43 protein-coding genes are annotated in these 44483 nt (G+C 67.7%); 16 read left to right on the top strand and 27 right to left on the bottom strand.

What is annotated here, in order from left to right; translation table 11 throughout:
• The coding region (locus tag P7D22_RS12070; RefSeq protein ID WP_319934488.1) for a hypothetical protein at window positions 1-1207 on the top strand (1207 nt) is incomplete at its 5' end.
• 19 nt (window positions 1208-1226) lie between these two features.
• On the opposite strand, the gene P7D22_RS12065 is transcribed toward P7D22_RS12070, so the two are convergent.
• The 5 genes from P7D22_RS12065 to fabI all read right to left on the bottom strand — a co-directional run bounded on the left by P7D22_RS12065 (window position 1227) and on the right by fabI (window position 8456).
• Window positions 1227-1667 carry a PadR family transcriptional regulator gene (locus P7D22_RS12065; protein ID WP_319934487.1) on the bottom strand — a complete coding sequence of 147 codons (441 nt, stop codon included), beginning with the start codon at window positions 1665-1667 and terminating at the stop codon, window positions 1227-1229.
• Between the two features lie 427 nt (window positions 1668-2094).
• Window positions 2095-6174 carry a Pls/PosA family non-ribosomal peptide synthetase gene (locus P7D22_RS12060; RefSeq protein ID WP_319934486.1) on the bottom strand — a complete coding sequence of 1360 codons (4080 nt, stop codon included), beginning with the start codon at window positions 6172-6174 and terminating at the stop codon, window positions 2095-2097.
• A gap of 203 nt (window positions 6175-6377) precedes the next feature.
• Window positions 6378-6923, bottom strand: coding sequence for a hypothetical protein (locus P7D22_RS12055; RefSeq protein WP_319934485.1), 546 nt, complete (start codon window positions 6921-6923; stop codon window positions 6378-6380).
• 83 nt (window positions 6924-7006) lie between these two features.
• Window positions 7007-7579, bottom strand: a complete 573-nt coding sequence (locus tag P7D22_RS12050; RefSeq protein WP_319934489.1) for a histidine phosphatase family protein — start codon at window positions 7577-7579, stop codon at window positions 7007-7009.
• 28 nt (window positions 7580-7607) lie between these two features.
• Window positions 7608-8456 carry an enoyl-ACP reductase FabI gene (gene fabI, locus P7D22_RS12045; RefSeq protein ID WP_319934484.1) on the bottom strand — a complete coding sequence of 283 codons (849 nt, stop codon included), beginning with the start codon at window positions 8454-8456 and terminating at the stop codon, window positions 7608-7610.
• A gap of 269 nt (window positions 8457-8725) precedes the next feature.
• Between fabI and P7D22_RS12040 the strand changes: the two genes are divergently transcribed.
• Together P7D22_RS12040 and P7D22_RS12035 are read left to right on the top strand one after the other, a co-directional pair.
• The gene (locus tag P7D22_RS12040) at window positions 8726-9271 is read left to right on the top strand and encodes a sigma-70 family RNA polymerase sigma factor (protein ID WP_319934483.1); all 546 of its coding nucleotides are present in this window, start codon (window positions 8726-8728) and stop codon (window positions 9269-9271) included.
• A 12-nt stretch (window positions 9272-9283) separates the two neighbouring features.
• On the top strand, window positions 9284-10177 hold the full coding sequence (locus P7D22_RS12035) for an anti-sigma factor family protein (protein ID WP_319934482.1): 894 nt from the start codon (window positions 9284-9286) through the stop codon (window positions 10175-10177).
• A gap of 4 nt (window positions 10178-10181) precedes the next feature.
• Here P7D22_RS12035 and P7D22_RS12030 read toward each other — a convergent pair whose 3' ends face one another.
• On the bottom strand, window positions 10182-11135 hold the full coding sequence (locus P7D22_RS12030; RefSeq protein WP_319934481.1) for a DnaJ C-terminal domain-containing protein: 954 nt from the start codon (window positions 11133-11135) through the stop codon (window positions 10182-10184).
• Between the two features lie 44 nt (window positions 11136-11179).
• Window positions 11180-11719 (bottom strand): RT0821/Lpp0805 family surface protein, encoded by a 540-nt coding sequence (locus P7D22_RS12025; RefSeq protein WP_319934480.1) that lies wholly within the window; start codon window positions 11717-11719, stop codon window positions 11180-11182.
• A 64-nt stretch (window positions 11720-11783) separates the two neighbouring features.
• Here P7D22_RS12025 and pdxH point away from each other — a divergent pair, with 64 nt between their 5' ends.
• The 9 genes from pdxH (at window position 11784) to P7D22_RS11980 (ending at window position 17879) form a co-directional block, all read left to right on the top strand.
• Entirely contained in the window at window positions 11784-12395 is a 612-nt protein-coding gene (gene pdxH, locus P7D22_RS12020) for a pyridoxamine 5'-phosphate oxidase (protein ID WP_319934479.1), read from the top strand.
• A 53-nt stretch (window positions 12396-12448) separates the two neighbouring features.
• Window positions 12449-13189 carry an SDR family NAD(P)-dependent oxidoreductase gene (locus tag P7D22_RS12015; RefSeq protein WP_319934478.1) on the top strand — a complete coding sequence of 247 codons (741 nt, stop codon included), beginning with the start codon at window positions 12449-12451 and terminating at the stop codon, window positions 13187-13189.
• Window positions 13186-13653: an NUDIX hydrolase gene (locus tag P7D22_RS12010; protein WP_319934477.1), complete on the top strand. Its 468-nt coding sequence runs from the start codon at window positions 13186-13188 to the stop codon at window positions 13651-13653. The genes P7D22_RS12015 and P7D22_RS12010 overlap by 4 nt, the downstream gene beginning before the upstream one ends.
• On the top strand, window positions 13650-14078 hold the full coding sequence (locus P7D22_RS12005) for a TIGR02301 family protein (RefSeq protein WP_319934476.1): 429 nt from the start codon (window positions 13650-13652) through the stop codon (window positions 14076-14078). The genes P7D22_RS12010 and P7D22_RS12005 overlap by 4 nt, the downstream gene beginning before the upstream one ends.
• Before the next feature lie 108 nt (window positions 14079-14186).
• Entirely contained in the window at window positions 14187-14357 is a 171-nt protein-coding gene (locus P7D22_RS12000; protein ID WP_319934475.1) for a DUF1127 domain-containing protein, read from the top strand.
• Between the two features lie 134 nt (window positions 14358-14491).
• Entirely contained in the window at window positions 14492-14749 is a 258-nt protein-coding gene (locus P7D22_RS11995) for a hypothetical protein (RefSeq protein WP_319934474.1), read from the top strand.
• Between the two features lie 32 nt (window positions 14750-14781).
• Window positions 14782-15327 carry a hypothetical protein gene (locus P7D22_RS11990; protein WP_319934473.1) on the top strand — a complete coding sequence of 182 codons (546 nt, stop codon included), beginning with the start codon at window positions 14782-14784 and terminating at the stop codon, window positions 15325-15327.
• 36 nt (window positions 15328-15363) lie between these two features.
• Window positions 15364-16395, top strand: a complete 1032-nt coding sequence (gene trpS / locus P7D22_RS11985) for a tryptophan--tRNA ligase (RefSeq protein WP_319934472.1) — start codon at window positions 15364-15366, stop codon at window positions 16393-16395.
• Between the two features lie 11 nt (window positions 16396-16406).
• On the top strand, window positions 16407-17879 hold the full coding sequence (locus tag P7D22_RS11980; protein WP_319934471.1) for an aldo/keto reductase: 1473 nt from the start codon (window positions 16407-16409) through the stop codon (window positions 17877-17879).
• A 227-nt stretch (window positions 17880-18106) separates the two neighbouring features.
• Here P7D22_RS11980 and uvsE read toward each other — a convergent pair whose 3' ends face one another.
• Together uvsE and P7D22_RS11970 are read right to left on the bottom strand one after the other, a co-directional pair.
• Entirely contained in the window at window positions 18107-19114 is a 1008-nt protein-coding gene (uvsE, locus tag P7D22_RS11975; protein ID WP_319934470.1) for a UV DNA damage repair endonuclease UvsE, read from the bottom strand.
• A gap of 144 nt (window positions 19115-19258) precedes the next feature.
• Window positions 19259-20422 carry an energy transducer TonB gene (locus tag P7D22_RS11970; RefSeq protein ID WP_319934469.1) on the bottom strand — a complete coding sequence of 388 codons (1164 nt, stop codon included), beginning with the start codon at window positions 20420-20422 and terminating at the stop codon, window positions 19259-19261.
• Window positions 20423-20567: 145 nt separating this feature from the next.
• Between P7D22_RS11970 and P7D22_RS11965 the strand changes: the two genes are divergently transcribed.
• Window positions 20568-21335, top strand: a complete 768-nt coding sequence (locus P7D22_RS11965) for an ROK family protein (RefSeq protein WP_319934468.1) — start codon at window positions 20568-20570, stop codon at window positions 21333-21335.
• A 68-nt stretch (window positions 21336-21403) separates the two neighbouring features.
• Here the strand turns inward: P7D22_RS11965 and pgl are convergent, their stop codons facing one another.
• From pgl to tkt, 7 genes are all read right to left on the bottom strand, one after another.
• Window positions 21404-22132, bottom strand: coding sequence for a 6-phosphogluconolactonase (gene pgl, locus P7D22_RS11960; RefSeq protein ID WP_319934467.1), 729 nt, complete (start codon window positions 22130-22132; stop codon window positions 21404-21406).
• A gap of 11 nt (window positions 22133-22143) precedes the next feature.
• A complete protein-coding gene (rpe, locus tag P7D22_RS11955; RefSeq protein ID WP_319934466.1) occupies window positions 22144-22833 on the bottom strand; it encodes a ribulose-phosphate 3-epimerase in 690 nt (229 codons plus the stop codon).
• Window positions 22833-23663 carry an HAD family hydrolase gene (locus tag P7D22_RS11950; RefSeq protein ID WP_319934465.1) on the bottom strand — a complete coding sequence of 277 codons (831 nt, stop codon included), beginning with the start codon at window positions 23661-23663 and terminating at the stop codon, window positions 22833-22835. Before P7D22_RS11950 ends, rpe begins: the two co-directional genes overlap by 1 nt.
• Window positions 23660-24499 carry a Cof-type HAD-IIB family hydrolase gene (locus tag P7D22_RS11945; protein WP_319934464.1) on the bottom strand — a complete coding sequence of 280 codons (840 nt, stop codon included), beginning with the start codon at window positions 24497-24499 and terminating at the stop codon, window positions 23660-23662. Before P7D22_RS11945 ends, P7D22_RS11950 begins: the two co-directional genes overlap by 4 nt.
• Window positions 24500-24519: 20 nt before the next feature.
• Window positions 24520-25542 (bottom strand): phosphogluconate dehydrogenase (NAD(+)-dependent, decarboxylating), encoded by a 1023-nt coding sequence (gene gnd / locus P7D22_RS11940; RefSeq protein ID WP_319934463.1) that lies wholly within the window; start codon window positions 25540-25542, stop codon window positions 24520-24522.
• Window positions 25543-25657: 115 nt separating this feature from the next.
• Entirely contained in the window at window positions 25658-26791 is a 1134-nt protein-coding gene (gene tal / locus P7D22_RS11935; protein WP_319934462.1) for a transaldolase, read from the bottom strand.
• A gap of 11 nt (window positions 26792-26802) precedes the next feature.
• Window positions 26803-28944 (bottom strand): transketolase, encoded by a 2142-nt coding sequence (gene tkt, locus P7D22_RS11930; protein ID WP_319934461.1) that lies wholly within the window; start codon window positions 28942-28944, stop codon window positions 26803-26805.
• 276 nt (window positions 28945-29220) lie between these two features.
• Between tkt and P7D22_RS11925 the strand changes: the two genes are divergently transcribed.
• A complete protein-coding gene (locus tag P7D22_RS11925) occupies window positions 29221-30255 on the top strand; it encodes an aldo/keto reductase (RefSeq protein ID WP_319934460.1) in 1035 nt (344 codons plus the stop codon).
• 96 nt (window positions 30256-30351) lie between these two features.
• Window positions 30352-30873: a DUF2937 family protein gene (locus P7D22_RS11920; RefSeq protein ID WP_319934459.1), complete on the top strand. Its 522-nt coding sequence runs from the start codon at window positions 30352-30354 to the stop codon at window positions 30871-30873.
• 59 nt (window positions 30874-30932) lie between these two features.
• Here P7D22_RS11920 and P7D22_RS11915 read toward each other — a convergent pair whose 3' ends face one another.
• Together P7D22_RS11915 and P7D22_RS11910 are read right to left on the bottom strand one after the other, a co-directional pair.
• On the bottom strand, window positions 30933-32111 hold the full coding sequence (locus tag P7D22_RS11915; RefSeq protein WP_319934458.1) for an NADH:flavin oxidoreductase/NADH oxidase: 1179 nt from the start codon (window positions 32109-32111) through the stop codon (window positions 30933-30935).
• A 98-nt stretch (window positions 32112-32209) separates the two neighbouring features.
• Window positions 32210-32602 carry a hypothetical protein gene (locus tag P7D22_RS11910; protein ID WP_319934457.1) on the bottom strand — a complete coding sequence of 131 codons (393 nt, stop codon included), beginning with the start codon at window positions 32600-32602 and terminating at the stop codon, window positions 32210-32212.
• 125 nt (window positions 32603-32727) lie between these two features.
• On the opposite strand from P7D22_RS11910, the gene P7D22_RS11905 reads away from it, so the two are divergent.
• Window positions 32728-33747 (top strand): zinc-dependent alcohol dehydrogenase family protein, encoded by a 1020-nt coding sequence (locus tag P7D22_RS11905; RefSeq protein WP_319934456.1) that lies wholly within the window; start codon window positions 32728-32730, stop codon window positions 33745-33747.
• A gap of 104 nt (window positions 33748-33851) precedes the next feature.
• Here P7D22_RS11905 and P7D22_RS11900 read toward each other — a convergent pair whose 3' ends face one another.
• The 9 genes from P7D22_RS11900 to nth form a co-directional block, all read right to left on the bottom strand.
• The gene (locus tag P7D22_RS11900; protein WP_319934455.1) at window positions 33852-34097 is read right to left on the bottom strand and encodes a hypothetical protein; all 246 of its coding nucleotides are present in this window, start codon (window positions 34095-34097) and stop codon (window positions 33852-33854) included.
• A gap of 142 nt (window positions 34098-34239) precedes the next feature.
• Window positions 34240-35868 (bottom strand): alpha-D-glucose phosphate-specific phosphoglucomutase, encoded by a 1629-nt coding sequence (locus P7D22_RS11895; protein ID WP_319934454.1) that lies wholly within the window; start codon window positions 35866-35868, stop codon window positions 34240-34242.
• Between the two features lie 148 nt (window positions 35869-36016).
• Window positions 36017-37285: a glucose-1-phosphate adenylyltransferase gene (glgC, locus tag P7D22_RS11890; protein WP_319934453.1), complete on the bottom strand. Its 1269-nt coding sequence runs from the start codon at window positions 37283-37285 to the stop codon at window positions 36017-36019.
• A gap of 268 nt (window positions 37286-37553) precedes the next feature.
• The gene (locus tag P7D22_RS11885; RefSeq protein ID WP_319934452.1) at window positions 37554-40052 is read right to left on the bottom strand and encodes a glycogen/starch/alpha-glucan phosphorylase; all 2499 of its coding nucleotides are present in this window, start codon (window positions 40050-40052) and stop codon (window positions 37554-37556) included.
• A gap of 256 nt (window positions 40053-40308) precedes the next feature.
• A complete protein-coding gene (locus P7D22_RS11880; protein WP_319934451.1) occupies window positions 40309-41187 on the bottom strand; it encodes an NAD-dependent epimerase/dehydratase family protein in 879 nt (292 codons plus the stop codon).
• Entirely contained in the window at window positions 41184-42350 is a 1167-nt protein-coding gene (gene queG, locus P7D22_RS11875; RefSeq protein ID WP_442916076.1) for a tRNA epoxyqueuosine(34) reductase QueG, read from the bottom strand. The genes P7D22_RS11880 and queG overlap by 4 nt, the downstream gene beginning before the upstream one ends.
• 43 nt (window positions 42351-42393) lie before the next feature.
• On the bottom strand, window positions 42394-43086 hold the full coding sequence (locus tag P7D22_RS11870) for a glutathione S-transferase family protein (RefSeq protein ID WP_319934449.1): 693 nt from the start codon (window positions 43084-43086) through the stop codon (window positions 42394-42396).
• A 219-nt stretch (window positions 43087-43305) separates the two neighbouring features.
• Window positions 43306-43818: a YaiI/YqxD family protein gene (locus P7D22_RS11865; RefSeq protein ID WP_319934448.1), complete on the bottom strand. Its 513-nt coding sequence runs from the start codon at window positions 43816-43818 to the stop codon at window positions 43306-43308.
• On the bottom strand, window positions 43815-44483 hold a 669-nt coding region (nth, locus tag P7D22_RS11860), incomplete at its 5' end, for an endonuclease III (RefSeq protein WP_319934447.1). The genes P7D22_RS11865 and nth, both read right to left, overlap by 4 nt.

The raw sequence follows: 44483 nt of genomic DNA, 5'->3' as shown, positions 1-44483 counted from the left end.
GGACCGCCCCGTCTTCACGCCGCGCCCGATCCTGCCCGCGACGCTTGGCGCCCGGCCGGACGCGCCAGCCGCGCCGCCATCGTCGCCGCCCGTGGTCGAGGCTCCAACCCTTTCGGTGCCCTTGCCGGTCGCGCCGACGCTGAGCGCGCTCGTGCCGTCGGTCGATCCCGCGCCGGTCGTGGAACCGAGCCTCAGCGAGCCGATGCCCGCGGTGCCGGATGTCGCCGTCGCGCCGACCATCGATCCACCCGCGGACGAGGTCCCGACGGGCGACATCCGCAGCCGCGACGAGTCCGGTCGGCCCGCCATGCCGCGCCAGTCGACCCGCGCACCCCGCAACGGCCGCATCTGGATCGTGGCCCTGGCGGCGCTGGCGACCGTGGTTGTGATCGCCCTCACGGCCTGGAAGCTGCGCGACCGCCCGGAAGAACTGGTGCGCGCGCCCATCCCGCCGCCGCAGGTCGAAGCCACGCCGGGCAAGATCGTCGAGCGCGCCGACGGCACCGTCGTGGGCGGCGACGACGAAGCCACCGAAACCCAGCCGACGGCCCCTGCCGTGCCGGCGTCCCCCGCCCCCGTCGGCTCCGCCGCCCAGGCGGTGCTGCCGGTGTCGGCATCGAGCGCCGGCACGGCTGCCCAGCCGGCCAACGACCAGATGATCCCGGTGTCCTACAAGGCGGCCGTGCTGGTGGCGGCACCCGACACGCCCGAAAAGGTGACCACCTACGTCGGCTCGGTGGTATGGCGGGTCGAGAGCGCCAATGCGGGCCAGGACCAGAAGGTCACCACCGCGGTGCGGGCCGACATCGACGTGCCGGACGCCAAGATGCAGATGACCATGGAGATCCGCAAGAACACGGAAGCGCAGTTCCCGGCGTCCCACACCATCGACATCAAGTTCACGCCCGGCCCCGGCAGCCCGATGGGCAACGTCAAACAGATCGACGTGCCCCAGATGCGGCGCGAGGATGCGGCCACGGGAGAGCCGCTGGTGGGCGTGCCGGTGACGATCACCAACAACTACTTTCTGGTCGGCCTGACGCGCGGCGAAGCCGAGGCCCGCAACGTCGAGGCGATGCGCAGCCGCGGCTGGTTCGACATCCCGATGGTGCTCGAGGACGGCAAGCCGGCCAAGATCACCTTCGAGAAAGGGGCCTCAGGCGACCGCATCATCGCGGACGCCCTGGCGACCTGGAGCAAGCCCTGAGCCGCGACGGCGACCCGGCTCACAGGCGGTCGAGCGCCTCGCGGGCCGAGCGCAGGATCTGCCGGGCCTGATCGGCCTGATCGGGTGACAGCACCCCATGCCGGAGGCGACGGAACACCGTCATCCGTAAGGCCATGACCTCTTCGGCCAGGGCCGATTGTCGGATATCGCCCGACGCTTCGTCGAGCTGTGCCTGGACACGGGCGAGTTCCGCCGCGTTCTCGGCCAGGTAGCCGCGCCCCCCATCCGTGATGGTGAACAGCCGCTTGTTGCCTTCCGCCACCGAGGTGACGAGGTCGGCTTCCTCGAGCATCTGCAGCATCGGGTAGATCGAGCCCGGGCTGGGGCTGTAGGCGCCCGCGAAGCGCGCTTCCAGCGCCTTGATGATGTCGTAGCCATGCCGCGGCGCTTCGGCGATCAGGCCGAGCACCACCAGCCGAAGCGCACCGGGGTCGAACATGCGCGGCCCCCGACCGCCGAACGGGCCACCGCGGTGCCGGCCGAAGGGTCCGCCGCGACCGCGACGGCCCATGCCACGCGGGGCATCGGCCTCATCGCCCATGAAGGTCGGCCTGCCGCAGCGACCGAAGAAGGAATGTTTGAAGCGCATCGTCGAACCCTCTGCCGGGACCATCCCGTGGCGATATATCTTTGCATCGATATATCGTTTTGCAAGAGGAGACTGTGGCGCGATAAAACGCCGGTCCGGAAACGAAAAAGCCCGGACTAAATGGTCCGGGCTTTCTGCGTGGCGTCGTTTGTCCACCCGGCCGAAACCGGTGGCGTTGCCTTGGCGGTCGGATCCCCTGGAATAGGCGGATCCCGCATTTCCCTGCTGGTCGGCGGCGAGACCGGGCCAAGCGGTGTCCACTTGGCCCTGATGACTGCTAGGCCGCGGCCTGCTGCGGCTGGGCTTTCACCACCACCGCCTTCGGCTCGGCCGGGGCGCCGTTCCATTCGGTGTTGGCCGGGATCGACTCGCCCTTCATCACCAGGGTCAACGGCCCGAGCCGGGCGTGATCGCCCACATGAGTGTCATACAAGACCGTCGAGCCGCCACCGATCGTCACGCCGGTGCCGATATTGACACGGCCGACCTTCATCACCCGGTCCTCGTAAAGGTGGGTCTGCAGCGCCGCCACGGCGTTGATGGCGGCGTGATCGCCGATCGTCACGCAGTCGAATTCCGTGATGTCGGTCATGTCCATATAGACGCCCTTGCCGATGTGGCAGCCGAACAAGCGCAACACCCAGGGCAGGAACGGCGTGCCGCGCAGATGGTCGAGCAGCAGGCGACCGGCCAGCACGAAATACAACACGCCGACGGCTTCGGTGCGCAGCGCCCACCACGACCACATCGGCTGGGTGGTCGGCCCATAGCGGCCCATGGTGAGCCACTTGGCCACGATGGTGATGCCGGTCATCGTAAACGCCATGCCGACCGCGACCGCCACGAAGGTCCAGAAGGCGCCGGTGTAATCCTCGTCGAGGATTTTCGGGCCGATGACGTCCACGGCCCAGGTGCCGAAGACGATGAACAGCATGGTGGGCAGCGAGATGCGGATCGCCTCGATGACGCCGCGCATGCGCTTCTTCCAGCGCGGCGGCTCGTAGGTCCAGACCGACTCGCCGGTGTCGAAGCGCTGGCGCACCGGCAAGCGGATCGGCGGCGTGCCGAACCAGGTGTCGCCCACCTGCATCATTTCGTTGGCGGGCGGCTTCGATTTGATGCCGATCAGCGCCCCCTCGGGGATGCGGGCGCCGGTCGGCACCACGCCGTCGTTGCCCACGAAGACACGCGAGCCGGTGACGACCTTCTTCAAGGTCATCCAGCCGCGCCGCACATCCTCGTCGCCGAGCATCACCTCATCAGCGATGAAGCACTTGTCGCCGATCTCGACGAGGTCGAAGCGGCTGCCGAGGTTGGTCGAAATCTCGCTGTCGTCGCCGATCTTGGCGCCCATCAGCCGATACCAGATCCGCATATAGATCGTGGCCGACAATGAGCCGAGCGTGTCGAGCGTGATGTCGGAGGTGAGGCTGACGACCCACTTGCGGAAGTAGAACCACGAGAAGGTCGAGTAGGTGCCCTCCTGTTCGCGCGGCAGCACGATCCAGCGGATCGCCGTGACGAAGGCCACCGTGAGAATGACCAGCACAAAGGAAGTCGGCCAGGCCAGCAGCGGCAGCGACGCCAGATAGGCCCAGCGCTGCACTTCCGGAATGGCCAGCCAGGCGTCGATCTGGTCGAAGGCCCAGAAGGCCGGGAAGATCGGCAGTAGGCCGAGCGGCGGGATGAGCAGCACCGCCAGCACATAGGCGACCCCCTGCAGGGCGCGATGCGACCGGGACGCCTCGGCGGGGGGCGGCAGGGCGCCGAGGTCCACCGTGCCGACCTTGCGACCGGGCGAGCCGTCCCAGATTTCGGCGGCACCGACCCGGGTGCCGGAACTCAGCGCCGTCAGGTCGAGCAGTTCGGCGCCGTCGCCGATGACAACGTCGTTCTCGATCACGCAGGAGGTGCCGAGGTAGGTGTCGCTGCCGATCGCAATGGTGCCGACGATGAAGCTGGCCCCCTCGACGCGGACATTGTTGAAATTGACCTTGCTGCCGATGCTGACGCCGTCGCCGATGGTCAGCAGGTCGGCTGCGCCGACCTCGATACCGCCGATCTGGGCGTCGGCCCCGACCTTGGCGCCGAGGCTGCGCAGGAACAACGGCATCAACGGCGAGCCCTGGAACCAGTTGCCATGCGTCAGCGCCACGAAGCGCTGCGCCAGCCACCAGCGGAAATAATAGGTGCCCCAAAGCGGGTACACGCCGGGCTTCATGCGCCCGAGCAGGATCCACTTGGCCGCGATCGCCATGACGACGGTGGCGATGTTGATCACGATATAGATGCCGACCAGCCAGGCGGCCTCCTCGAGCAGCGTGGCGTCGCTGCCCGATAACAGCATGTAGCTGATGAACACCCCGAGCCACTGGAAGGTCATCAGGCACAAGATCACCGGCAGCACCGCCGCCTGGGCGAGGCCGCAGAAGAAGCGGCGGCGCAGCGGCGCCGGCGTGAAGGACAGGTCGCGGGCCGCCGCGACACCACCGGCGTTGCGGGTGTCGAGCTCTGCCGCGATGGCCCGCAGCGAGCGAGCCCTGTACATATCCTGCAGCGTCAGGCCGGCGAGCCGGGGCGTCAGGCGCACGGCCGACACGAAACGGGCCGCCAGAAGCGAGTGACCGCCGAGGTCGGTGAAGAAATCGGCGTCGAAGGGCATCGGCTGCGGCGGCAGCACCCCCCGGGCCGCCGCGAGCAACACCGCCTCGGTGTCGCTCCGCGGCTCTTCCTGGGCTTCCGTCACGACCCGCTGGCTCAACGGCAACAGTTTCAGGGCCTTGCGATCGGCCTTGCCGGACGGCAGGCGCGGCAGCGTTTCTACGATCTCGAACCGGGCCGGGATCATATAGGGCGGCAGTTCCGCCTTCAGGGCCTCACGAAGCAGCTTGGGGTCGAGCGAAGCGGCGTCGACCGGCACCAGGAAGGCGACCAACTGGTCGATGCCGTCGTCGCTGCGCAGCACCGCTGTGGCCTGCGCGATGCCGGGTTGATCGGACAGCTTCGCCTCGATCTCGCCCAGCTCGACCCGGAAACCGCGGATCTTCACCTGGTCGTCGATGCGGCCCCGGAAGGCGATGTTGCCCTGGGCATCGAGCACCACCGCGTCGCCCGAGCGGTAGAGGACGGGATCGCGGCCGTCGCCCCCATAGGGGTTCTTGATGAATTTCTCGGCCGTCAGGGCATCGCGCTTCAGGTAGCCGCGCGCGATGCCGGGGCCGCCGATCAGCAGTTCCCCCTCGACCCCGGGCCCGCATAAGGCGAGCGCCTCGTCGGCCACGTAGCAGGTATAATTGGCGATCGGCCGGCCGATCGTCACGGCCTCGTCGGGTCGCACTTCGGCGGCGGTCGCCACGACGGTGCTCTCGGTCGGGCCATAAGTGTTGAAGATGGAGCGGCCGGGCTGCCACCAGCGCTGCGCGAGCGCCGCCGGACAGGCTTCGCCGCCCAGGATGATGAGCCGCAGGCTCGGCACATCGCGGGTCAGCATGGCCAACAGCGTCGGCACGGTGTCCAGCACCGTGATGCCCTGGTGGTTCATCAGGTCGGGCAGCCGATCGACCTCGCCGAGCGTTTCGGCCGAAGCGACAAACAACGTCGCCCCCACCATGAAGGGGATCCAGATCTCCTCCATCGACAGGTCGAACGCCACCGAGGCGCCCTGGAACACCACGTCCTCGGAGGAGATGTGGTAGAGCAGGTTGGCCGAGCGCAGGTAATGGCAGATGTTGCGGCCCGTGATGACGATGCCCTTCGGCACGCCGGTCGAGCCCGAAGTGTAGATCAGATAGGCCGGATGGGCCGGCGTCGCACCGGCGGCACGCGGGTCGAGCGGGCGCAGGTCGGCGGCATCAACGAGGTCGGCCGCCACCAGGGCGGGGCATGGAAAGGCGCCATCGGCCTTGGTCCGCGAGGCGTCGACGGTCAGGACGACGGCCGCTTCCGCATCGCCCAAACATACCGCGATGCGATCCACCGGCGCATCGGCGTCGAAGGGCAGCCAGGCGGCACCAGTCTTTGCCACCGCGATCTGGCCGATCAGCAGGTCGGCGCCGCGCGGCATCCACAGGCCGACGACATGGTTCGGCCCGATGCCCCGCCGCACCAGGCCGCGCGCCAGAGCCGTCGCGGCCGCATCCACCTCGGCATAGGTCAGGGCACGCTCGCCGAAGCGGATCGCCACCTTACCGCCATGCGCCGCCACCGTGGCGTCGAAAATCTCGCTGAGCAGTTCGTCACGCAGCAGGTCTGGCCGCTGCGGGCCCTGCAGGATCGCCAACCCTGCGGTCCCGGTCCCCTCAGGGGCCGGCGCCACAGTTTCCGCCTGGTCCAGCACGACCCTGTCTTGAATCCCCATCGGTCCCCACGATCGCACCACAGCGCTTCACGACGGCGCCACCGTGCCCCGCCGCGATCCGGTCGGCCGAGCACACCCTCAACCGAGAAGCTGTGATGTCGCACCGATTCGTCAACCCGGTCGCCATTCAACATGACGATCTGGTCATGGCCATGACGCGGGGGCGCTGAATGGGTCGTGAATGCGACCCGGCGCCTTGCGGATCACGCCGGAAAGGCATGCTCCAGTTCGATCAGGATCTCCCGTTCCCGTGCCGACACCCGGGCGAAGCCCAGGATGCCGCCCGCCGCGTCTGCCACCGCATGGGCGCGATGCAGCAGATCCGCCCGCAGCCCTTCCACGGCACGGGGCGGCATGTCGGCGCAAAGCGCCACGATGAAGCTTTTCCAGCGCTCGAACAGTTCCGGGTCGGGGCGCCGGACCAGCCAGGATTCGAGCAGAACATGGCTGGCGCTGCCGGGCGCGATCCCGGCCGCCTCGGCGGCCTGCAACAAGGCCGCACGCTCCTTGTCGTGCAGGTCGCCGTCGGCCCAGGCGATCGCCACGACGGGGATCAGCGTCAGGGCCGCGACCGTGTCGCCGGCAACGTCCATGTCGCGCAACCGGTCGAACGCGCCCGCATCCGCGAGGCCAAGATCGGTCGCGGCTGCAGGGTCGGCCCGAAGGCCGAGCCGCAGCCGTTCGTTCTCCCGCGTGAAGAAGGCGTCTTCCAGACTGCGCCCACGCACCTGAAGGTCGTTGCTGTCCATGGCGTTGTTCCCCGCGAGACCCAGGCTTGCTGCCCATCCCGCCAGGGCTGACGGCCAGGGCGGCCCGATCGTTCCCGGGCCGTTCAGAACCATTCGGCCCGGCCGCGTCGAAACCACAGCACGCGACCTTGGACGATCTCGCTATTCGGCGCCTCGGCGGCAGCCTTGCCGGCCAGAAGATGCAGCAAGGCGCGACACACACCCCCGTGGCCCACCACCACGTCGCCGGTTTGCAGCCCATCGAGCCAGGGCCGCAGCCGCTGTGCCAGCCCGGCGTAGCTTTCGCCGCCCGGCGGCACGAAGCTCCACTTATTGCGCTGCCGCTCTTTCACCAGCGGCCGCACCGTGGCCTTCAGCTCTCCCCAGGTGCGCCCTTCCCAGTCGCCGAAGCCGATCTCGCGCAGCCGCGCGTCGGTGTCGTAGCCGGAAGGATCGAGGCCGAGCGCGTCGCGCACCCGCTCCATCGTGTCCCGGGTGCGGCCGAGCGGAGAGGCCTGGTAACGCAACGCATCGGGGCGCCGCCCTTGTTCGGCCAGCACGGCCTTGAGGATGCGGCCGGCGCCGGATGCCTGGTCACGACCGACGGCGTTCAACGGGACGTCGCGCCCACCCTGCAGGCGGCCTTCGCGATTCCAGTCGGTTTCGCCGTGCCGGATGAAGAAGAAGTCCGGCCGGGTCTCGGCCTCAGCCCTGCCCCACGATGGAGATATCGGGGGCGTCCGGGTTCTTCATGCCGACCACGTGGTAGCCGGCATCGACGTGCAGGATCTCGCCCGTGATGCCGCGCGAGGCGGGCGACAACATGAAGACGGCGCTTTCGCCGACCTCCTCGATCGTCACGGTGCGGCGCAGCGGGGCGTTCAACTCATTCCACCGCAGGATGTAGCGGAAATCGCCGATGCCCGAGGCGGCCAGCGTCTTGATCGGGCCGGCCGAGATGGCGTTGACGCGGATGTTCTTCTCGCCGAGGTCGGCCGCGAGATAGCGCACGCTGGCCTCGAGGGCCGCCTTGGCGACACCCATGACGTTGTAATGCGGCATCCATTTTTCGGCGCCGTAATAGGTCAGCGTCAGCATGGCGCCGCCGTCCGGCATCATGGTTTCGGCCCGCTGGGCGACGGCCGTGAAGGAATAACAGGAGATCAGCAGCGACTTGGTGAAATTGGCTTCGGAGGTTTCGACGTAGCGCCCCGTGAGCTCGTCCTTGTCCGAGAAGGCGATGCAATGCACCACGAAATCGATCTTGCCCCAGAGCGCCTTGACGGTCTCGAAGACGGCGTCGAGCGAGGCCGCATCGGTGACGTCGCAATGGCCCACCACGGTGGCGCCAAGCTCCTTGGCAAGCGGCCGCACCCGCTTCTCCAGGGCCTCGCCCTGATACGTGAAGGCGAGTTCCGCCCCGGCCTCATGGGCCGCGCGGGCGATCCCCCAGGCGATGGAGCGACTGTTGGCGACGCCCATGACGAGACCGCGCTTGCCCTTGAGAAGGCCGCTCACAGGCGAATCGATCGCCGCGTTCTCCACCTGCGCCATCACCCCACCAAACCTTTTCGAGCAGCCCCGCGTCCGCTGCGCCACAGGACCATGCCGCCGTCTTATCCCATGCTGGACCGGCAAGGAAAGAGCGGCGGCAGGCCCGTGGCCATTTCCTCCACGCGGGGCGGCCCCGGTCGATCGGAACGGCCGCACGCCCGCAGCTGCCAAATAAACACGGGCCCGCCCGCCAGGCGGCATAGGCGCGGCCCCCGGGCTGGCTTATGATGCTTAATGAAGCGTTACCGCCTTGAGGGAGGGCCGGTGCCATGGAGACGATTTGCGACGCCGGGTACCGGGACGAGCTCGCGCGACTGACCCCTAGCCTCCGGCGCTTCGCGCGGGCGCTCGTTCGCCATCATCTGGTCGATGTCGCGGACGACCTCGTGCAGGCGACCTTGACGCGCGCGCTCGGCGGCGACCAGGGCCGGCGCGGCACCCGCCTCCATGTGTGGCTGGTGTCGATCCTGGTGGGCCTGCATCGCGACCAGGTGCGCGACCTCGGGGCCGAGCAGCGGATCGGTTCCGCCAGCGACGCCGCCACACCGACGGGCCAGCCCTGGAAATCGGGGCGTCGCGATGTTGCGCTGCTCGGCAGCATCCCGGTCGAATATCGGGAGTCTCTCCTGCTCGTGGTGCTGGAAGGCATGAGTTATGCCCAGGTGGCCGAGTGCCTTGGGTTGTCGGCCGCCACGGTGGCGACCCGGGTGGCGCGGGCGCGGGACTATCTGGCGCGCGCCCAGGCGGGCTGGTCGGGCGGCAAGCCGGCTGTGGCCGGCGCCCGGACGACCTCCCACCTCCGTCTGGTGAAGTGATCCGACACCCCGATGATGCGGCCTTTCAGCGACGTCGACCTTCACGCCTTCGTGGATGGACAGGTGAGCCCGGAGCGCCGGGCCCTGATCGATGCCTATCTCAAGGTCACTCCGGAGGAAGCCTCCCGGGTCGACCTGTGGCGGCGCCAGAACGAGGCGGTCCGCACGATTTTCGCAGGGGCGGCTTCCGAGCCGGTGCCGCTGTGGCTGACGATCGGCCAGGTCGCGTCGGGACGGGCCCGCGCCCCGAACAACAGCCGCGACGCAATCCAGGACAACCGGCTGCCCCGCTCGAAGCCGTCCCGCCCGGTCGGCGCATCGGCGCGGCCGGCCGGCGTCGGTCGCCTGCTCAGACCCATCGGTGTCGCCGTCGTGGCCTTTCTGGCCGGTGCCGCGATGCCCTCGCTGCTGCCGGCCTTGCCGACCGCGATCGAAAACTGGCTGCCCGCCACACCGCGCATGGGGCAGATGCGGCGTGTGGCCGAGCGCACGATCGAGGCCCACCGCACCTTCAGCGTCGACCCCGACCGGCCGGTCGAGATCACCGACCAGCCGGCTGGCGCCCTGGCGGCCTGGTTTCGGCACCATGTCGCGGTGCCGGTCCGGGTGCCGGACTTGACGAAGCTCGGCTGGACGCTGCGAGGGGGCCGGGTGGTGCCGGCCGACCAGGGCCCCGCCGCCCTGATGGTCTACGAGAACGCGGTCGGTGACCGGCTCAGCCTCTTGGTGGCGGGGGTCAACAATCCGAACCTGTCCGACACCAGCTTCGCGCTGCTGCCCGGCCCGACCCTGACCTGGCTCGACGGCCCCGTGGGGTTCGGCCTCGTCACATCCAAGGAAGGCTCCTGGCTGCGCGACAACGCGGCGGCGCTCTACCGCGCCGTTTATGCCGGTGGCGACGGCTGAAGGGTCAGCCGTCGAAATGGGTTCTGGGATTATAGGGCTTCTCGGATTCCCAGCCGCGCATCAGCCCGTCGAGCGTTTCGTCGGCCTCGTCGGGCAGGACGATACGCGGGGTAATCAGCAGATCGCCAGCCGCCTGCCCGCCACCGGCCGGCAGCCCCTTGCCGCGCAACCGCAGGGTGCGGCCGTTGCGGGCCCCGGGCGGCAGGCTGAGTTCGATGGCGCCGTCGAGCGTCGGCACGTTGACCTTGGCGCCCAGCACGGCCTCGTAGAGTGTCACCGGCAGATCGACCCTGAGGTCGCGGCCATCGACCTGAAACACCTTGTGCTTGCCGATCCGCACCGTCACCAGGGCGTCGCCCGGCACGCCACCGGTCGGCGACGGCTGACCCTGCCCCTTCAGGCGGATCTGCTTGCCATCCTCGATGCCGGCCGGCACCTTGATCTCCAGGGTGCGTCCCGTCGGCAGGGTGACGCGCGCCTGGGCGCCCGCAACGGCTTCCGACAGCGTCACCGTGACATCGGCCTTGACGTCCTCGCCCCGCACCGGGGCCGACGACGCCCCAGGGCGCCCGCCGCGCCCGCCGCCGCCAAACAGGTCGGCGAAGAAATCGCCCGGGTCGACACCCCCCTGTGGCCCGCGCCCGCCGCCACGGCCGAACGGGTTGCCACCGGCCTCGAACTCGAAGCCGCCCGCGCCGCCGCGCCGCCCGCCAAATCCTTCGAAGCCCTGGGCGCGCGGCTTGCCGTCGCCGTCAATTTCGCCGCGGTCGAACTGGCCGCGCTTCGCGTCTTCGCCCAGGATCTCATAGGCCTGGTTGATCTCGGCAAACCGCTCCTTGGCCTTCACATCCTTGTTCTGGTCGGGATGGAACTGCTTGGCGAGACGCCGAAACGCCTTCTTGATCTCGTCCGCGCTGGCGGACTTGGACACGCCGAGCGTGGAATAGGGATCGCGCATTCAGAACTTCCGGCACAGGCGCCGACGTTGGGCGCCGCTCGTCGCTACCTCAATTGGGTGCCCGTGTCGCGCTCGGCAAGATTGTCGCTCTTCCTGGCCCCGGCATCCTTGCCGGCAGCGCGATCGGGCGGCGCCGTCAAACGGCCCACCACCCAGTCGCCACTGTTGACGCGGCAGGCGGTGGATTGCGCGACGGTTTCGGCCTCGCCCTTGATCGACACATGGGCCGAGAAGGGTCGACAGATGCCGTCGCCCTTGGGGTAGACCTGGGCCAGCGGCACGAACGACCCTTTGGCGCCGGAGCGCGGGTTCTCCCAGGCCACGGCCGCCCCGTTGCCCTGCGGGTCGAGGGCCGTATCGAGGGCCGACTTGGCCCGCCGCGCGTCCTCGACATCCATCTGGGACGAGAATGGCGATGCGTGGCCCTGTGGCAGCTTGATGGTGCCGGTGGGTGTTTCGTCGGCCACCGTGCCGCTCATCGGCACCGCCAGCGAGCAACCGCCGAGACCAAAGGCACAGAACGTCGCTAGGATGGCGACAGGGCGCCAACCGGGGGCGCGCCGCCCTGTCGCACCTTGAAACATCGTGGCCCTGTCCTTCATCGCACACTACCAGACTGGGTCAATTCACACACAGGAGAGAGCTATCGTGAATGCGTTAACCGTCGGTGACTTCACCCTTTCAGACGATCCCTTCGGCCTGATGCGCGCCTGGATGGACGAGGCGAAAGCGAGCGAGCCCCGCGATCCGAACGCCATCGCCTTGGCGACCGTCGACCCCGATGGCCTGCCGGACGTCCGCATGGTGCTGCTGAAGGATTTCGATGCGCGGGGCTTCGTGTTCTACACCAACGACGAAAGCGCCAAGGGCGAGCAGCTGGCCGGCACCCCGCAGGCGGCGCTGGTGCTCTATTGGAAGTCGCTGAACCGGCAGATCCGGGCGCGCGGCCCTGTGACGGCCGTCAGCGATGCCGAATCCGATGCTTATTTCAACAGTCGCCACCCGCGCAGCCGCGTCGGCGCCATCGCCAGCGCCCAGTCGCGGCCGCTCGAAAGCCGGGAAGCCCTCGAGGATCGCGTCACGGCGCTCGAAAAGCAGTTCGGCGACGGGCCGATCCCCCGCCCGGCCAATTGGCACGGCTTCCGCATCGCGCCACAACAGATGGAGTTCTGGCAGGACAAGCCGAACCGGCTGCACGACCGGGTGGTGTTCCACTTCGACGCCGCGGGGCGCTGGACGCGGCAGCGACTGAATCCTTGAACTGAAGCCACGATCCTGTCAGGGCTTCGGCCTGCGCCGGAGCCGCCTCGCCGATGTCCAACACCCCTCGCCGCACCATGCTGCTCACCGGCGCGTCGCGCGGGATCGGCCATGCGACCGTGAAGCGGTTCTCCTCGGCGGGCTGGCGCGTCATCACCTGCTCGCGCTACGCCTTCCCGGAGAATTGCCCCTGGGAGGCCGGGCCGGAAGACCATCTGCAGATCGACCTGGCCGACCCGGCCAGCACCGAGCGGGCGATCGCCGAGGTGCGCGAGCGGCTGACCGATCGCCGGCTCGACGCGCTGGTCAACAACGCCGCCATCTCGCCCAAAGGGCCAGGCGGCTCCCGCATGGGCACGATCGAAACGGGGCTCGCGGACTTCCAGCGCGTGTTCCAGGTGAATTTCTTCGCGCCGCTGATGCTGGCGCGCGGCCTGCTCGAAGAGCTTCAGCAAGCCCAGGGGTCGGTCGTCAACGTCACGTCGATCGCCGGATCGCGCGTCCATCCCTTTGCGGGCGCCGCTTATGCGACCTCGAAGGCAGCCCTGGCGGCGCTGACCCGGGAGATGGCGTCGGACTTCGGCCCACGTGGTGTCCGGGTCAATGCGATCTCGCCGGGGGAGATCGACACCGCGATCTTGTCGCCCGGCACCCAGAAGATCGTCGAACAGCTGCCGATGCGCCGCCTCGGCAAACCCGAGGAGGTCGCCAAGGCGATCTATTTCCTGTGCACCGAGCAGTCGAGCTATGTGCATGGCGCAGAGATCCACATCAACGGCGGCCAGCACGTATGACGGCGCCCGCCGTGCTCGAAGCCACCGACGCGCGGCTCTACCCGGCGCGGCCCATCCTGGCGGCCAGCATCGCGGTGTTCCGCGACGGCCGCGTGTTGCTGGCCGAGCGCGTCAACCCGCCGGCCGCGAACTGCTTCTCGCTGCCGGGCGGCCTTGTGGAGCCGGGTGAAACCCTCGAGGCCGCCGCCCTGCGGGAATTGATGGAGGAAACCGGCGTTTCGGCCCGCATCCTCGGCTTCAACGACCATGTCGAGGTGCTGGAGCCTGACCCGGACGGCCGCATCAGACGGCACTTCGTGGTGTGCTCCTTTGTGGGCGAATGGCTGTCGGGCGAAGGCACCACCGGGCCGGAAGCCCGGCGCATCCTGTGGGCGGATCCGCTCGACGTGGATCACCTCGCCACCACGCCGGACCTGCTGCGCGTTTTGCGCTCGGCCCTGCGGTTCTTTCCCGCCCGCCCGTGAAGGCGGCCGCGCTGCTGGCGCCGTTGTTGATGGCCGCCACCGCGGCCGCGCCCCTGCCGCCCGAGAAACCACCGGGCGTCGAGGCCCCGGCGTCGCCCGCCACACCGCAAGGCGCCGAAACCCTACCGCCGTATCAACCCGAGGTGGAGCGCCTCGCCACCCTGATGGGCACGCTCGCCTTCATGCGCGACCTGTGCGGCGCGACCGACGCGGCGCAATGGCGGACCAGGATGGAAGACCTGCTGGCCGCCGAAGGCTCCACCCCGACCCGCCGCGACAGGCTGGCGGGCGCCTTCAATGCAGGGCTGCGGGGTTATGCGGCCACCTACCGCCGTTGCACCCCCGCCGCCGCCCTGGTGATCGACAGGGCGCTCAGCGAGGTCGGACACCTGACGCAGGATCTGGCGAACCGCTTCGGCGGCTAGGTTCCAGCCCGCATCCAGACATGCGCCGCGACCGATGCAGCCTTGCAGCAATGCGTATAGTCATGCGCTCAGCACATGGGTATCTATGGTGTCAACACGGAGACCATCATGACCCACATCATCGCCAAGCTTCGCGCCGTCCTCGCCAACCGCCGCGCTTATCATCGTGCCATCGCCGAGATCGCTCAGCTCGACGAACGCGAATTGACCGACATGGGCGTCGATCGGGAGACACTGGTGGCCGGAGCCTATTCGGAAGTCTACGGCGTCGCGCGCTGAGCGCAGTATCCCCTATCGGGTTCGGACGCGTAGCGATCCGGGCTGCCAGTCGACCGCATTATCGGCGCCGCGTTAACCTTAGGTTAAATCGGGCGCTGGCCGCGACGGCCCTCAGTGGCTAGTGTGCGACTCGCATGTTTACCACAACCGAAAACACCGATGACCGCTTCGATGCGGCCGACGAGCGCAGGGCAGCCCTGGCCTATGTAAGCGAGGCCTTTGCGGAGGCGACGCTCGATGGCATCGAGGACGTGTGCTTCGCCCAGGCCGCCTTGTTCACGGCCCTGGAATCGATGGTGCGCAACTTCGGCGAAGAGCCGGTCGCAACCTTCGCAGAAGGGCTCGCCGAGCGGGTTCGGCAAGGCGAGTTCTCGATCGCCGGGCGCCACTGACGCCCGCTCTCCTGTCTGCTGAGGCTGCCTCGATGCAGGGACAAGCCGTGTTGTCGAGTGCGAGACTCGATAACGGTGACCTTCCTCCTGCCGTGGCCCGGCTGCGGGCCCGTATCCTTCAGGCGGCGCGAAGCGGATCGATCGACGACCTGCTGATCCCCATCCAGTGGAACGAGGTTCCGCCGCTGTTCCAGCCCGGCCAACCGCGCGATTTCGATCCGCTGGCTTTTCTGAAGCGGCAATCGTTCGACGGGCAAGGTCGTGAGATGCTGGCGATCCTGTCAGCCGTGTTCCGGTCGCCCCATGCGGTGCTGCGGCAGGGTGCGACGCAGAGCTACGTCTGGCCCGTCTTCCCCGCCGTCCCCGCGCCGACGCCCTGGCCGCAGCAACGATTGGCGCCCTGGACTTGCGTGCGCTTCGCCGATCTTCAGACCTCGTCGCCCGATGGCGGCCCACTGGTGCACCGCACCGCCATCGGGCCTGATGGCACCTGGCATTATTTCTGGACGGTGGCGACGGGCTGGCCCGCACCTGCACCGGGGAGCCCGATGCTTGCACCAGGGCAGCCCCGCCGCTAACACGCCCACTCGGTTGTTCCTCCTGCCCGATCTGCCATGCCCCATCGCCCTCTCGTGTTTTCCGGCGTGCAGCCGACCGGCAACTTGCACCTCGGCAACTACCTTGGCGCCATCCAGCGCTTCGTGGCGCTGCAGGACAGCCACGACTGCATGTATTGCGTGGTGGATCTGCATGCCATCACGGTGCCGCAGGACCCGGCCGAGTTGCGGCGCACCACGCGCGAAGTCGCGGCGGCCTTCATGGCGGCGGGCGTCGACGCCACCAAGCACATCATCTTCAACCAGAGCCGCGTGTCCGGCCATGCCGAACTCGCCTGGATCTTCAATTGCGTGGCCCGCCTCGGCTGGCTGAACCGCATGACGCAGTTCAAGGAAAAGGCCGGCAAGGACCGCGAGAACGCCTCCGTCGGGCTTTACGCCTATCCGGTCCTGATGGCGGCCGACATCCTGGTCTACCGCGCCACCCACGTGCCGGTCGGCGACGACCAGAAGCAGCACCTCGAGCTCGCCCGCGACATCGCCCAGAAGTTCAACCTCGATTTCGGCGCGTCGATCGCGGCGCAGGGCCACGTCGAACATTTCTTCCCACTGCCCGAGCCGCTGATCCAGGGCGCCGCCACCCGGGTGATGAGCCTGCGTGAGGGCGCCAAGAAGATGTCGAAGTCGGACCCGTCCGACAATTCGCGCATCAACCTCACCGACGACGCCGACACCATCGCGCTGAAAGTCCGCCGCGCCAAGACCGACCCGGACGCCCTGCCGTCCGAACTGGAAGGGCTCGAGGGCCGACCCGAGGCCGCCAATCTCGTCGGCATCTTCGCAGGACTGTCCGGGCGCAGCCGGGAGGCCGTGCTGGGCGAATTCGGCGGCGGCCAGTTTTCCGGCTTCAAGGCGGCGCTGGCCGATCTCGCGGTCAGCAAGCTTGCCCCGATCGCCGGCGAAATGAAGCGGCTGCAGGCCGATCCCGGCCACATCGACGCCGTGCTGAAAGATGGTGGCGAGCGCGCCTCGGCGATCGCGGTCGAGACGATCGCGGCCGTGAAGGACATCGTCGGCCTGCTGCGCTAGGACCCTTCGGCATGACCCTGCCCCGCATCGACCTCGCGCCCGGCCTGTCGATCCCCCGCATCGTCACCGGCCTGTGGCAGGTAGCCGACCAGGAGCGCGACGGACGCACGCTCGACCGCGAGGCTGCGGCCGATGCCCTCGCGGCCTATGCGGCGGCGGGGTTCGACGGCTTCGACATGGCCGACCATTACGGCAGCGCCGAACTGATCGCCGGCGCCCTGCTGGCCCGGCATGCGGCCGACGACCCGAACCGCCCGCGCACCTTCACCAAGTGGTGCCCGACGCCCGGCCCGATGACCCGCGCCGTGGTCCGCGCGGGCATCGAGCGGGCCCGCAGCCGTCTCGGCGTCGACACGGTCGACCTCCTGCAGTTCCATTGGTGGACTTTCGAGCACCTGGCCTATCTGGATGCCGCCCGGGAATTGGCGGAAGCGCAGCGCGACGGCCTCGTGGCCCACCTCGGCACCACCAATTTCGACACGGCGCACCTGAGGGTGCTGATCGGCCAGGGCGTGCCGATCGTCTCGAACCAGGTGTCGTTTTCGCTGCTCGACCGGCGCGCCGCCGGGGCGATGAGCGCCTTCTGCCTCGCCCACGGGGTCAAGCTCCTGGCCTACGGCACGCTAGCGGGCGGGCTGCTGTCGGAACGCTGGCTCGGTCGGCCCGAGCCGGATGCCACGAGCCTGTCCGACTGGAGCAAGTCGAAGTACAAACGCTTCGTGGATGCGCTCGGCGGCTGGGGCGTGTTCCAGGCCATCCTGGCGGCCGCCGGCACGGTCGCGACCCGACATGGCGTCTCGATCGCCAATGTGGCGACCCGCTGGGTGCTGGACCATCCGGCCGTTGCGGCCGTGATCGTCGGCGCTCGCCTTGCTGAGGCCGAGCACCGGGCCGACAATGCGCGCACCTTTGCGTTCGCGCTCGACGATGCCGACAGGGCGACGCTCGATGCTGCCCTCAGCCTCGCCACCCCGATCCCCGGCGATTGCGGCGACGAATACCGCCGTCCGCCCTTCCTGACGGCCTCGGGCGACCTCAGCCACCACCTCGCGGCGGTGCCGCGCGTCTTCACCGCCACCCCGGTGCCGGGGCGACCGAACCGAACCCAGGTCGATTCCGGCAGTGTGTGGGAGCCCATCGCGGGCTATAGTCGCGCCGTCCGGGTGGGCGAGCGCGTGCTGGTCAGCGGCACCACGGCGACGCACGGAGCCGGCACGGTCGTTTGCGCCGACGACCCCGGCGGTCAGGCCACCTTTATCCTCGACAAGATCGCCGCCAGCCTCGCGGCGCTTGGCGCCTCGATGGAGGATGTGGTGCGCACCCGCGTTTATCTGCAGGACGCCGACGACTGGGAAGCGGTGTCGCGCGCCCATGGGGCGGTGTTCGGCTCCGTCCGCCCGGCCAACACGCTGCTCGAGGTGGGCCGCCTCGTCGGCCCCTACCGGGTCGAGATCGAGGCGGAGGCCGTAGTCGAGGCCACCTGACCGCATCCGCATACCTGCATGGATTGTGACCTGTCACCCAGCCCTCATTCAGGGCGGCGCAGATCAGCGGCGACGCCTGCGCAGCAGGTGGGGTAGTGGGCGGCGTGGCGCCGCCGAACCAAAACCGGTGTGCCCCGGTCTGCGATGCCGAGGCTTCCCGGTTCCGGGTCTGCGCTGCGCTTGCCCGGAATGAAGAGCCACCGGTCGTCGTCGACGCAAGCCTGGTATCAGGCCTCGGCTGCCTCGAGGTCCACCTCGGCCATCGCCTCCTCGTCTTCGGCCAACCGCGCGCTGTCGGCCGGCGTCAGGCCGAAGTCGGCCGCCACATCGGGCCCATAGCGCAGCATGTCGGGGCGAAGGCGCATCAACGCCAAATCCTTCACCTTGGCCTCGAGCATCACGTCGAAGGCCATGTCCTTGGCGTCCCGCATGAAGCCGAGGAACTCGAACGGGTGCACGAAATCGGCATGACCGGTCCAGACGGGCGGCACCTGCACGGTTTTCAGCTTCTTGGTCGTTCGGTCGCGGCGCTTCAGCTCGCGCATCTCGGTGCGGGGCGAGGAAAAGTGGATCTTCGGTATCTGCCCTTCGGGCCATGAGGCCAGGATGCGCCGCACCGCATCCATCATGTCGAGCTTTTCCGGGTTGAAGCACCAGAAATGCTGGTGGTCGAAGATCAGCCGCACGCCCGTATGCTCGTGGATCCACAGCACATCGGCGGCGCTGAAGCGCAGGTCGTCGTGCTCCAGCACCAGCCGGCGTCGCACCGGCTCCGGCAGGGTCGCCCAGGTTTCCACCCAGCGCGCATTGCTGGCTGGCCGGTCGCCGTAAGTGCCGCCGACGTGGATCACCATCACGGCCTCGGGCCCGAGTTCCATCAGGTCGAGCATCTCGGCCTGGCTGGTGAGGTCCCACACGCTCTTCTTGACCAGCTCGGGATCGGGGCTGTTCAGCACCACGAATTGCGACGGATGAAACGACAAGCGCATGTCGAGCTCACGCGCCTTTCGGCCGAGGGCGGCCAGCTCCGTGCGGCTTTCGCCCACCATGCCGTGGAACTGCGGCATGTCCGGGTGGGTGGCGTATGGCGCCAGGTCGGATGACATCCGGTACATGCGGATGTCGCGCTTGGCCAGGAAGTCCAGGATGGTCTCGATATAGCCGATAGAGGTCTTCAGGTGCGGGTTCTGTTGCCAGCGCCGGGTGTCGTTGCTCTTCAGGTCCGGCTTTCCCATGACCTTGACCGGGAACCCGAGGCGCCGCGTGCCTCCTGGTCCCGACCCCAACCGCTGCTGCCCTGATGCCATCCGTGACGCTCCTTCGCGGGGGCAACGGATCGACGCGGCCTCGGTTCCGGCCGCGTCACATCGCGCCTGACGTCATTCGTCCATGCCGAGCCCGATGGCGGGCGAGAACGACCGAGGCGCGCCCGGCGGCGGTGGCGGAAAGGGCGAGGAATGGCGGATCAGCTCCAGCGCCGCCGCATCGACGGCAGGGTTGCCGCTCGACACAGCAACAGCGAGGCTGGCGATATCGCCGCGCTGGTCCACCGTGAAGGCCACCACGGTTTGCCCTTTCAGGTGCCGCGCCCGGGCATCCGCGATGACATCCGCGGCCTTGTTGAAATTGGCATAAACGCGACCCCGGTAGGCCGTGCTGCCGCCCTCGGCCGGGCTTGGCGGCGCCTGGGCCGGATCGGCCGTGATGTCGGTGCCGTAAGGAAACAGCGCCGCCAGCTTGGCCGTGGTGGCAGCCTGCCGCTGCTGCTCCGCCGTCGGCGGCTTGGGGACGTCCGGCGGTGGCGAGGGGGTCGGCACAGGGTCGTTGCCCGCAGCGTTGGCGATGACAGGGCGCTGGGCCGGCGACGGGGTCGGAACGGCCTCCGAAGGCGCCGCCGTGGCGATAGCGGGCGGTGCCGTTGCGATCGGCTGATCGGCCGCGCCCTCCGGCACCGTCGGCACCGCGACGAGACGAGGCTGCGCTGTGTTGTCGGGATGCTCGGGACTGGCCGGCGTCGCCGCGGGGTGTGTTTCCAGCTCACCCGGAGGCGCGCTCGCAACCGCGGGCAAGGGTGCGGCCACCGGGTCCGGCGCTGGCGCCTCCTGGGCTGGTGCCTGTTGGGTCGGCACCTCCTGCTGCGGTGGCGCCGCTTCGGGGGCGGAGGGCGCTTCAGGCTTTAGCGGCTCGGCTCGGGGGCTTGCGGGCACGACCTCGGCCTGAGAGGCCGAATTAAGCGCGGCGGTGGCAGGCGTCGTGACTTCGGGCTTGCTGGCCACGTCGCCCGGCTTCGGAGCCGGGCCACCCCCCGGCCCCTTCGGCTCGCCCGGCATGTGATCGACGAGCTCGACCGACACGGCCCGCGGGGCTTCGGTGATCCGCAGGGGCCAGCCCACCGCGATCATGCCGCCCACCACGGCCCCGTTCAGCAGAACCGATACGGCGCCCGTGCCGAGAGCCGTCCCGAGCCGGCGACGCCAGGGCGCACGGCGCGCCGGGTCGGCCACATGTTCGGGAACGAGATCGAGGATGTCCGGCGATTGCACGCAGGAACCATGGCAACAGCGCGTCCCGCCCGCAATGTGCAGCCTTCACGTGGCGCCACACTGTGGCACCGACACGACGCCGGCTTGATTGTGACAGCTAAACGACACACATCGCCGCAGGGCCCCCGTGTCAGCAGGATCTGCAGTGTCGAAGAAATCTCACGCCAAACATCCGAAAGCGCCTCAGGCTCCGGTGCCCGCCGTCGGACCACGGACACTGGCGCTCGACATCGGTGGCACCGGCCTGAAGTGCACGGTGCTGGATGAAAAGGGCACCATGCTGCACGAGCGCATGCGGGTCGACACGCCCGTCGACGCGTCGCCGGCGGCGCTGGTTGAGGCCGTGGTGGCGATGGCCAAGGACCTGCCGCCCTTCGATCGCATTTCGGCCGGCTATCCGGGCGCCGTGCGGCGGGGCCATGTGGTGACGGCGCCGCATTTCTCCGACGCGTCCTGGGTGGGGTTCGATCTCGCCAAGGCCCTGGCCGACGCCTTCGGCAAACCGACGCGGGTTTCGAACGACGCCGACATCCAGGGCCTCGGCGTCATCAAGCGGGAGGGCATCGAATTCGTGCTGACGCTCGGCACGGGCGCCGGCACGGCCGCGTTCCGCGACGGGATCATCGGGCCGCACTTCGAATTCGCCCACCACCCGGTGCACGGCAAGAAGAGCTACAACGATTATGTCGGCAAGAAAGCTTTGGAGAAGATCGGCAAGAAGCGCTGGAACAAGCGCGTCCGCAAGGTCATCGCCATTCTTGAGAGCCTCGTCCACTACGACCACCTTTACATCGGCGGTGGCAATGCCAGCCATATCGAGGGCACCCTGCCCGACCATGTTTCGCTGGTCTCGAACGATGCCGGCATGACGGGCGGCATCGCGCTCTGGCAGGACGGCGCGGCGCCGGAGTGAGGCACCGCGACGCGTCGTCCGGCCCGGATGCGCGCAGCGCTCATCCGGGATCTGTGCCGAAAACGCCGCTATTGCCCGCCGGCAGCGGCCTCGTCGGCGAACCACACGACATGGCCCATCGTCTGAAGCCGGCCCGCCGGGATCGCGGTGTCGCCCGCCCGCGCAGCCCGCATCATGGGCGTCTTCTCGGAGCCGGTGATCAGGAAGGCGATGTTGGCGCTGCTTTCCAGCACCGGATAGGTGAGGGTGATGCGCGCTTCGGGCCGACCATGCGCCACCGAGCCTACCCACTTCTGCCGTTCCTCGAGGATCGGCTCGCCGGGGATGAGCGAGGCCGTATGACCGTCCGGTCCGAGGCCGAGGAACATCACGTCGAACAGCGGCCGATCCGGGTCGAGGTGGCCAGAGCCGTAGAAGTCGCGCAACGTCCGCTCGTAATCGACGGCGGCATCCTCGGCGGTCGGCCGCGCGGTGTTGACGGGATGCACATTCGCGTCCGGCACCGGCACATGGGCCAGCAGGGCGTCGCGGGCCATGCGGAAGTTGTTGTCCTTGTTGTCGGCCGGCACGAAGCGCTCGTCGCCAAAGAAGAAATGCGTCTTGGCCCAGGGGAACTGCTCCCGGTAGGGCGATTGCGCCAGGCGCTCGTAAAGCCGCTTCGGCGTCGAACCGCCCGACAAACAGACCGTGAAGATGTCGCCCTTCGCCGTGGCGAGGTCGGTCAGCCAGGCCGCGACCCCATCGGCAAGCGCCGCCGCGTCGGCATAAACCGTCAAGGTGCCTTCGAGTTGCGACATGGATTTTCCCTTCAAGCCTCGATCGTCGTAGCGGCGGTGCGGATCGCCGCGATGGCCTGGCCATAGTCGGGCTTGCCGAACACCGATGACCCCGCGACCAGCACGTCGGCGCCAGCCTCGACCGCGATGGGCGCGGTTTCGACCGAGATGCCGCCATCGACCATGATGCGCATCTCGGGCCGGCCGGCAGCGTCGCAGAGCGCCCTCAGGCGCCTCAACTTCGGCATCGTTTCAGGCAGGAAGGCCTGCCCACCAAACCCGGGGTTGACGGTCATCACGTTGACGATGTCGCACATGTGCAGCACCTCTTCGATCAGCGCCAGCGGGCTGCCCGGGTTGATGGCCACCCCGGCCGACTTGCCGAGATCCCGGATGCGGCCGAGGGTGCGATGCAGATGCACGGTGAAGGAGGATTCCGCCTGCACCATGATCTGGTCGGCGCCCGCCTTGGCGAAGGCATCGATCAGGCTTTCCGGGTTCACCATCATCAGATGCAGGTTCAGCGGCAGCGTCGTGGCCCGTCGCGCCGCCTCGACCAGAGCCGGGCCGAAGGTGATGTTCGGCACGAACTGCCCATCCATCACATCGACATGGATCAGGTCCGCGCCGCCGCGTTCGACGGCCTGGATCTCATCAGCCAGATAGCCGAAATCCGCCGCCAGGATCGACGGCGCCATCAGGATCGCGTGGGGAGACCGCATCAGGCTTGCGTCTTCAAAATAAAGCGTTCCACAGCCTTGGCGAAGCCTTCGTCGTTGTAGGACTCGGTGGTGGCCGATGCCTGCGCCTTCACGGCATCGCTGGCATTGCCCATGGCGATCGAGAAGCCGCTCTTCTTGAACATGTTCACGTCGTTCGGCATGTCGCCGATGGTGGCGAACTGGTCCTTCGGCACGCCGAGCAGCTTAGACAGCGTTTCAACCACATCGCCCTTATTGGCCTGCGGATGCGTGATATCGAGGTAATAGGGCTGCGAGCGCGCCGCCGACACCGTGCTGCCGAAAGCCTGCTGGGCGTCGGCTTCGCATTGCGCGACGAGTTCGCGGTCGTCGCTGACGCCGACGATCTTTACGGCCTTGTCGAGATCGGGCTCGCTGAACTCCGTCACCACCACGGGCTCGAACTTGACCGTCCAGGCCTCGCGGTCGCAATGCGGCGCCTTGCGGTCATGCACGAACCAGTCCTTGGCGGTGTAGAGCCAAGCATCCATCTTGTGCTTTAGGATCAGCGCGATGGCGGCCCGCGCCACGTCGGGCGGCAAGGTCTTTTCCTCGATCACGCTGCCGTCCGGCTTCACCATGGCGCCGCCGTTGAAGCCCGCGATGGGCGTATCGAGGCCGAGCGGCGCGATCAGCATGTCCATGCCCTTCGGCGGTCGACCGCTCGTCACCGCAAAGGTGACGCCGTTCTGGCGGAGTGCCTTGATGGCCGCGACCGTGCGCTCGGTCAGTACCTTCTGCTCGGTCACCAAGGTGCCGTCGACATCGGCCAGCAGCACCTTGATGGATTGAGGCGTCTTGGCGTCGCTCATCGGGTCTGCTCCCCTTCCGGTCCGTTCTGCAGCACGTAGCGTTCCATCGCCACGGCGAAGCCCTCGTGCTCGTTATCGTCCGTCACCACGGTGGCATGCCCCTTCACCACGTCGAGCGCATTACCCATGGCGACCGAGAAGCCGGCCTGTCGCAACATGGAAATGTCGTTCACGCCGTCGCCGATGGCCAGCACCGCCTCGATCGGCACATCGAGAAGGCGCGCGATGCCGAGCAGCCCGTTGCCCTTGAATGCCGCGGCATTTGTGACGTCGAGGTAATAGCTTTGCGAGCGTGTCGCCGAGGCCGCCGCGCCGAGGCGGGCCTGCAGCTCCCCTTCGAGCCGCTCGAGCAAGGCATGGTCGTGGCTGGCACCGACGATCTTCAAGGCATGGGCGTAATGCCCCGCATCGAATTCGGCCACGACCTCGAACGGCATGCCGAGGGTCTTCGCTTCATGATCGACATGGGCGCCCTCGGGATCGCGCAGAAACCATTGGGTTTCGGTGAACAGCCAGGCATCGACCCCATGCTGCCGCAACACGGCGACGCTGTCGCGCGACGCCGCTTCGGGCAGGTAGAGGGTTTCCAGCACCGACAGGTCGCCCCGAATCAGCGCCCCGCCATTGACGGCCCCGACAGGCCCGGGGAGGTCGAGCGCTTCGATGAGGGCCCGCACCCCATGCGGTGGCCGGGCGCTCATGATGGTGAAATGCACGCCCTGCTGGCGAAGCGCCGCGATGGCCGCCAGCGCCCGGGGCGTGATCCGCTTGTCGCGTGTCACGAACGTGCCGTCCACGTCGGTGACCACAAGCTTGATCGGCGTCGTCGGTGTCACGTCCCGCACCATCCGCCGGCCTAGCCGGCCGACTTATAATCCTTGGGCGAACTCGTGGCGCTTTCGCCAAGCTCGACGTGCCCGCCGAAGCCAAACCGCATCGCCGACAGGATCTTCTCGCCGAAGGTATGGTTCTGGCGCGAGCGGAACCGCGTGTAGAGCGCCGCCGATAGCACGTTGGCCGGGACCGCCTCTTCGATAGCGGCCTCGATGGTCCAGCGGCCTTCTCCCGAATCCGCGACGTTGCCGGAATAATGCGCCAGGTCCGGGCTGCCGGCGAGCGCCTGGGCGGTCAGGTCGAGCAGCCAGGACGACACGACGCTGCCGCGACGCCACACCTCGGAAATGTCCGTGAGGTTGAGATCGTAACGCTCATCCGGCTTCAGGTCAGACGAATTCTTGCCCTGCAGAATGTCGAAGCCTTCGGCATAGGCCTGCATCAAGCCATATTCGATGCCGTTGTGGATCATCTTGACGAAATGGCCTGCCCCGACCGGGCCGGCATGGATATAGCCTTCCTCGGCGCGGCTGTCGGGGATCGACTCGCGGTTCTTGGTGCGTGGAATGTCGCCACGACCGGGAGCCAGCGTCTTGAAGATGGGATCGAGGTGGTCGACCGCATCCTTGTCGCCGCCGATCATCATGCAATATCCGCGCTCAAGGCCCCAGACACCGCCCGAGGTGCCGACATCGATGTAGCGGATGCCCGACTCGGCCAGAACCTTGGCGCGGGCGATGTCGTCCTTGTAGTAGCTGTTGCCGCCGTCGATGATGATGTCGCCCCGGCCAAGCTTCGAGCCGAGGTACTCCACCGTCTCCTGGGTGATATGGCCCGCCGGCAGCATGACCCAGATCGCCTTCGGGGTGTCGGTCAGCTTGCTCACCACCTCGTCGAGCGATGCGGCCGCAGTGCTGCCGGTCGCGACGAGATCGTCAACGGCCCTGGCGTTCTTGTCGTAAACGACGCAGGAATGTCCGTTCCGCTCCAAGCGGCGGACGATGTTGCCCCCCATGCGGCCAAGACCGACAACGGCGATCTGCATCCATCACTCCTGTGTCAATGAGATTGAGGTGGTTCGACAGGCATCGGACTGACGCGATGCCCGATACCGATCCGGGCGCGGCAGCCTCGGCGCCGCGCCCGGATCGGTTCTGCTGTCAGTCGCCGGCCTTGGTGCCGCCGAGTTCCTTGCGCTTCTTGGCGACGCCGCCCAGCAGCTTGTCAAAGCTCTCGATGAACTTCTTGACGCCGTCCTGAACAAGATCTTCGGTGACGTCCTTCAGCGAGATACCCAGGGCCGGCAGTGCCTCGATGGTGGCCTTGGCGCCGGCGATGTCGGATTCCACCGTGTCGGCTTTCGCGGTCCCGGTCTCGCCGAAGGCCTTCATGGTGGCGGTCGGCATGGTGTTGACGGTCTGCTTACCGATCAGCGCATCGACGTAATAGGTCGGCGCCAGGGCCGGGTCCTTGGTGCCGGTCGAGGCCCACAACAGCCGTTGCGGCTTTGCGCCCTTGGCCGCGAGGGCGTCCCAACGGGCGCCCGAGAACAGCTCGATCCAGCGCTGATAGGCAAGCTTCGCCCAGGCGATCGCAACGGTGCCCTTCAGCTTGGCGCCTTCGTCCTTCTGCGTCCCCGAAAGCTCGCTGAGCTTCTTGTCCACCACAGTATCGATGCGGCTGAGGAAGAAGCTCGCCACGCTGGCGACCTTCGAAACGTCACCACCCTTCTTGGCGTAATGTTCGAGACCCGAGATATAGGCCTCCACCACATCCTCGTAGGCACCGATCGAGAACAACAACGTCACGTTGATGTTGATGCCCTCGCCGATGAGTTCCTTGGTGGCCGGCACACCGGGCGTGGTGCCCGGCACCTTGACCATCAGGTTCTTGCGATCGACCACCTTCCAAAGGCGCTTGGCCTCTTCGACGGTCTTCGAGGTCTCCATCGCAAGGGCCGGCGGCACCTCGAGGCTGACGAAGCCGTCGGCTCCGTTGGTCTTGTCATAAAGCGGCCGGAACACGTCGCAGGCGCCCTGGATGTCCTCGATGGCCAGGCTCTCATAGATGGCCATGTCGTCAAGCTTGCCGGCAGCCAGCAGCTTCTGCAGGTCGTCCTTGTATTCGTCGGTGTCGCCGATCGCCTTTTCGAAGATCGAGGGGTTCGAGGTCATGCCCCGCAGCCCCTGCTCGTCGATCATGCGCTTCAGGTCACCCTTGCGGATGAGGTCGCGGTGGAGGTCGTCCAGCCAGGGCGACTGGCCGAGGTCCGACAGTTGAACGAGAGGATTCATGGAAGGCCTCCTTACTCGGCTGCGTCACGCGCGGCGGCCGGCTTGCCGTTGCGCTGGATCTGCTGCTTGGCAGCTTCGACAATCTTTTCCGGCGAGAAGCCGAACTTGGTCTGCAGTTCCTTGAGCGGAGCGGATGCCCCGAAGGTCTGCATGCCGATGATGGCCCCGAGCCGGCCGACATAGCGGTCCCATCCCATGACGGACCCCTGCTCGACCGAAACGCGCGCCGCGAGTGCAGGCGGGAACACCGAATCCTGGTAGGCCTGGTCCTGCTTCTCGAACAGGTCCCAGGACGGCATCGACACGACGCGCGCCGCGATGCCTTCCTGGCTCAACGTTTCCCAGGCGCTCACGCACATCTGCAGCTCGCTGCCGGTGCCGATGAGGATCACCTCGGGTGCCTTGCCGCCTTCGGGGTCGGCCAACACATAGGCGCCCTTGGCGAGGCCGGCGGCCGGCGCGAACTTGGTCCGATCGAGGGTCGGCATCGGCTGGCGGCTCAGGATCAGGGTCGAGGGTTCATGCTTCAGGCCCATCACGACGCGCCAAGCTTCGCCGCATTCGTTGGCGTCGCCCGGACGGATGGTGATGAGGCCCGGGATGGCACGCAGGCTGGCGATCTGCTCAACCGGCTGATGAGTCGGGCCGTCCTCGCCGACGCCGATGGAATCATGCGTGAAGACGAAGATCGACGGCAGTTCCATCAGAGCTGCGAGCCGGATCGTCGGCCGCAGATAATCGGAGAAGATCAGGAAGGTCGAACAGAACGGCCGGATCTTCGACAAGGCGAGCCCGTTCGAGATCGCCCCCATGGCGTGCTCGCGCACCCCATAATGGATGTTGCGGCCCGCCCGGTTGACGGAGGAAAAGCTCGTTTCTTCCTTGCCGGTCAACTTGGTGAGGGTCGAGCTGTCGAGATCGGCGGAACCGCCGAGCAGCCAGGGGTAGTTCGGCGCCAGGGCGTTCTGCACCTTGCTCGAGCCTTCGCGCGTGGCCATGCCCTTGGCGTCGGCCGGGAAGGTCGGAATGGCGTCCTGGTAGTGCGCCGGCAGCTCGCGCCGCTCCATGGCGTCGAACTCGGCCGCGAGTTCCGGGTGGGCTGCCTTGTACTTGCCGAACAGGACTTCCCAAGTCCGGTAGGCATCGGCACCGCGGGCGCCAACACCGGATTCGAAGTCCTCGTAGACGCCGTCCGGCACAAGGAACTGGGCGTCCTCGGGCCAGCCATAGGCCTTCTTGACGAGCTTCACCTCGTCGGCCCCGAGCGGCGAGCCGTGCGACTTGCTCGAATCCTGCTTGTTGGGCGACCCATAGCCGATGTGGCTGTTGACGATGATCATCGTCGGCCGCGTCAGCTCGCGCTTGAACTCGGCCAGCGCCACCCGCAGCATCTGCAGGTTGTTGGCATCCGGCACATGCAGCACGTTCCAGCCATAGGCGAGGAAGCGCGTCGCCACATTCTCGCTGAATGCCCAATCGGCCGGACCGTCGAGCGTCACCGAATTGGCGTCATACAGCCAACACACGTTGTTGAGCTTCAGGTGGCCAGCGATGGATGCAGCCTCCGAGGCCACGCCTTCCATCATCTCGCCGTCCGAGCAGATGCAGTAGATCTTATAATCGACGACTTCGAAATCGGGCTTGTTGTAGCGCGTCTGCAGCCACTTCTCGGCAATCGCCATGCCGACCGACATGGAGATGCCCTGGCCCAATGGACCGGTGGTGGCCTCGACGCCGGTGGTGTGATGATATTCGGGATGCCCCGGGGTGGCGCTGCCCGCCTGCCGGAACGCCTTGATGTCGTCCATCGACACGGCGGCCTGGTTCTTCGAGCCGTAATCTTCGCCGACCGACTGAACCTTGGTGAGATGCAGCATGGAATACAGCAACATCGAGGCGTGACCGGCCGACAGGATGAACCGATCGCGGTTCGGCCAGATCGGGTGCTTGGGGTCGAACTTCAGGAAGTCCTGCCACACCGCATAGGCGACGGGCGCGAGGCCCATCGGGGCGCCGGGGTGGCCGGAATTGGCCTTCTGCACGGCGTCGATCGACAGGGTACGGATCGTGTTGATGCTGAGAAGCTCCTGCTTCTCGTTGGCCGCCACGGCGGGATCAACCACCTTCGGACCCGTATCAGCCACCGCCGCCATCAGATGCTCCCTTAATGTGCCGCCGTCATACGGCGACAGTCTTTGATCCACGATCTTGAACCGCCGCCAAGGAAAAACGTCATCCCGGTCCAGAAGTTCAACACACGCCGAAGGCCTGAATGAACCCAGGGCCCAATTATGCGCTTCGAATGACGGCCAGATGTATCACTGCGGCAGCAAAGCTCAAGCTTGTCGCATCAGGCATCGGCACCGCGTCGCGCCATCGTGCTAGACACAACATAGAGCCGCCCGAGGAGGCGACCAGGGAGGACGACCATGCTGGCCCGCACTCACATCCTGCGGAACGGGGCAAGTCTGCCCGTGACGCCCCTCGGTCTGGGCTCGGCGCCGCTCGGCGACCTGTTCGACAAGCTGGACGAAACGGTCGCCCATGCGACCGTGGCCGGCGCCTTTGCGGCCGGCATCCGGGTGTTCGACACGTCGCCCCATTATGGCAACGGCCTCGCCGAGGCCCGCTGTGGCGCGGCGCTGCGAACCCTGCCGCGCGACGCCATCACGGTGTCAACCAAGGTCGGACGCGTGATGGACCCCTTCGCGCCGCCGGTGGCGCAAGCCGGCGATGTGGCCTCACCGGGCTTCGCGGGTGGCTTCCCGCACCGGGCCCGCTTCGACTATTCGCAGGACGGGGTGATGCGCTCGGTCGAGCAATCCCTGCTGCGCACCGGGCTCGGACGCTTCGACATCCTGTTGATCCACGATTGCGACGTGTGGACCCAAGGGGCCGATCACATCGACCGGGTGTTCGGCGAGGCCATGGACGGGGCCTATCGGGCGCTCGACCGGTTGCGCGCGGAAGGAACGGTCGGCGCCATCGGGGTTGGGGTCAACGAGGCCGACATGTGCGAGCGTTTCGCCCGCGCGGGCGACTTCGACGTGATGATGCTGGCGGGGCGCTATTCCTTGCTGGAACAACCGGCACTGACGCGCTTCCTGCCGCTCGCGACCGAGAAGAACATCGGCGTCCTGCTGGCCGGCATCTTCAATTCCGGCATCCTGGCGACAGGGCCCGTGCCGGGCGCCCGCTATAATTATGCGCCCGCGCCGCCGGCCGTCCTCGAGCGGGTCGCGGCCATCGCGCGGATCTGCGACCGGCATGGGGTGCCGCTCCGCCATGCCGCGCTGCAGTTCGCGACGGTCCATCCCGCCGTGTTGAGCGTCGTGCTGGGAGCCGTGGCGCCGAACGAGGTGAACGACGCGGTTGCGGCCATCGCGGCGCCGATCCCGCCGGCCTTGTGGTCGGACCTGAGGTCGGCGGGGCTGCTCGACGCCGCGGCCCCGACGCCGGCCTGAAAGCCGCCTGCCTGGACGGCACCGCGCATTCGCGCAACATAATGGCGTCGGGCGGCTTCTGTTCGACAGAACACCCCTGTGGTGCGGAGACCATCGATGTTGTTTCGCCGCATGGCCGTCGCCATCGCGCTGCTGGTCGCGGGGCTCGCCTCGCAGGCGCCCGAGTTCGTGCAGCAATACGGCCAGCGGCTCGGGGGCGCGATCGACGAGTTGCAGGCCATCGTGGCGCGGTTCGATCAGGAAGCCTCGAACCAGGCCTTGTCGCGCCAGCAGGGGATCGCCCGGCTGGAAAACAATGCCGACCCGCTCGCCCAGGCGCGCGGGCGCGACCTCGATGCCACCGCGGCGCGCCTCGCGTCGCTGCAACGGCAGCGCGAGGCCTTTGCGGTCGCAGGGCCGTTGTCGCGCTACACGGTCTTCGCAGAGGATTTCGACCGGCAGGTGGCGGCCGGCACCTACGCGGCCTTTGCGCCGGCGGTGCCGGTGACGCTCGGTGGGCTCATAGCGGCCGCGGTCGGGTTCCTGCTCGGATGGGGCGGCATGCACCTTCTGGCCTGGCCGATGCGGCATCGCCGTCGCTCGGACTTCACCGATCCAGCCCACCTGCGGGCGCGCTGAACGGTGTCAATGCGTTTCGAACGTCGCATGTCGTCACGACGGCGAACGCGGAAGCGCGGCTAGGCGGCTTCCGAGCCTTCCCGCGACGCCGAGGCGGGCGGCAGGCCGATGCTGGGCCCATGGCCGCGGAAGTTGCGCAGCCACCAGGCCCAGTCGTTTGGCACAAGATGGAACGGGTCGTTGTGGGCCAATTCCCGGGCGGCCCAGACGGGCCAATGCGGATTGGCCAAGGCCGGGCGACCGAGGAACACGAGATCGATCAAGCCGTCCCGGATGGCACGGTCGGCATTGGCCGGCACGCCGAGGTTCCAGCTGGTGGCAACCGGAATGCCGACCTCTTCCCGCACGCGGTTGGCCCGCTTCAGCATGAAGCCCACCTCGCCGAACGGCGGCTCGGTCATCTCGTCGGTGTTGAAGCCGAGCGACAGGTCGGCAAGGTCGAGCCCGTGATCCTTCATCATCCGGATGGCCGTGATGGCATCGTCGAATTGCACGCCTTCGGGGTGCAGATCGTCCGAGCCGAGCCGCATGGTCAGCGGATATTCCTCGGGCCACACGGCCCGCACGGCGTCGAGCGCTTCGAGGTGGAAACGGGCGCGGTTCTCGACGCTGCCGCCATATTGGTCGCTGCGCTGGTTTGCCAGCGGCGAGAAGAAGCTCGCGCCGAGATACCCGTGCGCGTAGTGCATTTCCAGCCATTTATAGCCGGCCTCGAGGGCCCGGCGCGCCGCATCGGCATAGGATTGGTGCAGCGCCTTGATGTCGTCGACGCTCAGCTCACGCACGGGATAGATGTGGCCACCACCGCCATAAGGAATGGCCGAGGGGCTGACGCATTCCCAGCCATCGGCGTGATCGGGCGGCAATTGTTTCCAGGTGCCCTGCTCGTTGACGCCCTTGTGGGGCGGCAACTCGCTGCCTTTGCGACCGGTGTGGCCGAGCTGGATGGCCGGCACGCCGCCCATGCGCTCGATGATGCTGCAAACGCGGGCATGGCCCTCGATTTGGGCATCGTCCCAGATGCCGGCGCACGAGGTGGTGGTGCGCCCATCGGAGGTGATGGCCATCTGCTCGCCGAAGATCAGCCCGAAGCCGCCCGCCGCACGGGCACCGAGGTAGCTGACGTGATAATCGTCGAGTTTGCCGTCGACGGAATTGTACATCGTCATCGGCGACATGACGATGCGATTGCGCAGGGTCACGCCCTTGAGGGTGAAGGGACTGAAGAGGTCAGGCATCGCTCAGGATCTCGCCATGTCATGGGGTGCCGCCGGCTGACGCCCGCCACGTCCCCTGCCGCTTCGAGACTTTCCGCAATTACCATGCCAGTTGGAGATCAGGGCCGGCAGTAGAAGGGCGCCATGGTGCTGGCCGCACCGAAGTTCATCGACAGCACCACCATCGCATTGGCCAGGTCGAGCTCTTCGGGCGACCGCGCGCACACATCGGCCCGACGGGTGCAACGGGAGGCCAGGAACGCCGCATGGGCGGCCAAGAAGCCAGAACTCAGGCCGGCACTGCCGCGACGCTCGATCGCCTGCGTCCACGCGGCCCGGTAAAGGTCGCATTTCCGGTCATGCCATCCCGGACCACCCTTCGACACGGCAGAGGCTGGTCCCGCGGTGGTGACGGCGGCAGCAAGAACCAGCAAGCCCCGCCCGATGCGCCGCGGCTTGCGCGGGGGCAGAAGCCGCCAGAACCGAACCAGGAGGCGACGGCGATGCAGCACGGTTCTTCCCCTCCACGCAGGCCCGCGACGGCGGCCTGACGCAGGCTAGCGCCCGATTGCGCGAGGGGATTTCCCCTTGGCTCCGACACGTCTTAGGCTACGCCTCCCAGCCCTGAGGAGCCACCATGAAAGCCGTTCGCCTGGAAGGTTTGGAGCAGCTATTCCTGCGTGACGTCGCGCCGCCGGAGCCAGGACCGGGTGAGTTGCTGGTCCGGGTGGAAGCGTCGGGGGTTTGCGGCACCGATCGGCACCTGCTGCACGGTTCCTTCCCGTCGACGCCGCCGGTGACGATCGGGCATGAATTCTGCGGCATCGTCGAGGCGCTCGGCCCGGGCGCCTCGGGCTTCGCGATCGGAGACCGCATCACGGCCGACCCCAACATCGTCTGCGGCCGCTGCGAGCCCTGCCAGAAGGGCCGCATCAACCTGTGCCGCAACTTGCGGGCGCTCGGCATCCAGCGCGACGGCGGCTTCGCCACCCATGCGATCGTGCCGCAAAGCCAGGCCTATGGCTTGCCAGCGAGCGTGAAGCCCGAGCATGGCGCCTTCTGCGAGCCCATCGCCTGCTGTTTGCACGGGATCGACATGGCGCAGATCCAGGCGGGCGCCACGGTGGCGGTGCTGGGCGGCGGCGTCATCGGCCTCCTCACGGTTCAACTGGCGCGGCTTGCGGGCGCGCGCCAGGTGGTTCTCTCGACCCGGCAGGCCAGCCGCCGACGCCTGGCCGAGGACCTCGGCGCCACCGCGACGGTCGACCCGACGGCCGGCGATCCGGTGGCGGCCATCTCGGGGCCCGGCGGGGTGCTGCCGGGCGGTGCCGATGTGGTGATCGAATGCGCCGGCGTGCCCGACACGATGCGGCAGATGACCCATGTGGCAAGGGCGGGCGGCACCGTGGTGGTGCTCGGCGTCATGCCGAAGGGCGAGACGGTGGCGTGGGAACCCTTCGACGTGCTGTTCCGGGAGCTGCGGGTGCTCGGCTCCTTCATCAACCCGTTCACCCATCGCCGCGCGGCCGAGCTCGTTGCCGCGGGCACGCTGCAGCTCGACCCGTTGGTGACGCGCCGCATGGGCCTCGACGAGGTGGTGAATGTGGTCCGGCAGCCGGCCCAGCCGGGTGAAGTCAAGGCGATGGCGGTCGCCTGACCTTAGAGGCTGTCAGGGCCAAGTGGACTCCACTTGGCCCGATCAGACAGCCGATCACGAGGAGAGCTCAGAGGCTGTCTGGTTCGGAAAGAACCAGACAGATTCTAGGGAACGGGCCGGGGTATCGCCTCGACCCTGATCACACCAGCACCTTCGATCAAGCCTATCCCGGCTTGCTCGAACACGGTTTGAAGCCGTCGGCCTTGTTCGAGCATGATGCCCGGCGTGTCGTCGATACCTTCGGCACGCGCGATCGCGACTTCGGGGATCTCGGCGTGGGCCGCCAGCGTGGCGAGACTCCAACCCAGCATCTGCCGCGCTTCGCGGATCTGGCGACCGGTGATCATCATGGAGCGATACGGGGTCCGTGGGCCGCCCCGCCGTGGCGATCCGGGCCAGTCCCCGTATCGCCTGTGACTCCGATGCGCCTTAACGCATGTTAAGCGTCTCACCCGCGAGGGTGAGACGCAGAGAAGCAGCCCGCAGGACCGATCAGGTGATGACCGAGGGCTCCTTGCGACCCGTGTGACGCTCGATGCCCGGGATGGAGCGCGACAGGGCGATCAGGTCCGCGATGGCATTGCCGGTCTCGAGATCGAGGCGGCCCGAGGCAGGTTCGGCCCGCTCGATGTAGACCCGCAAGGTCGCGCCGGCCGTGCCGGTGCCCGACAGCCGGTAGACGATGCGGGCGCCGTCCGTGAACAGGATGCGGATGCCCTGGTTGGCCGAGTCCGAGCCATCCACCGGATCGTGATAGCTGAAGTCGTCGGCCTCCGAGACCGTCAACCCGTCGAAGCTCTGGCCCTTCATCGAGCCGAGGCCGTCGCGCAACTCCTTCATCAAGGCGTTGGCGCCGTCTGACGCGACCTCTTCATAATCGTGCCGGGCGTAATAGTTGCGACCATAGGTGCGCCAATGGTCTTCCATGATGTGCTTCACGCTTTCGCGGCGCACGGCCAGGATATTGAGCCAAAGCAGCACCGCCCAAAGGCCGTCCTTTTCGCGCACGTGGTTCGAGCCGGTGCCGGCGCTTTCCTCGCCGCAGATGGTGGCGAGCCCGGCATCGAGCAGGTTGCCGAAGAACTTCCAGCCGGTTGGGGTTTCGTAGATGGCGATCCCCTTGGCCTTGGCGACCTGGTCGGCAGCCGCGCTCGTCGGCATCGAACGGGCGATACCGGCAAGCCCCTTGGCATAGCCGGGCGCCAGATGGGCGTTGGCGGCGAGCGCCGCGAGCGAATCCGAGGGCGTCACGAAGATGCCGCGGCCGATGATGAGGTTGCGGTCGCCGTCGCCGTCCGAGGCGGCGCAGAGATCGGGCGCGTCCGGCCCCATGGCGAGATCGTAGATGACCTTGGCATGGACGAGGTTCGGATCGGGGTGATGGCCGCCGAAATCGGGCTTGGGGTCGCCGTTGATGACGCTGCCGGGCTTGAGCCCGAGCTCGCCCTCGAGGATCGCCTTGGCGTAGGGGCCGGTGACGGCCGACATGGCATCGAACACCATGGTGAAGCCGCCGGCGATCATGGCCTTCATGGCGCCGAAGTCGAACAGCTCGCGCATCAGGGCGGCGTAATCGGCGACAGGATCGACGACCTCGACCTGCATGCCGTCGAGCACCGTCGTGCCGATGTGGTCGAGATTGACGTCGGCCGCGTCGCTGATCTTGTATGCGGCGATGGATTTGGTGCGGGCGAAGATGGCGTCGGTGATCTTTTCGGGCGCCGGGCCACCGTTCGACGCATTGTACTTGATGCCGAAGTCGCCGTCCGGGCCGCCGGGATTGTGGCTGGCAGACAGGATAATGCCGCCGAAGGCACCGCGTTTGCGGATCAGGTTCGAGGCCGCGGGCGTCGACAGGATGCCGCCCTGCCCGACCAGCACCCGCCCGAACCCGACGCCGGCCGCGACCTTGATGGCAATCTGGATCGCTTCGCGGTTGAAGTAGCGACCATCGCCGCCGATCACCAACGTCTGGCCCTCAAACCCTTCCAGGCTGTCGAAGATCGCCTGGACGAAGTTGGCGACGTAGTGCGGCTGCTGAAACACCGGCACCTTCTTGCGCAGCCCGGACGTGCCGGGCTTCTGGTCGGTAAAGGGCGTCGTCGCCACGGTCTTGATCATCGGAGGTCCCCTTCCTCGCCGGCCGTTCGGGCCGGATGTTATGAGTCGATGCCTGCAAAGCGTCGATGCAAGGCGGCACGGCCGCAGCGTTCCAGCCCGGCGCCAGGCCGCTGGATCGCTTCGCCCGCTAAGACGGTTTTCGAGCGTTTCAGCTCTCGATCCGGTCGATCATCTTCTGGGTGACCAGCACGATGCCCTTGTCGGTTCGTCGGAACCGATGGGCGTCGTGGTCTGGATCACGGCCGATCACCATGCCTTCCGGGATCTGCACGCCACGGTCGATCACCGCATTATAAACCTCGGCGCCGCGGCCGATATGCACGTAGGGCATCACCACGGCGTTCTCGACCTTGGCCCAGGAGTTCACCCGCACCCCGGTGAATAACAGCGACGATCGCAGCGAAGCGCCGGACACGACGCAGCCGCCCGACACCAGGGAGGTGATCGCCATGCCGCGGCGCCCATCGACGTCATGCACGAACTTGGCCGGCGGGGTGATCTCGCTGTTGGTCCAGATCGGCCAGTCGCGGTCGTAAAGGTCGAGTTCCGGCACCACGGCGGTCAGGTCGATGTTGGCTTCCCAATAGGCGTCGACCGTACCGACATCGCGCCAATAGGCCTGCTGCTCGAAATTCGAGCGCACGCAGGAATCCGAGAAGTGATGGGCGATCGCCTTCCCGTGCTGGACGATGTGGGGGATGATGTCCTTGCCGAAATCGTGCTGCGAATTGGGGTTGGCGGCGTCACGGCGCAGTTCCTCGAACAGGAACTTGGTGTCAAACACATAGATGCCCATCGAGGCGAGCGCCCGGTCGGGCTTGCCCGGCATGGACGGCGGGTCGCTCGGCTTCTCGAGAAACGAGTGGATGCGGTCGTTCTCGTCGATATGCATGACGCCGAAGCCAACAGCCTCCATGCGCGGCACCTCGAGGCAGCCGACCGTCACGTCGGCGCCCTCGTCGACGTGCTGCTGCAACATCTTCTCGTAGTCCATCTTGTAGATGTGATCGCCCGCCAGGATGACCATGTACTTCGGCTCGTAGCCTTCGATGATGTCGATGTTCTGGTACACGGCATCGGCGGTGCCGAGGTACCACATGTCCTCGGACACGCGCTGGCTCGCCGGCAGGATGTCGAAGCTCTCGTTGCGCTCGGGGCGGAAGAAGTTCCAGCCGCCCTGCAGGTGGCGGATGAGGCTGTGGGCCTTGTACTGGGTCGCCACCGCCATGCGGCGGATGCCGGAGTTCAGGGCGTTCGACAAGGCGAAATCGATGATGCGGGATTTGCCGCCGAAATAAACGGCGGGCTTGGCGCGGCGGTCGGTCAGTTCCATCAGCCGGCTGCCACGGCCTCCCGCCAGCACGTAGGCCATCGCATGACGGCTGATCGGTGCGTTGTTGTACGGCTTGGCGTTCATTGTTGTTTCCTCCCACCAACGCAGTGCGAGGCTTTTTTTTAAAAGACGCCCCACCCTCGACTCATTGTGTGTCAGGCGGCGACGGATTCAAAGTGCAGGCGGAGGGTGCGCCGAAGAAAACTTGGAAGCGCGGACAGGAAGGTGTGGAGCCTGCCGCCGGATGACCCAAAGCAGCACCACGCCGGGCTCCGAAAGATCGTCGCACCGACCCCCGTGAACGCCGAAGCGCTCACGGGCGGCGTGCCCCAGGCCGCCGAAGGCGCGAACCTCAGACGGGCACGTTCCAGATCTCGCGCGCATATTCGCCGATGGTGCGGTCGGACGAGAACCAGCCCACGCGAGCGGTGTTGAGGATCGAGCTCTTCCACCAGCCGGCCGTGTCCTGCCAGCGGGCATCCACCTCGCGCTGCGCCGCGTAATAAGCGTCGAAATCGGCCGTCACCAGGAAGTTGTCGTTGGTGGACAGCATCTCGATGAGGCCGCGATAACGGCCGGTGTCGTCGGGGGAGAACACGCCCGACTCGATCGAGGCGAAGACCTCCGACAACTTGGGCGAGTTGGCGATGATCGAGCGGGCGTCGTAGCCGTCGCGCTTGCGGGATTCGACCTCGGCCGCCGTCAGGCCGAAGATGAAGATGTTGTCGCGGCCGACACGCTCGTTGATCTCGACGTTGGCGCCGTCGAGCGTGCCGATCGTCAGCGCACCGTTGAGCGCCAGCTTCATGTTGCCGGTGCCCGACGCCTCGAGGCCCGCGGTCGAGATCTGTTCCGACAGGTCGGCGGCCGGAATGATGGATTCGGCCAGGCTCACGTTGTAGTTCGGCAGGAACGCGACCTTCAGCAGGCCCCGCACGGTCGGATCGGAATTCACCACCCGGGCGATGTCGTTGGCCAGCTTGATGATCAGCTTGGCCGTATGGTAGCTCGCGGCCGCCTTGCCGGCGAAGATCTTCACCCGCGGCGTCCAGTTGCGGCCGGGATCGGCCCGGATGGCGTTATAAAGCGCCACCGTTTCCAGCAGGTTGAGGTGCTGGCGCTTGTATTCGTGGATGCGCTTGATCTGCACGTCGAACAGCGCGTCCGGGTCGACCGAGAAGCCGAGGCGCTGCTGGATGATGGAGCCGAGCCCCTCCTTGTTGGTGCGGCGGATGGCGCGCAGGCGCGCCTGCAGGTCCGGGTCGCCGGCATGCGGCTCGAGCTTCAGCAACGCCGAAGGATCATCGAGCACGGCGGGGCCGCACACGTCCACCAGCGCCTGCGTCAAGGCCGGGTTGGCCTCGAACAGCCAGCGCCGGAACGTGATGCCGTTGGTCTTGTTGTTGATCTTGTCCGGAAACAGCTGGTGCAGGTTGCGGAACACCGTTTCCTTCATCAGCTCGGAATGCAGGGCCGAGACGCCGTTGACCTTGTGGGCCGCCACGAAGGCGAGCGTGCCCATGCGGACGCGCTGGCGGCCCCAGCTTTCCTCGATCAGCGACACGCTGGACAGAACCTCGGGGTCCTGCTGGCCCTTGGCCCGGAGCCCGTCGAGGTGAATGGCGTTGATGAGGTAGATGATCTGCATGTGGCGCGGCAGCAGCCGCTCCATCAGGTGCACCGGCCAGGTCTCGAGCGCTTCGGGCAGCAGCGTGTGGTTGGTGTAGCCGAAGGTCGCCTGGGTGATGGTCCAGGCCTTGTCCCAAGGCAGGTTCTCGAGGTCGACCAGGATGCGCATCAGTTCCACCACACCGATGGCCGGGTGGGTGTCGTTCAGCTGGATGGCGGCCTTCTCGGCGAGGCCCTCGATCGGACCGTATTGCTTCACGTGCCGCCGCACGAGGTCCTGCAGCGACGCCGAAGCGAAGAAGAACTCCTGCCGGAGGCGCAGTTCCTGACCGGCCGGCGTGGCATCGCTCGGGTAGAGCACCTTGGAGATCGATTCAGCCCGCACCCGGTCCGCCAGGGCGCCGACGTAATCGCCGGCGTTGAAGGCGTCGAGCCGCAGCGGGTCGACCGCGCGGGCCTGCCACAGGCGCAGCGTGTTGACGTGCTTGCCGCGCCAGCCGACCACCGGCGTGTCATAGGCGACCGCCGACACGGTTTCGGCCGGGTGCCACGTGTAGCGCGCCGCGCCGTCGGGGTCGTGACTGGTTTCGACGCTGCCGCCGAAGCCGATGTCATAGGCGATCTCGGGGCGTTCGAACTCCCACGGGTTGCCGTTGACGAGCCAGTTTTCGGGATATTCCTGCTGCCAGCCATCCTTGATGCCCTGGCGGAACAGCCCGTTCTCGTAGCGGATGCCATAGCCGTAGGCCGGCACCGCGAGGGTCGCCATGCTTTCCATGAAACAAGCCGCTAGGCGGCCGAGGCCCCCGTTGCCGAGCGCCGCATCGGGCTCCACCTGCCGCAGCCGGTCGAGGTCGACGCCGAGCCCCGCCAAGGCCTCCCGCATGGGCTCGACGAGCCCGAGATTGGTCAGCGAATCGAACAACAGCCGACCGATGAGGAACTCGAGCGACATGTAGTAGACGCGCTTGTTGCGCGTGTCGTTGGTGCGCTTGTAGGACTCGGCCCAGCCATCCACGACCTGGTCGCGCACCGCCAAGGCCACCGCCATGTACCAGTCGCGATCGGACGCCGTGCTGGCGTTCTTGGCGACCGCATAGGTCAGTTTCGCCATCACGGCGTCGCGAAGCCGGTCGGCGCCCACGCCCTCGGGCGCCACAAGGCCGTCCGCGACCGACGCCGCCGCATGGGTCGGCGCGGTCGTGTTGCTGTCGATGTCCATGGTCATGGCCTCCGGTTCGGCGGAAGGAATACGGCAAAGCCCGCGCTGACCCGGACCTTAGCCGCCCTGTGTTACAAAACCCTAGCAGGTTCACGGCCCCGTGATCGCCATGCGTCACCGGATGCGCGTCCGTGCGCCGCGATCCTCGCGATCGCCGCCCCGAAGCGCCGGGTGCCTCGTGCGGCAACGAGATCCGAGATGGCCTGCGCCGTCAACCCGGGTCGCTGCGCCTGACCGCGTCCTGGAGGCTTTGCCCTCAGGACCGGCCTTCGCCCGAAGCCCATAGCGCATCGAGCCCGGCCCGATAGGTCGGAAAGGCGAGATCGACGCCGAGATCCCGCCGCAGCACGGCGTTGCGGACGCGGCGGTTGGCGCCATAAAAGCTGCGCGCCATGGGGGACAGCTCGGCTGTCGCGAAGGGGATCAGCCCGGGCGGCGCGATGCCCATCAGGCTCGCCGCATAGGCCACCACGTCGGGCGCGGGTGCCGGCTCGTCGTCGGTGACATTGACGAGCCGGGGCGGTGCCGGATGCGCCAGGGCGGCCATGACGGCATGGCCTATGTCGGTCACGTGGATGCGGTTGAACACCTGACCGGGCTTGTCGATGCGCCGCGCTTCGCCGGCCCGGAGGTCGTCGAGCGCGTTGCGGCCGGGGCCATAGATGCCGGCCAGCCGCAGCACCGACACCGGCACCCCGGCGCGCGCGCCGAGCGCCAGCCATTCGGCCTCGACCCGGATGCGCGCCGCCTGTCGGGGGTTGCCAGCCATCGTGGCGGCTTCTTCGTCGATCCAGGCGCCGCCATGGCCGCCGTAGACACCGATGGTCGACAGATAAACGATGCGCCTGAGATTGGGCGCGGCCGCGATCGCCGAAGCGAAGTGGGCCAGCACCGGGTCGGCTTCGAGACCCGGCTGCACGCTGACCAGCAGCGCGTCGGCGTCAGCCAGCGCCGCCGGCAGACGCGGATCGACCGCTGCACCCACCGCGCTGCCATCGAAGCGCAGCAGCGTCGCGCCGTCCTGCTCGGGCTTGGCCGGAGCCCGCACGGTCCCCCACAGATGCGTGAAGGCAGCGCCATGCTGGCGCACCACCTGGCTGGCGCTGTAGCCCAGGCCGAAGACGAACAGCTTCACGCGAGCTCCCATTCCCGTTGCACGTCCGGATCGGTTTCCAAACGCCGCGCCGCGTCGCCGAGTTGCCGCGCCTCGATCGGCCCGAGCAGCCGGTGCAGCGCCCAGACGGCTGCGCCGCGCACAGCCGGGTCGGGATGGACGAGGTGCCGCCGCGCCGCCTCGGCGAGCTCAGCGTCGCCGGAATTGCCGATCGCGATCAGCACGTTGCGCAGGAAGCGCGCCAGCCCGATCCGCTTGATCGGACCGCCGGCGAAGAACGCCCGGAAACCGGCATCGTCGAATGCCGCGAGATCGCCGAGGCGTGGCGCCGCGAGGTCGGCGCGCGCCTGCAGCTTTTGTTCGGCCGCGACGGCCGCGAACTTGTTCCACGGGCAGGCCGCGAGGCAGTCGTCGCAGCCATAGATGCGGTTGCCCATCAAGGGACGGAGCGCCCGGTCGATCGGCCCGGCGTGCTCGATCGTGAGATACGAGATGCAGCGCCGCGCATCGAGCCGGTAGGGCGCCGGGAAGGCCGCCGTCGGGCAGGCGTCCTGGCAGGCCCGGCAGGAGCCGCAGCGGTCGCGGTCCGCGTCGTCGGGCTGCAACGCCAGGGTGGTGAAGATCGAACCGAGGAACAGCCAGGAGCCGAAGTCGCGCGACACGAGGTTGGTGTGCTTGCCCTGCCAGCCGAGCCCGCTCGCGGCGGCGAGCGGCTTCTCCATCACGGGTGCGGTGTCGACGAACACCTTCACCTCGGCCTCCCCCGGCCGCGCCGCCGCCGCGAGCCACCCGGCCAGCGTCTTCAGCCGGCCTTTGACGACATCGTGGTAGTCGCGGTGGCGCGCATAAACCGAAACGGTACCGCGGTCCCGTCGCGCCAGGCTCTGCAGCGGATCGCCCTCGGGGCCGTAGTTCATGCCCAGCATGACGACGCTGCGGACCTCCGGCCAAAGCGCCTTCGGGCTGCCGCGTCGCTCGACCGTATCGGCCATCCAACCCATGGCGCCGTGCCGGCCCGCCGCCAGCCAGGCATCGAGCCGGGATCGCGCGTCCGGGATGGCATCGGGCGAAACGATCCGGCAGGCCTCGAAGCCGAGTTCGGCCGCCCGCACCCGGAGGCGGTCCACCAGGGCGGGCCGGGGTGCCGCTGCCCCGCCTCGAGGAGCTTCGGCAAAGGCGGTCATGGGGTCGGGCTGCGGCACGGCCCCGACCCAATCGCATCGTGGTCTAGAAGTCGAGGTCGGCGTAGGTGGCGCTCGGCATCATGCCCGGCATGCGATCGGCCAGCAGCGGCCGGAACGACGGGCGCGACTTGATCCTGGCGTACCAGTGCTTCGCTCCCTCGTCCTCCGCCCATGGCACGTCGCCCAAGAAATCCACGCAGGACAAATGCGCGGCCGCGGCGAGGTCCGCATAGCTCAGCGTGTCGCCGCCGAGCCAGCGCCGTGCCCGGATCAGATAGCCGATATAGCGCAGATGATAACGCACGTTCGAGCGCGCCGAGCGCACGGCATCCATGTCGGGCGCGCCACCGCCCTGCTCGCCCTTCATGTAGCGCCGGTACACTTTTTCGCGCACCAGCGGTTCCGACACCTCGGCGAAGAACTTGGCGTTGAACCAGTCGAGCAGGCGGCGCACCTCAAGGCGCACCAGCGGGTGGTCGGGCAGCAGGCGCCGGTCCGCCATGCCGAGGCCGCGCGTTTCATCGAGATATTCCGCGATGATGCCGGCGCCCGGCACCGGCGGCCCATGCTCGTCGAGCATCACCGGCGTGGTGCCGGCCGGGTTCATCAGGAGGAAATCGTGACGCCGCTCGTGCACCCGCTCCTCGATGAGGTTCGGCTCGATCCCGTATTCGCCCAGCACCAGGCGGATGAAACGCGACTGCGGGTCGAGGGGGTGGTGGTAAAGGTCAGGCATCGGACGCGCACGTGGCGGACCCGTGCCTCGAGGCGGCCTCCTTGGAACCCAGGTCGTCGAACCGAGCCGAAACGTCTGGGAAACTTGGAGGCATGGAGCGGAGGTGCTTCGGTCGAAGGGACGGAGCCGGTGCGCCGCCTGCTATAGGATGCGCATCGGGGCTGAACAATCGGTTTCCGCGACCGCATGTCGCTTTCGTGACGCTGCGGCAGGCGTGCCTCAGCCCGGGGCGGAGCCGACCCCCGCCCGCCGCAGCGCCACCACGATGCGGTCGAGCCCCTGCAGGAATTCGGAGCGCTGCCGGCGGTCGAAGGGTTTTGGGCCACGCGTGTTTTCCCCGGCGGCCCGAAGGTCGCTCAACAGGTTCCGCATGGCGAGATCGGCACCGATCGAGGCTGCCGTGAAGCGACGGCCGTTCGGCGCGATCACGTCGGCGCCCGCCTTGACGCAGCGGTCGGCCAGCGGCACGTCGGTCGTCACCACGATCGCGCCCCGCCGGGCCCGCTCGGCGATCCAATCGTCCGCGACGTCGAGGCCCGCCGACACCAGCACGCGCTCTATCGCCGGATCACGCGGCACCAGGATCGGCTGGTTGGCCACCACAAAGGTCTTCAGGCCGTAGCGGGCCGCGACGCGGTACACTTCATCCTTCACCGGACAGGCATCGGCGTCGACCAGGATGACGATCGGCTGAGATTCGGGGACGGCCCCGGGCGGAGCATCGTCGCTCATGCGGTCTTGTCGGGCCAGCCGCACAGGTCCGCCACCAAGCAGGTGGCGCAGAGCGGCTTGCGGGCCACGCAGGTGTAGCGCCCGTGCAGGATCAGCCAATGGTGGGCATGACGGACATAGTCGGTCGGCACGACGGCCAGCAGCCCCGCCTCGACCTGATCGGGCGTCGCCCCGACCGCGATCGGCATCCGGTTCGACACGCGGAACACATGCGTATCGACCGCGATGGCGTGCTCGCCATGCAGGGTGTTGACCACCACGGCGGCCGTCTTCTTGCCGACGCCCGGCAAGGTTTCGAGCACGGCCCGGTCACGCGGCACCGTGCCGCCGAACTCGCGCACCAGCCGCTCGCTCAAGGCCATGACGTTCCGGGCCTTGGCGTTGTAGAGGCCGATCGTCTTGATGTAGCCCTTCAGCCGTTCTTCGCCGAGGTCGAGCATCGCCTGCGGAGTATCGGCGACCGCAAAGAGCGGTCCGGTCGCCTTGTTGACGCTGACGTCGGTCGCCTGGGCCGACAAGGCGACCGCGACCAGCAGCGTATAGGGCGTGCCGTAGAACAACTCCGTCATCGGCTCGGGTTCGCGAACCTGGAAGCGCCGGAAGATTTCCGCGATGCGCCCGAGGTCGGCCGGGTCGGGCCGCGCGGGGGCCGGGCGGGTGCGGCG

It is taken from the genome of Lichenihabitans sp. Uapishka_5 (genome assembly GCF_033947565.1).
Taxonomy (GTDB): domain Bacteria; phylum Pseudomonadota; class Alphaproteobacteria; order Rhizobiales; family Beijerinckiaceae; genus Lichenihabitans.
Note: the sequence above shows the minus strand (reverse complement) of the source record. Positions and strands in the feature narration are given on the sequence as shown.

Bases quoted from the DNA above. Each gene is read 5' to 3' on its own strand.
- P7D22_RS12065 (WP_319934487.1), bottom strand. From the start codon at position 1,667: ATGTTCGACCCCGGTGCGCTTCGGCTGGTGGTGCTCGGCCTGATCGCC.
- P7D22_RS12060 (WP_319934486.1), bottom strand. From the start codon at position 6,174: ATGGGGATTCAAGACAGGGTCGTGCTGGACCAGGCGGAAACTGTGGCG.
- P7D22_RS12055 (WP_319934485.1), bottom strand. From the start codon at position 6,923: ATGGACAGCAACGACCTTCAGGTGCGTGGGCGCAGTCTGGAAGACGCC.
- fabI (WP_319934484.1), bottom strand. From the start codon at position 8,456: ATGGCGCAGGTGGAGAACGCGGCGATCGATTCGCCTGTGAGCGGCCTT.
- P7D22_RS12040 (WP_319934483.1), top strand. From the start codon at position 8,726: ATGGAGACGATTTGCGACGCCGGGTACCGGGACGAGCTCGCGCGACTG.
- P7D22_RS12035 (WP_319934482.1), top strand. From the start codon at position 9,284: ATGATGCGGCCTTTCAGCGACGTCGACCTTCACGCCTTCGTGGATGGA.
- P7D22_RS12030 (WP_319934481.1), bottom strand. From the start codon at position 11,135: ATGCGCGATCCCTATTCCACGCTCGGCGTGTCCAAGTCCGCCAGCGCG.
- P7D22_RS12025 (WP_319934480.1), bottom strand. From the start codon at position 11,719: ATGTTTCAAGGTGCGACAGGGCGGCGCGCCCCCGGTTGGCGCCCTGTC.
- P7D22_RS12015 (WP_319934478.1), top strand. From the start codon at position 12,449: ATGTCCAACACCCCTCGCCGCACCATGCTGCTCACCGGCGCGTCGCGC.
- P7D22_RS12010 (WP_319934477.1), top strand. From the start codon at position 13,186: ATGACGGCGCCCGCCGTGCTCGAAGCCACCGACGCGCGGCTCTACCCG.
- P7D22_RS12000 (WP_319934475.1), top strand. From the start codon at position 14,187: ATGACCCACATCATCGCCAAGCTTCGCGCCGTCCTCGCCAACCGCCGC.
- P7D22_RS11995 (WP_319934474.1), top strand. From the start codon at position 14,492: ATGTTTACCACAACCGAAAACACCGATGACCGCTTCGATGCGGCCGAC.
- P7D22_RS11990 (WP_319934473.1), top strand. From the start codon at position 14,782: ATGCAGGGACAAGCCGTGTTGTCGAGTGCGAGACTCGATAACGGTGAC.
- trpS (WP_319934472.1), top strand. From the start codon at position 15,364: ATGCCCCATCGCCCTCTCGTGTTTTCCGGCGTGCAGCCGACCGGCAAC.
- P7D22_RS11980 (WP_319934471.1), top strand. From the start codon at position 16,407: ATGACCCTGCCCCGCATCGACCTCGCGCCCGGCCTGTCGATCCCCCGC.
- uvsE (WP_319934470.1), bottom strand. From the start codon at position 19,114: ATGGGAAAGCCGGACCTGAAGAGCAACGACACCCGGCGCTGGCAACAG.
- pgl (WP_319934467.1), bottom strand. From the start codon at position 22,132: ATGTCGCAACTCGAAGGCACCTTGACGGTTTATGCCGACGCGGCGGCG.
- rpe (WP_319934466.1), bottom strand. From the start codon at position 22,833: ATGCGGTCTCCCCACGCGATCCTGATGGCGCCGTCGATCCTGGCGGCG.
- P7D22_RS11950 (WP_319934465.1), bottom strand. From the start codon at position 23,663: ATGAGCGACGCCAAGACGCCTCAATCCATCAAGGTGCTGCTGGCCGAT.
- gnd (WP_319934463.1), bottom strand. From the start codon at position 25,542: ATGCAGATCGCCGTTGTCGGTCTTGGCCGCATGGGGGGCAACATCGTC.
- tal (WP_319934462.1), bottom strand. From the start codon at position 26,791: ATGAATCCTCTCGTTCAACTGTCGGACCTCGGCCAGTCGCCCTGGCTG.
- tkt (WP_319934461.1), bottom strand. From the start codon at position 28,944: ATGGCGGCGGTGGCTGATACGGGTCCGAAGGTGGTTGATCCCGCCGTG.
- P7D22_RS11925 (WP_319934460.1), top strand. From the start codon at position 29,221: ATGCTGGCCCGCACTCACATCCTGCGGAACGGGGCAAGTCTGCCCGTG.
- P7D22_RS11920 (WP_319934459.1), top strand. From the start codon at position 30,352: ATGTTGTTTCGCCGCATGGCCGTCGCCATCGCGCTGCTGGTCGCGGGG.
- P7D22_RS11915 (WP_319934458.1), bottom strand. From the start codon at position 32,111: ATGCCTGACCTCTTCAGTCCCTTCACCCTCAAGGGCGTGACCCTGCGC.
- P7D22_RS11905 (WP_319934456.1), top strand. From the start codon at position 32,728: ATGAAAGCCGTTCGCCTGGAAGGTTTGGAGCAGCTATTCCTGCGTGAC.
- P7D22_RS11900 (WP_319934455.1), bottom strand. From the start codon at position 34,097: ATGATGATCACCGGTCGCCAGATCCGCGAAGCGCGGCAGATGCTGGGT.
- P7D22_RS11895 (WP_319934454.1), bottom strand. From the start codon at position 35,868: ATGATCAAGACCGTGGCGACGACGCCCTTTACCGACCAGAAGCCCGGC.
- glgC (WP_319934453.1), bottom strand. From the start codon at position 37,285: ATGAACGCCAAGCCGTACAACAACGCACCGATCAGCCGTCATGCGATG.
- P7D22_RS11885 (WP_319934452.1), bottom strand. From the start codon at position 40,052: ATGGACATCGACAGCAACACGACCGCGCCGACCCATGCGGCGGCGTCG.
- queG (WP_442916076.1), bottom strand. From the start codon at position 42,350: ATGACCGCCTTTGCCGAAGCTCCTCGAGGCGGGGCAGCGGCACCCCGG.
- P7D22_RS11870 (WP_319934449.1), bottom strand. From the start codon at position 43,086: ATGCCTGACCTTTACCACCACCCCCTCGACCCGCAGTCGCGTTTCATC.
- P7D22_RS11865 (WP_319934448.1), bottom strand. From the start codon at position 43,818: ATGAGCGACGATGCTCCGCCCGGGGCCGTCCCCGAATCTCAGCCGATC.